59 protein-coding genes, 1 other RNA gene and 1 pseudogene (1 of these 61 cut by a window edge) are annotated in these 53,698 nt (G+C 60.7%); 36 read left to right on the top strand and 25 right to left on the bottom strand.

Translation table 11 applies throughout. The annotated features are described in order from the left end of the window. Positions 1-125 precede the first annotated feature (125 nt). The 5 genes from GAL01_RS05115 to GAL01_RS05095 all read right to left on the bottom strand — a co-directional run bounded on the left by GAL01_RS05115 (position 126) and on the right by GAL01_RS05095 (position 2,290). The gene (locus GAL01_RS05115) at positions 126-941 is read right to left on the bottom strand and encodes a TIGR00282 family metallophosphoesterase (protein ID WP_062027031.1); all 816 of its coding nucleotides are present in this window, start codon (positions 939-941) and stop codon (positions 126-128) included. A gap of 11 nt (positions 942-952) precedes the next feature. After that, the gene (locus GAL01_RS05110; RefSeq protein WP_062027029.1) at positions 953-1,531 is read right to left on the bottom strand and encodes a 5-formyltetrahydrofolate cyclo-ligase; all 579 of its coding nucleotides are present in this window, start codon (positions 1,529-1,531) and stop codon (positions 953-955) included. Continuing rightward, a non-coding RNA gene (gene ssrS, locus GAL01_RS05105) (6S RNA) lies at positions 1,518-1,674 on the bottom strand. The genes GAL01_RS05110 and ssrS overlap by 14 nt, the downstream gene beginning before the upstream one ends. A 49-nt stretch (positions 1,675-1,723) precedes the next feature. Next, positions 1,724-2,068: a cell division protein ZapA gene (locus GAL01_RS05100; protein ID WP_062027026.1), complete on the bottom strand. Its 345-nt coding sequence runs from the start codon at positions 2,066-2,068 to the stop codon at positions 1,724-1,726. A gap of 3 nt (positions 2,069-2,071) precedes the next feature. Further along, a complete protein-coding gene (locus GAL01_RS05095; protein ID WP_062105642.1) occupies positions 2,072-2,290 on the bottom strand; it encodes a hypothetical protein in 219 nt (72 codons plus the stop codon). Positions 2,291-2,325: 35 nt separating this feature from the next. Between GAL01_RS05095 and GAL01_RS05090 the strand changes: the two genes are divergently transcribed. Both GAL01_RS05090 and GAL01_RS05085 read left to right on the top strand, forming a co-directional pair. After that, complete coding sequence (locus tag GAL01_RS05090; RefSeq protein ID WP_145995604.1) at positions 2,326-2,760, top strand: hypothetical protein; 435 nt, start codon at positions 2,326-2,328, stop codon at positions 2,758-2,760. After that, a complete protein-coding gene (locus tag GAL01_RS05085) occupies positions 2,747-3,325 on the top strand; it encodes a thiamine phosphate synthase (RefSeq protein WP_062027021.1) in 579 nt (192 codons plus the stop codon). The genes GAL01_RS05090 and GAL01_RS05085 overlap by 14 nt, the downstream gene beginning before the upstream one ends. Here GAL01_RS05085 and GAL01_RS05080 read toward each other — a convergent pair. The 3 genes from GAL01_RS05080 to epmA form a co-directional block, all read right to left on the bottom strand. Further along, positions 3,296-4,078 (bottom strand): fasciclin domain-containing protein, encoded by a 783-nt coding sequence (locus tag GAL01_RS05080; RefSeq protein ID WP_062027019.1) that lies wholly within the window; start codon positions 4,076-4,078, stop codon positions 3,296-3,298. The two genes, GAL01_RS05085 and GAL01_RS05080, sit on opposite strands and share 30 nt — an antisense overlap. A gap of 56 nt (positions 4,079-4,134) precedes the next feature. Beyond that, positions 4,135-4,572: a hypothetical protein gene (locus GAL01_RS05075; RefSeq protein WP_176579578.1), complete on the bottom strand. Its 438-nt coding sequence runs from the start codon at positions 4,570-4,572 to the stop codon at positions 4,135-4,137. A gap of 107 nt (positions 4,573-4,679) precedes the next feature. Continuing rightward, a complete protein-coding gene (epmA, locus tag GAL01_RS05070) occupies positions 4,680-5,687 on the bottom strand; it encodes an EF-P lysine aminoacylase EpmA (RefSeq protein ID WP_062032930.1) in 1,008 nt (335 codons plus the stop codon). Positions 5,688-5,740: 53 nt separating this feature from the next. Between epmA and GAL01_RS05065 the strand changes: the two genes are divergently transcribed. Beyond that, the gene (locus GAL01_RS05065; RefSeq protein WP_062032935.1) at positions 5,741-6,799 is read left to right on the top strand and encodes a lysine-2,3-aminomutase-like protein; all 1,059 of its coding nucleotides are present in this window, start codon (positions 5,741-5,743) and stop codon (positions 6,797-6,799) included. Between the two features lie 14 nt (positions 6,800-6,813). Here GAL01_RS05065 and GAL01_RS05060 read toward each other — a convergent pair whose 3' ends face one another. Further along, positions 6,814-7,122 (bottom strand): carboxymuconolactone decarboxylase family protein, encoded by a 309-nt coding sequence (locus GAL01_RS05060; protein ID WP_062032940.1) that lies wholly within the window; start codon positions 7,120-7,122, stop codon positions 6,814-6,816. 216 nt (positions 7,123-7,338) lie between these two features. Between GAL01_RS05060 and efp the strand changes: the two genes are divergently transcribed. From efp to GAL01_RS05025, 7 genes are all read left to right on the top strand, one after another. Beyond that, positions 7,339-7,905, top strand: a complete 567-nt coding sequence (efp, locus tag GAL01_RS05055; protein ID WP_062032946.1) for an elongation factor P — start codon at positions 7,339-7,341, stop codon at positions 7,903-7,905. A gap of 6 nt (positions 7,906-7,911) precedes the next feature. Further along, positions 7,912-8,739: an inositol monophosphatase family protein gene (locus GAL01_RS05050; RefSeq protein WP_062032950.1), complete on the top strand. Its 828-nt coding sequence runs from the start codon at positions 7,912-7,914 to the stop codon at positions 8,737-8,739. A gap of 74 nt (positions 8,740-8,813) precedes the next feature. Further along, the gene (locus GAL01_RS05045) at positions 8,814-9,578 is read left to right on the top strand and encodes an OmpA family protein (protein WP_174694442.1); all 765 of its coding nucleotides are present in this window, start codon (positions 8,814-8,816) and stop codon (positions 9,576-9,578) included. Between the two features lie 18 nt (positions 9,579-9,596). Continuing rightward, on the top strand, positions 9,597-10,733 hold the full coding sequence (locus tag GAL01_RS05040; protein ID WP_062032955.1) for a hypothetical protein: 1,137 nt from the start codon (positions 9,597-9,599) through the stop codon (positions 10,731-10,733). Between the two features lie 3 nt (positions 10,734-10,736). Then, complete coding sequence (locus GAL01_RS05035; protein WP_062032960.1) at positions 10,737-11,738, top strand: peptidoglycan -binding protein; 1,002 nt, start codon at positions 10,737-10,739, stop codon at positions 11,736-11,738. A gap of 84 nt (positions 11,739-11,822) precedes the next feature. Continuing rightward, positions 11,823-13,625: a translation elongation factor 4 gene (lepA, locus tag GAL01_RS05030; protein ID WP_062032966.1), complete on the top strand. Its 1,803-nt coding sequence runs from the start codon at positions 11,823-11,825 to the stop codon at positions 13,623-13,625. Between the two features lie 10 nt (positions 13,626-13,635). Then, a complete protein-coding gene (locus GAL01_RS05025; RefSeq protein WP_062032971.1) occupies positions 13,636-15,042 on the top strand; it encodes a glycosyltransferase family 2 protein in 1,407 nt (468 codons plus the stop codon). Here the strand turns inward: GAL01_RS05025 and GAL01_RS05020 are convergent. Further along, positions 15,033-15,590 (bottom strand): biliverdin-producing heme oxygenase, encoded by a 558-nt coding sequence (locus tag GAL01_RS05020; protein ID WP_062032975.1) that lies wholly within the window; start codon positions 15,588-15,590, stop codon positions 15,033-15,035. The genes GAL01_RS05025 and GAL01_RS05020 overlap by 10 nt on opposite strands. A gap of 206 nt (positions 15,591-15,796) precedes the next feature. On the opposite strand from GAL01_RS05020, the gene GAL01_RS05015 reads away from it, so the two are divergent. The 3 genes from GAL01_RS05015 (at position 15,797) to GAL01_RS05005 (ending at position 20,107) form a co-directional block, all read left to right on the top strand. Beyond that, positions 15,797-17,842, top strand: coding sequence for an AsmA family protein (locus GAL01_RS05015; RefSeq protein ID WP_082790809.1), 2,046 nt, complete (start codon positions 15,797-15,799; stop codon positions 17,840-17,842). A gap of 85 nt (positions 17,843-17,927) precedes the next feature. Further along, complete coding sequence (locus GAL01_RS05010) at positions 17,928-19,259, top strand: NCS2 family permease (protein WP_062033282.1); 1,332 nt, start codon at positions 17,928-17,930, stop codon at positions 19,257-19,259. A 59-nt stretch (positions 19,260-19,318) separates the two neighbouring features. Further along, positions 19,319-20,107 (top strand): hypothetical protein, encoded by a 789-nt coding sequence (locus GAL01_RS05005; RefSeq protein ID WP_062032983.1) that lies wholly within the window; start codon positions 19,319-19,321, stop codon positions 20,105-20,107. Positions 20,108-20,222: 115 nt separating this feature from the next. Here the strand turns inward: GAL01_RS05005 and GAL01_RS05000 are convergent, their stop codons facing one another. The 3 genes from GAL01_RS05000 to GAL01_RS15950 are packed head-to-tail and all read right to left on the bottom strand — an operon-like array spanning position 20,223 to position 21,056. Further along, the gene (locus tag GAL01_RS05000; RefSeq protein WP_062032987.1) at positions 20,223-20,702 is read right to left on the bottom strand and encodes a hypothetical protein; all 480 of its coding nucleotides are present in this window, start codon (positions 20,700-20,702) and stop codon (positions 20,223-20,225) included. Between the two features lie 9 nt (positions 20,703-20,711). Next, positions 20,712-20,909 carry a hypothetical protein gene (locus GAL01_RS15955; RefSeq protein WP_231865428.1) on the bottom strand — a complete coding sequence of 66 codons (198 nt, stop codon included), beginning with the start codon at positions 20,907-20,909 and terminating at the stop codon, positions 20,712-20,714. Further along, entirely contained in the window at positions 20,910-21,056 is a 147-nt protein-coding gene (locus tag GAL01_RS15950) for a hypothetical protein (RefSeq protein WP_231865429.1), read from the bottom strand. Positions 21,057-21,224: 168 nt separating this feature from the next. On the opposite strand from GAL01_RS15950, the gene GAL01_RS04990 reads away from it, so the two are divergent. The 8 genes from GAL01_RS04990 (at position 21,225) to GAL01_RS04955 (ending at position 28,645) form a co-directional block, all read left to right on the top strand. Continuing rightward, positions 21,225-21,479, top strand: a complete 255-nt coding sequence (locus GAL01_RS04990; RefSeq protein ID WP_062032992.1) for a sulfurtransferase TusA family protein — start codon at positions 21,225-21,227, stop codon at positions 21,477-21,479. A gap of 97 nt (positions 21,480-21,576) precedes the next feature. Continuing rightward, the gene (locus GAL01_RS04985; RefSeq protein ID WP_062032996.1) at positions 21,577-21,840 is read left to right on the top strand and encodes an exodeoxyribonuclease VII small subunit; all 264 of its coding nucleotides are present in this window, start codon (positions 21,577-21,579) and stop codon (positions 21,838-21,840) included. Next, positions 21,837-22,742, top strand: coding sequence for a polyprenyl synthetase family protein (locus tag GAL01_RS04980; RefSeq protein ID WP_062032999.1), 906 nt, complete (start codon positions 21,837-21,839; stop codon positions 22,740-22,742). Before GAL01_RS04985 ends, GAL01_RS04980 begins: the two co-directional genes overlap by 4 nt. Before the next feature lie 4 nt (positions 22,743-22,746). Then, on the top strand, positions 22,747-24,729 hold the full coding sequence (gene dxs, locus GAL01_RS04975; protein ID WP_062033003.1) for a 1-deoxy-D-xylulose-5-phosphate synthase: 1,983 nt from the start codon (positions 22,747-22,749) through the stop codon (positions 24,727-24,729). A 7-nt stretch (positions 24,730-24,736) separates the two neighbouring features. Continuing rightward, on the top strand, positions 24,737-25,498 hold the full coding sequence (locus GAL01_RS04970) for a TlyA family RNA methyltransferase (protein ID WP_062033008.1): 762 nt from the start codon (positions 24,737-24,739) through the stop codon (positions 25,496-25,498). Between the two features lie 80 nt (positions 25,499-25,578). Continuing rightward, positions 25,579-26,802, top strand: a complete 1,224-nt coding sequence (gene rlmN, locus GAL01_RS04965) for a 23S rRNA (adenine(2503)-C(2))-methyltransferase RlmN (RefSeq protein ID WP_062033013.1) — start codon at positions 25,579-25,581, stop codon at positions 26,800-26,802. A gap of 77 nt (positions 26,803-26,879) precedes the next feature. Continuing rightward, positions 26,880-28,112 carry an argininosuccinate synthase gene (locus tag GAL01_RS04960; RefSeq protein ID WP_062033017.1) on the top strand — a complete coding sequence of 411 codons (1,233 nt, stop codon included), beginning with the start codon at positions 26,880-26,882 and terminating at the stop codon, positions 28,110-28,112. Between the two features lie 26 nt (positions 28,113-28,138). Next, positions 28,139-28,645 carry an FKBP-type peptidyl-prolyl cis-trans isomerase gene (locus GAL01_RS04955; RefSeq protein WP_062033022.1) on the top strand — a complete coding sequence of 169 codons (507 nt, stop codon included), beginning with the start codon at positions 28,139-28,141 and terminating at the stop codon, positions 28,643-28,645. A gap of 6 nt (positions 28,646-28,651) precedes the next feature. On the opposite strand, the gene GAL01_RS04950 is transcribed toward GAL01_RS04955, so the two are convergent. After that, positions 28,652-29,218, bottom strand: coding sequence for a thymidine kinase (locus tag GAL01_RS04950; RefSeq protein ID WP_062033027.1), 567 nt, complete (start codon positions 29,216-29,218; stop codon positions 28,652-28,654). A 95-nt stretch (positions 29,219-29,313) separates the two neighbouring features. Here GAL01_RS04950 and GAL01_RS04945 point away from each other — a divergent pair, with 95 nt between their 5' ends. Together GAL01_RS04945 and trpS are read left to right on the top strand one after the other, a co-directional pair. Then, the gene (locus GAL01_RS04945; RefSeq protein ID WP_062033032.1) at positions 29,314-29,799 is read left to right on the top strand and encodes a c-type cytochrome; all 486 of its coding nucleotides are present in this window, start codon (positions 29,314-29,316) and stop codon (positions 29,797-29,799) included. 55 nt (positions 29,800-29,854) lie between these two features. Continuing rightward, positions 29,855-30,844 (top strand): tryptophan--tRNA ligase, encoded by a 990-nt coding sequence (gene trpS / locus GAL01_RS04940; protein ID WP_062033033.1) that lies wholly within the window; start codon positions 29,855-29,857, stop codon positions 30,842-30,844. 4 nt (positions 30,845-30,848) lie between these two features. Here the strand turns inward: trpS and lpxB are convergent, their stop codons facing one another. The 5 genes from lpxB to rpmI all read right to left on the bottom strand — a co-directional run bounded on the left by lpxB (position 30,849) and on the right by rpmI (position 36,302). After that, positions 30,849-32,096: a lipid-A-disaccharide synthase gene (gene lpxB, locus GAL01_RS04935; RefSeq protein ID WP_062033034.1), complete on the bottom strand. Its 1,248-nt coding sequence runs from the start codon at positions 32,094-32,096 to the stop codon at positions 30,849-30,851. Continuing rightward, positions 32,093-34,561, bottom strand: coding sequence for a phenylalanine--tRNA ligase subunit beta (pheT, locus tag GAL01_RS04930; protein WP_062033038.1), 2,469 nt, complete (start codon positions 34,559-34,561; stop codon positions 32,093-32,095). The genes lpxB and pheT overlap by 4 nt, the downstream gene beginning before the upstream one ends. 1 nt (position 34,562) lies before the next feature. Further along, positions 34,563-35,633: a phenylalanine--tRNA ligase subunit alpha gene (gene pheS / locus GAL01_RS04925; protein ID WP_062033285.1), complete on the bottom strand. Its 1,071-nt coding sequence runs from the start codon at positions 35,631-35,633 to the stop codon at positions 34,563-34,565. 97 nt (positions 35,634-35,730) lie between these two features. After that, positions 35,731-36,087, bottom strand: coding sequence for a 50S ribosomal protein L20 (gene rplT / locus GAL01_RS04920; RefSeq protein ID WP_062033041.1), 357 nt, complete (start codon positions 36,085-36,087; stop codon positions 35,731-35,733). 14 nt (positions 36,088-36,101) lie between these two features. Next, a complete protein-coding gene (rpmI, locus tag GAL01_RS04915; RefSeq protein ID WP_046901279.1) occupies positions 36,102-36,302 on the bottom strand; it encodes a 50S ribosomal protein L35 in 201 nt (66 codons plus the stop codon). 310 nt (positions 36,303-36,612) lie between these two features. On the opposite strand from rpmI, the gene GAL01_RS04910 reads away from it, so the two are divergent. The 3 genes from GAL01_RS04910 to GAL01_RS04900 all read left to right on the top strand — a co-directional run bounded on the left by GAL01_RS04910 (position 36,613) and on the right by GAL01_RS04900 (position 40,143). Further along, entirely contained in the window at positions 36,613-39,039 is a 2,427-nt protein-coding gene (locus GAL01_RS04910) for a glucose/quinate/shikimate family membrane-bound PQQ-dependent dehydrogenase (RefSeq protein ID WP_062033288.1), read from the top strand. 133 nt (positions 39,040-39,172) lie between these two features. Then, on the top strand, positions 39,173-39,826 hold the full coding sequence (locus tag GAL01_RS04905) for an energy transducer TonB (RefSeq protein WP_077803087.1): 654 nt from the start codon (positions 39,173-39,175) through the stop codon (positions 39,824-39,826). A gap of 107 nt (positions 39,827-39,933) precedes the next feature. Beyond that, positions 39,934-40,143 carry a hypothetical protein gene (locus GAL01_RS04900; protein ID WP_062033045.1) on the top strand — a complete coding sequence of 70 codons (210 nt, stop codon included), beginning with the start codon at positions 39,934-39,936 and terminating at the stop codon, positions 40,141-40,143. A gap of 39 nt (positions 40,144-40,182) precedes the next feature. Here GAL01_RS04900 and GAL01_RS04895 read toward each other — a convergent pair whose 3' ends face one another. From GAL01_RS04895 to GAL01_RS04885, 3 genes are read right to left on the bottom strand one after another with little or no spacing between them, the layout of a single operon-like run. Beyond that, complete coding sequence (locus GAL01_RS04895; RefSeq protein WP_062033048.1) at positions 40,183-40,623, bottom strand: SufE family protein; 441 nt, start codon at positions 40,621-40,623, stop codon at positions 40,183-40,185. Next, positions 40,616-42,586: a response regulator gene (locus tag GAL01_RS04890; protein ID WP_062033051.1), complete on the bottom strand. Its 1,971-nt coding sequence runs from the start codon at positions 42,584-42,586 to the stop codon at positions 40,616-40,618. Before GAL01_RS04890 ends, GAL01_RS04895 begins: the two co-directional genes overlap by 8 nt. After that, entirely contained in the window at positions 42,583-44,403 is a 1,821-nt protein-coding gene (locus tag GAL01_RS04885) for an ATP-binding protein (protein WP_062033054.1), read from the bottom strand. Before GAL01_RS04885 ends, GAL01_RS04890 begins: the two co-directional genes overlap by 4 nt. A gap of 117 nt (positions 44,404-44,520) precedes the next feature. Here GAL01_RS04885 and GAL01_RS04880 point away from each other — a divergent pair, with 117 nt between their 5' ends. Then, positions 44,521-44,931 (top strand): hypothetical protein, encoded by a 411-nt coding sequence (locus GAL01_RS04880; RefSeq protein ID WP_062033058.1) that lies wholly within the window; start codon positions 44,521-44,523, stop codon positions 44,929-44,931. Between the two features lie 29 nt (positions 44,932-44,960). Here the strand turns inward: GAL01_RS04880 and GAL01_RS04875 are convergent, their stop codons facing one another. Both GAL01_RS04875 and GAL01_RS16165 read right to left on the bottom strand, forming a co-directional pair. Continuing rightward, positions 44,961-45,344: a hypothetical protein gene (locus GAL01_RS04875; protein WP_062033063.1), complete on the bottom strand. Its 384-nt coding sequence runs from the start codon at positions 45,342-45,344 to the stop codon at positions 44,961-44,963. A gap of 12 nt (positions 45,345-45,356) precedes the next feature. Continuing rightward, positions 45,357-45,449: pseudogene (locus GAL01_RS16165) on the bottom strand (zinc-ribbon domain-containing protein); the annotation flags it as partial. 123 nt (positions 45,450-45,572) lie between these two features. Here GAL01_RS16165 and GAL01_RS04870 point away from each other — a divergent pair. The 8 genes from GAL01_RS04870 to GAL01_RS04835 all read left to right on the top strand — a co-directional run bounded on the left by GAL01_RS04870 (position 45,573) and on the right by GAL01_RS04835 (position 52,730). Then, positions 45,573-46,274: a cell division ATP-binding protein FtsE gene (locus tag GAL01_RS04870; RefSeq protein WP_062033066.1), complete on the top strand. Its 702-nt coding sequence runs from the start codon at positions 45,573-45,575 to the stop codon at positions 46,272-46,274. Then, entirely contained in the window at positions 46,271-47,179 is a 909-nt protein-coding gene (locus tag GAL01_RS15945) for a cell division protein FtsX (protein ID WP_062033069.1), read from the top strand. Before GAL01_RS04870 ends, GAL01_RS15945 begins: the two co-directional genes overlap by 4 nt. Next, complete coding sequence (locus GAL01_RS04860) at positions 47,176-47,769, top strand: YdcF family protein (RefSeq protein WP_062033073.1); 594 nt, start codon at positions 47,176-47,178, stop codon at positions 47,767-47,769. Before GAL01_RS15945 ends, GAL01_RS04860 begins: the two co-directional genes overlap by 4 nt. Before the next feature lie 45 nt (positions 47,770-47,814). Continuing rightward, positions 47,815-48,564, top strand: a complete 750-nt coding sequence (locus GAL01_RS04855; RefSeq protein WP_062033077.1) for a lysophospholipid acyltransferase family protein — start codon at positions 47,815-47,817, stop codon at positions 48,562-48,564. Between the two features lie 249 nt (positions 48,565-48,813). After that, on the top strand, positions 48,814-49,872 hold the full coding sequence (locus GAL01_RS04850) for a DUF2125 domain-containing protein (RefSeq protein ID WP_082790808.1): 1,059 nt from the start codon (positions 48,814-48,816) through the stop codon (positions 49,870-49,872). 219 nt (positions 49,873-50,091) lie between these two features. Further along, positions 50,092-51,531 carry a cytochrome ubiquinol oxidase subunit I gene (locus GAL01_RS04845; protein WP_062033084.1) on the top strand — a complete coding sequence of 480 codons (1,440 nt, stop codon included), beginning with the start codon at positions 50,092-50,094 and terminating at the stop codon, positions 51,529-51,531. 5 nt (positions 51,532-51,536) lie between these two features. Continuing rightward, positions 51,537-52,562, top strand: a complete 1,026-nt coding sequence (gene cydB / locus GAL01_RS04840) for a cytochrome d ubiquinol oxidase subunit II (protein ID WP_062033087.1) — start codon at positions 51,537-51,539, stop codon at positions 52,560-52,562. 18 nt (positions 52,563-52,580) lie between these two features. Further along, positions 52,581-52,730 carry a DUF2474 domain-containing protein gene (locus tag GAL01_RS04835; RefSeq protein WP_086648760.1) on the top strand — a complete coding sequence of 50 codons (150 nt, stop codon included), beginning with the start codon at positions 52,581-52,583 and terminating at the stop codon, positions 52,728-52,730. Positions 52,731-52,788: 58 nt separating this feature from the next. On the opposite strand, the gene gloB is transcribed toward GAL01_RS04835, so the two are convergent. Then, entirely contained in the window at positions 52,789-53,505 is a 717-nt protein-coding gene (gloB, locus tag GAL01_RS04830) for a hydroxyacylglutathione hydrolase (protein ID WP_062033093.1), read from the bottom strand. Between the two features lie 40 nt (positions 53,506-53,545). Here gloB and GAL01_RS04825 point away from each other — a divergent pair, with 40 nt between their 5' ends. Continuing rightward, positions 53,546-53,698, top strand: the 5' end (the start) of a protein-coding gene (locus GAL01_RS04825) for a class I SAM-dependent methyltransferase (RefSeq protein ID WP_062033096.1). 564 nt of this gene lie beyond the right edge of the window; only the first 153 of its 717 coding nucleotides appear in the window; the start codon lies at positions 53,546-53,548; its stop codon lies off the right edge, out of view.

Raw genomic sequence — 53,698 nt, 5'->3', positions numbered from 1 at the left:
GAATTCACAAGACACTTATCAACAGAAAAAATCCCGGTTTTCTGCGGTAAAAATGACTAACCCACGTTATTCATTGCGAATCGCACTCGAAAAAAGGCGGATTTTTCTCAAATTTTCTGCTTTTCTCAGAAGTCCGGCCAGTTGGGAGCCAGATGGCCACCAATCCGCAGCGGGGCGACCTTTCTGGCCAGACCGGTGGCATCATCCGTTTCCACCATGAGCCCACAAACTGTCGCCTCCCCTTCCGCCGGCTGCGGACGGTCACCCGGGGTTTTACGAACCAGTTTGTGAAGGGCGGCGGGTTTTCCCATTCCTATGACGCTATCGTAGTCACCACACATTCCCGCATCTGTCTGATAGGCTGTGCCTGCGGGCAGAATGCGGTGATCTGCGGTGGGAACATGCGTGTGGGTCCCCACCACGACAGAGGCCCTGCCATCAAAATAGGCTCCAAAGCCCATTTTCTCGCTGGTGGCCTCGGCATGAACGTCAATCAGGATGGCATGAACCGTCACCCCGAGACGGTGCCGGGACAGGATTTCGCTGACGACCCGGAAAGGATCGTCCAGCGGGTCCATGAAAATGCGGCCCATCACATTGATGACCAGAGCCCTGCGCCCGCGGCTTATTTCGACGATATGGCTCCCCTGCCCCGGGGTTCCGGCAGGATAATTGGCGGGCCTGACGATATGAGGAGCCTGATTGATATAGCCGATCATGTCACGACGGTCCCAGGCATGGTTGCCCAGCGTAATGACATCGACCCCGGCGCTATGCAGGTTTTTCGCTATATCAGGCGACAGGCCATAGCCGTGTGAAGCATTCTCCCCATTTGCGACCACCAGATCCAGTGAGAGTTTCTGACGCCAATCGGCCAGATTTCGGATAATGGCCTCACGCCCGCTACGCCCGATAATGTCGCCCAGAAACAGCAGTCTCAACAGTCAGTCTTTCATAATGGTTTTGGGAGATCAGCCCTGATAATTCCGCGCTCGGTCACAATCGTTTTTAACGGAACGTCGTAAGGCCCAGTCGGCACGGAATCGACCTGCTGACCGGCAAAACCGAAGCCGATCGCCGGCACATCCAGTGCGGCCAGAGTACGGTCATAGTAACCGCCACCATATCCAAGGCGGTAACCGAAACGGTCGAACGCCAGAAAGGGAACGAGAACGAGATCCGGAACCTCAATTTCCCCTTCGGGGTGCGATGTTCCGAAACGACCAGCGATCATGGGGCAAGCGGGCGTCCAGCGCCTGAAAACCAGAGGAGAGCCCTTGGGCGTGGTTTCAGGTAACAGAACCTGACGTCCTGTTTCCGACACAGCGTGACATAGAGGCCGAAGATCGACTTCTCCGGCAAGAGGCCAGACAGCGGCAATCCGCTGGGCTGGCTGTGCAAGAATTTCCTTCAGGAGAAGGAGGCGCAGCCGCTCTTCATCAGCAGGAGAAAGTGCCAGCCGACACTCCGCCATTTTACAACGCAGTCTTTTTTTAAGAACGTCGATTTCGGAAATCTGTGGAGCCGCCAAAGCCGTTGGTCTTTTCAGCCCTCCTAGACCTGCAAGTGCAGGTGGGCACCGGTTAACGTGACCAGGGCCACGACAGAGCCAGTTCCCGTAGGAATGCTTATCGGCCCGGGGGATGATTTGCCTGACGCACCAGGCAGCTCCATTCCCTATATTAGACTGTCCGGCCCGATGTTCAATGCAAACCTTGAAGAATCAGGAGGCGCGTTCAAGTTCTGCGGCAAGAAGCTCCGCCTGCCCCGCCAGTCGGGCCAGCCGCTCCTGACGCGCGCCCTCACGTTGAAGCAAATGGCCTGCCTGCTGGATCTGCGCCTCGGCCTGAGGCGAAATCTGCCGGTGCTTCAGTTCGAAAATTTCATCGGCCATCAGAAGCGCTGCCATCATGAGCGTCTTGGATTCGCTTGCAGCGCCACCCAGACTCCGGGCCCGCTGGAGCCAGCCTTCGACATGACGGGCCATGTCATACAGATGCGCTTCTTCGCCATCCTGACACCCGACGCTATAGACATAACCATTAAGGCGAATAGACACCTGTCCCATTGGTCAGCCCTCTTTCCTGTTCAGCACGCCCTGAATGCGGGCGCACAGCGCATCAATATTGGCTGCAAATTCCGAAAGATCAGGCGCAGAATGAAGGGCGCGCTCACAGGCTTCCTTTGCCAGCACATGACGCTCGGACGCAGCGGCAATCCGCATCATCGCTTCCTCAAGACGCTCAAGCGTCTTATCGTCCTGCGCAATACCTGTCTCGTTTACCGCCACGTTCTTCCCGTTCCTGCAATCATCATGCCAGTCAAATGCCCGATACAGACCTGCTCCGGCCCGTTGCTCAGGAAAGACCCGATCCCGCTTTGGGGTCAAGGACATCCCTGCCCGTTCACTATCCTGTTTTCGTAATTTCGTCGCGCCACGAGATGGAGCGTGTGGCCCAACTCAAGGGAAAACGGTTTCTTGCTCTTTCCGTCGAAAGTGCAGGCAGCAGTTTTGGCGTTCCCTGGTGGCTGAACGTCGTGAACACCCATGCAGAACTGTCCATTCTGGACTGCGGCGACTCCCCCACGACGGCACGGCAGGCACTGGATCTCGGGGTTGGAGGGGTGATCTGCCGGGTCAATGCGGCACAGTTGCGCACTCTGCAATCCTATGACCGATACCGCGGGCGCCTCCTGACGCTCAGACCGCCTAGCTCCCGCTCCGACAATCTGCGAGAAGATCCCCATGACAGCCTGTGATCTCTACCCCGTTCTGCAAACCGGTTTCGATATGGATGCCGCTTTGGCGGTACTGCACGATATTCTGCCGTTGCCTGAAGTCACCGCCCTGCGGCTGCCTCGTGGCTGGACACCAGAGAAAGCACAGCTTTCAAAACTCGTAGCCCTGCTTCATGCCAATGGGGTCGCCCTGATTCCTGAAGTCGACGTTCCGCTGTCCGGTACATCAGACTCTCTGCTGGGAATCTGCGATGGACTGCATGTCGCCTGTGTCGAGGATCTGGTCACCCTTCGTAAGACCGTCGGGAGCGACATGCCGATCGGCTGTCACTGCGACAACCGTGATGACGCCATGAAAGCTGGCGAATCGGGCGCAGACTATGTCGCGTTTCCAGCGGGCGATCTGGAACTGGTGAAATGGTGGAGTTCCGTCATGGAGCTTCCGGGCGTTACCGAGAACGTCACGACCCCGGCTGACGCGTCCCTAGCGATCGCTGCCGGAGCTGATTTCCTTGCCATCCCCCTTCAGTTTGATGGCAAGGATCAGGAGCGGTTTTCAGCGATGGCCGTGCTTGCGGCCGGTTGAAACCGTTTTGACGGGTATCGGCAGCAGCGTGTCCTGGGTGAAGTAAAGAACGCCATTGGACTGTGGGAAAGACTTACCCCACAGGCGGTTAGTCTCACCAACTGCGTTTTCGAGCAGCAATTCACCGGTATGCGGAGACATTTCTACGCCCAGAAGATCCCCGTACAGGGTCTTCAAACCGATCGCATGCCCATGATTGCGCTGGATCGCCCGGCGCAAAGCGGCTTCGTTCCATTTTCCGTACGCAATCGTATAGCCCAGAATATGGACGAGCTGCCCACGATTGGCCGGTGCAAGCAGCCCACCGGGCCAGCGCGCACTCAGACGTTCCATGGCGGCGTTGGGAATCGCAAAAAGCGTGTACGGCCCCGGACCGCTGATCCAGGGCTCCAGCTTCGCCACCCGGAGCGCCTTGACGTAATCGCTGAGTTCCAGAGAACCCGCGATATTTTCGTCAAGGGGACGGTCCTCGTAGGACATCATCGGAGGAGAATGGTAGGCAACCGGGCTGTTGGGCGTCCCGTCCGCGCTGGGCTGGTAAGCACCATCCGTAGTTCCCGGCATGGTGGAAGCCCGGGCGCTGATCCGGGTCTCGAAACTGTCCTGATAGTTCTTCGTCCAGTCCGTACCCTGCCAGTCAGGATCGCCACAGGCGGAGAGCGTGGCCCCGAGAAGAAGCCCTACGCCGAGTTTCAGCCCCTTCTCCCAGCCCGGAAACCGTCGTGAGGGAAAAACATCGAGTCGCACATCCATGCCTGATCGCACCATCCTGTGAGCGGGAGAGACGACCATAGAGCAGGTCGGGTGATTCAGCACCCGTCCCCGCGCATGGTCCATCCGACGACCCTGCCGCTGACCAGCTCGAATGTCGTCTGACAGCTCGTGTTGTAATAGGTTGACGGAAAACCGCCACCCCATCCACCCATGCCGCCCCAGCCGCCGCCCCAGCCGCCCATGCCACCCCAGCCACCGCCCCAGCCACCGCCCCAGCCGCCCATACCGCCGCCCCAGCCATCCCAACCCCAGCCACCACCGGGAGAATACTGCGTCTGGTTGTCGATATAGGCGAGGAACGTATGGCCCTGCGCATCGTAGTTGCGGGTCGGCACACCAAACTGGCGCAGGACATCCACTTCGGACTTGCCGACCATGGAATCCAGAACCTTGCGCTGCTGAAGAGTCGGGACCTCACAGGCGGAAAGGCCCAGCAGCACCAGAACGGACAGCACGCCAACTTTTTTCATCATCATCTTCCCCGACTGTGCCGCTGCAACGCGGTCATGTTCCTCTTTCGACACGTTCTAGCCCTTCTGACGCAAAAGAAGGATTAAAACTCCTGCAAGTTCCGAAAAGATCAGGCCAACCACAAAATGTCACTGATCCGCGGCGCCCCCGTTGCCAGCATCACCAGCCGGTCAAATCCGAGCGCGATCCCCGAACAGGGCGGCAGATCCGGGAGCGCCGCCAGAAAATTCTCGTCCACCGGCCAGTCCTGATCCGGTGACAGACCGATACGGCGCTTGCGGTCCGTTACAAAACGCTCCCGCTGCTCCACCGGATCCGTCAGCTCCTCGAACGCATTTGCCAGTTCCAGCCCCCCCACATACAGCTCGAACCGCAGGGCGGCGCGCCCATCCATCGGATCCCGGCGCGCAAGAGCGGCCTGTTCAGCCGGCCAGTGCGTCAGGAATGTGGGACGTTCACGGCCGATCACAGGCTCGATACGCTCCAGCAGAAGCCGGAAAAACAGATCCTCCCAGGTCTCCCCGTTGCGCAGACCAACACGCGCCTGCTCTGCAAGGGCTGCAGCATCTCCAGCCGTTCCCAGCAGATCCGCCCCCACATAACGCGCGAAAGCAGCCTGCATCGTCAGACGCTCGAAGGGGAGTGACAGATCAATGATATCCGTGCCCCGATGCACCACAGGCGGCAAAAGGGCGCGCAGGAAAGATTCCGTTTCATCCATCAGGGACGACAGGTCAGCACCCGGACGGTACCATTCCAGCATGGTAAATTCGGGCGCATGCGTGTTGCTCGCCTCACCATTGCGCCAGACGCGCGCGAGCTGGAACACGGCTTTCCCCGTCGCCGCCACGATCCGCTTCATCGCGAATTCCGGACTCGTGTGCAGGAAACGCGCCTCGCGGGAGCCGTCAGGGCGTTCAAGCTCGGTTCTGAAGCACCGTAGATGGACTTCTTCTCCTGGAACGGGAACGGCGCAGGGCGTCTCGACTTCCAGATAGCCCCGTTCTTCAAAGAAGCTCCGAACGGATCTCACCATCTGTGAACGCCGTTCGAGCAGCGGCAGACGCTCGGAGATCCGGGCCGAATCAGCGTCCAATCCAGCGGACAATACGGTCATTGCGTCTATCGCTCCTGTTGCAAAACGGGGACCCACACCGCTAGAGGCATCACATGCACGATATGGTCAAGACAGCCCAACAGCATTCCCCAAAACGCGCCACTCTCCGCACACCGTCGGATCTGATCGACGCAGGGCTGGCGCATGAGACGGACCGTTCAATGCTCGAAGCGGTGGGCGAACGCTTCACGATGGCTATTCCTCCCGCCTTTCAGGACCTGATCACACATCCGGACGACCCTATCGCCAGACAGGTCATTCCCGATGCGCGCGAACTGGTCACGCTGCCGCACGAAGACACGGACCCGATCGGTGACGATGCGCTCTCGCCCGTCCCCGGAATTGTCCACCGCTACGCTGATCGTGCGCTTCTCAAGCCTCTGCTGGTCTGCCCGCTTTACTGCCGCTTCTGCTTCCGCCGCGAACATGTTGGACCCGGCGGTGGCCTTCTGAATGATGCGCAACTTGAAACCGCGCTGGACTGGGTGCGGCAGCATCCCAATATCCGTGAAATCATCCTCACGGGGGGCGATCCGCTCATGCTGGCGCCCCGCCGGCTGAAGCACATCGTGCAGTCCTTGTCCGACATTCCCCATATCGAAACCATCCGCATCCATTCCCGCGTCCCCGTCGCCGACCCGGCCCGCATGACGGCAGAGCTTCTGGATGCGATGGAGACGGACCGCGCCATGTGGCTCGTGGTCCATGCCAACCACGCCAGCGAACTGACACCGGAGGCCACGAAAGCCATCCGCGCCGTCCTGTCGCGCGCCATTCCGGTCCTGTCGCAATCGGTTCTGCTGCGTGGGGTCAACGATACGGTGGAAAGTCTGGAAGCCCTGCTGCGGGCATTCCTGAAAGCGCGGGTCAAACCCTATTACCTGCACCATCTGGATGCAGCAGCCGGAACGGGACATTTCCATGTTCCGGTCGAGGAAGGACAGGCGTTGCTGCGCCAGCTCCGCGGGCGTGTGACCGGCCTTGCCTGGCCAACCTATGTTCTGGATATTCCGGGCGGCCGGGGCAAAGTCCCGATCGGCCCGGAATATCTCAAGCCCGGCTCTCCGGGGACGGTTTCAACACCTGACGGAGAGACGTGCGACTTTACCTGAGACGGAAAAAGAGCCTACTTCGCGCCAAACATATGCGTGGCGTGTGTAATCGCACCGCCCGCGCGGATCGCCGCGGCCACGAGCGCGATTTCGGAAAGCTGGGCGTCCGTCGCCCCGGCTTCGCGCGCCGCCTTCACGTGGAGTTCAATACAGTACGGACACTGGGTCGTCAGGGCGACAGCCACGGCGGCAAGCTGCTTGGTGAGGGCGCTGACCGTCCCTTCCTCGAAAGCCGCGCGGTCGAACTGCCAGAAAGCGTCCATGCCCTTGGAGGCATTGGCTTCGAGATGGGAAATGCGCGAGAGGTTCTTCATATCGTACATGCGTCTTCTCCTTGCGTTTCGCCCTGACCCTCAGGACGCACACACAGTCTGACATGACCTGCCCAGTGCGCGCTCCCAAGCCCCTCTTCCTTCACACTTTCCTGAAGTCCCCACAGCCCACGTATCCCTTGTGCCTTGCTTAGAGCCCCCGTGCGGCGCTAGAAGCCCACAAGACGTGACAGAAAATCCCTATCCAAGGGTCATCAGGACACAAGCATGAAACAGCAAGCCAACCTTATCCGGGCCGGCCAGGTCATCGAGCACGACGGTCGCCGCTGGACGGTTCTCAAGCAGCAGATCATCACCCCGGGCAAGGGTGGCGCCTTCATTCAGGTCGAAATGCGCGATCTCAAGACGGGCAACAAGACCAACGAACGCTGGAGAACGGCTGATTCCGTCGAGCGTCTGATGACGGAAGACAAGGACTACACCTACTCCTACATGGATGGTGACAATGTCGTCCTGATGGACCCGGAAACGTTCGAACAGCTGATTCTCGCCAAGGACATCTTCGGGGACCAGTTCGCGTTCCTTCAGGACAACATGCCGCTGAACGTCAAGCTGGTCGAAGGCGACCCGGTGGGCGTGGAACTGCCCCCGCATGTGACGCTGGAAATCACGGAAGCCGACCCTGTGGTCAAGGGCCAGACGGCCAGCTCGTCCTACAAGCCTGCCGTGCTGTCCAATGGCGTCAAGACGCTTGTTCCGCCGTTCATCGAAGCCGGTGAGCGCATTGTTGTCCGCACGGAAGACGCCTCCTACGTCGAACGCGCGAAGGACTGATCCATCATGCGTCTCTCCCCGCACATGGCCGTCATGCAGGGCGCCGCGCAGAAGGCCTCGCGCCGTCTGCTCCGTGACTTTGCAGAGGTCGAACAGCTTCAGGTCAGCATCAAGGGTCCGGGAGATTTCGTCTCTCAGGCCGACCTGCGTGCCGAAACCATCCTCCGCGAGGAACTGAGCCGTGCGCGGCCGGGCTATGCCTTCCTGATGGAAGAAAGCGGCGCTTCGGGCGGGGACAACTGGACCTGGCGCTGGGTTGTCGATCCGCTGGACGGCACGACGAACTTCCTGCACGGCATTCCGCACTGGGCCATTTCCATCGGCCTTCAGCGCAGACTGCAGGACGGCTCGGTCGAACTGGCCGCCGCGGTTGTCTACAACCCGGCGGCCAACGAAATGTTCTGGGCCGAAAAAGGCGTGGGCGCGTTCCTCAACGAGCGCCGCCTCCGCGTCTCCGGCCGCCGCAATATGCTGGAAGCCGTTTTCGCAACGGGCATTCCCTTTGCGAAGGTTCCGGGCAGCAGCCGTCTGCCGTTCGCTCGCGTTCTCGGCGCGCTGATGCCGCAGGTCGCGGGGATTCGCCGCTTCGGCGCCGCCGCTCTCGATCTCGCATGGGTCGCCGCAGGCCGTTACGAAGGGTACTGGGAATTCGGCATCAAGCCGTGGGACTGCGCAGCAGGCCTGCTTCTGGTGCGTGAAGCCGGTGGCTACGCGACCGATCCGGACGGCAACGAACTCCACGATCTGCCGGACGACGTGAATGTCGTTGCGGGCAACACAAACCTGCACGGCACTCTGCGCGCGCTCGTGCATGAAGCCCTGAACCGGAACTGACTGACCGGAGCTGACGAAACTGTCCTCACGCCCCATTGCGGGAGTCGTGAGGCGTCGTCTAGGATCGGCCTGACATGCACAGGCCGATCCTCTCCTCCCTTTCTCTGGCGGCCTTTCTGGCCTGCCTTTCGCTGCCCGCCGCACAGGCACAGGTCACCAGCAATCTGGATGATCTGCCTCAGGCTAAACCAGCCCCTTCCGCGAAAAAACCGGTCCCTGCGCCGCGCACGGCCCACACCCCGGCGGCCCATGACGGCACAAAACCGGCTGCCCAGAAACCTGCCGTAGCCTCCACGCCTGCCCCGGCGGCCACTCCAGCCAGATCCGCTCCCGCGCATGAAACGGTTCCAGGCGTTCCTCCCGCTCCGCCGCCGCCCGTCGTGCTGCCCCCCCCGTTCGTTCCGGTCCAGCTTCACCCGCCCGTTCCTCCTGCGGACGTGACAGCTGTCGCCGATGCCGCAAGCCGTACGGAATCGCTGCCTGACGGTGGATTGCGGGTTCTGTTTCCATCCGGAAGCGAAGCGCTGAACGCCGACAGCCTTAAAACGCTTCAGGCCTATGGAGCCGAACTCTCCCATCACCCAGAAGAGCGGGTGGTGCTGATCGCTCATGCCACACTGCCAGGCGATGACGTCTCCATGCCGCGCCGCATCGCGCTGGCCCACGCACTCGCCGTGCGCTCGATCTTTATTCACGCAGGTGTCGCTACCACCCGTCTCTATCCCCGCGCGCTGGGACGTCCGGACGCCGGAGACAGCGCGCCTGCCGACCGGCTGGATGTTGTCATCGAGACAAATCCCGCAGACCCCTCACCTTCCGCAAACGGCCTGCCGAAATAACATCAGGAAAGACACGCCGTGACACGTCCTACGACCTATCTGCTCCGAATGGCCGTTTTCCTTGTCGCGGTCGGCCTTCTGGCCGCGACAATGGGCACAACCCTGCTTCAGGCCTTCAGTGCGAACCCGAAGCTCGATGCCATCATCCTTGGTGTGCTCCTCCTGGGCATCCTGTGGAACCTGCATGTCGTCCAGCGCCTCATGCCGGAAGTGCACTGGGTTGAACTCCTGCGCCAACCCCGCGCCGGTCTGGCCGCACCCAAGGCGCCGCGCCTGCTCGCCCCCATGGCCAGCATGCTGGCGGCCCGCAACCGCACGGACCGCCTGACGCTTTCCACCCAGACGACGCAGGCCATGCTCGACAGCCTGTCTTCGCGGCTGGATGAAAGCCGGGAAATCTCCCGCTACATGACGCAGCTCCTGATTTTTCTGGGTCTGCTGGGCACGTTCTACGGACTTCTGCTGACGGTCAGCTCGATTGCCGGTGTTATCGGCAACATGTCCGCGGGCGGTGGGGACATGGATGTCATGTTCAACCAGCTCAAGACCGGACTGGCCGGCCCGCTGGCGGGCATGTCCACGGCGTTTTCGGGCTCGATGTTCGGTCTCGCCGGCGCACTGGTCCTCGGCTTTCTGGATCTGACCGCCGGACAAGCCCAGACCCGCTTCTTCAACGAACTGGAAGAATGGCTGGCTGGCGTGACGCGCGTGAGCGGCAGCACGTCGATCGACAGCGATGGCGCACCTGTTCCCGCCTATGTTCAGGCCCTGCTCGAACAGACCGCCGAAAATCTGGAAACACTCCAGAACGCCGTCTCCCGCAGCGAGGAAAACCGCGTCCGCGAACTGCACATGCTCGACAGCCTTCAGGAGCGCCTGCGCGGCATGACGGATCTGCTCGCCGCCAACCAGACGCTCATGACCCGCACCGCCGAAACCCAGACCGCCCTTCTGCGCCATATGGGCGATGACGGTCCCGGCTCTCAGGGCACGGCGCTCCTACGGATCGAGACGCATCTCAGCCGCCTGATCCAGGAACTGCATGAAGGCCGTGCGCAGACGATCGGAGAGCTTCGAAACGATCTCCGCGTTCTGGCCCGCACGATTGCGGCGGCCTCCGGCAGCACGACGCCCTCCCCCGGCAGGCAGGACTGATCCATGGCCCGGCGCAGACGCGGATCCCACAACGCCCTTGATGCCTGGCCCGGCTATGTGGACGCCCTGTCCACCCTGCTGATGGTCGTCACCTTCGTCCTGCTGGTGTTTGTCGTGGGGCAGCAGTTCCTTTCGGTCTCGCTGTCACGACGCGAACACACGCTCGACGCCCTGCAAAAGCAGCTGGCCGAGCTGTCGCACATGCTGTCGATGACGGAAGACAAGAACAAAAGCCTGTCCTCCACCGTTGCCACGCTGTCTGACGAAAAGCAGCACAATCAGGTCCAGCTCCAGACCCTTTCGACCCAGATCGCCGCCTTGACGGGTCAGCTACAATCGAAAGATCAGGCCCTGGCCTCGGCAGACGACACGAGCAAACAGCAGAACAGTAAGATCTCGGACCTTCAGGCGCAGGTTGAAGAACTGACCCGCCAGCTTCAGGCGATCAGCAACGCCCTCGACATTGAAAAGAAGAACGAGCAGGGCAAGGACGCCCAGATCGCTGATCTTGGCAACAAGCTCAATCTGGCGCTGGCCGACAAGGTCAACCAGCTCAAACGCTACCGATCGGAGTTCTTCGGACGTCTGCGGGACCTGCTCAAAGACCAGAAAGGCGTGAATGTCGTGGGAGACCGCTTCGTCTTCCAGTCGGAAATCCTGTTCCCGCAGGGCAGCGCCGATCTGACACCTGAAGGCCGCAAGGAAATCACAACCCTCGCCCATACCTTCAAGCAGGTCGCCTCGACGATCCCGACGGATCTTCCCTGGATCCTGCGCGTGGACGGCCATGCCGACCGCCAGCCGATCCACAGCGCCTTTCCCAGCAACTGGGAACTGTCGTCCGAACGCGCGATTACGGTGGTCAAACTGCTGATTGCCGAGGGCGTGGACCCGCGCCATCTGGCCGCGACAGGCTTTGCCGACTACCAGCCTCTGGACGCTGCCAGTACGCCGGCAGCCTATGCCAGAAACCGCAGGATCGAGTTCCGTCTGACGGACCGCTGATCCCACTCCCGCCTGCCTTTTCACAAAGGCAGGCTTTTGCGCAGATCTACTGACATTTCTGCGATAATCCCTTATGTAGCAGCCATGACCGATACCCCGCTCTCCCTTATCCGCAATTTCTCGATCATCGCCCACATTGATCACGGCAAATCGACGCTGGCCGATCGCCTGATCCAGGCCTGTGGTGCCCTGACCGCGCGCGAGATGAAAAATCAGGTCCTCGATTCGATGGAACTCGAGCAGGAGCGCGGGATTACCATCAAGGCGCAGACGGTACGCCTGACCTATCCGGCCAAAGACGGCCAGACCTATACGCTGAACCTGATGGACACGCCGGGCCATGTCGACTTCGCTTATGAAGTCAGCCGTTCGCTCGCTGCCTGTGAAGGCTCGCTTCTGGTCGTGGACGCCTCGCAGGGTGTGGAAGCCCAGACGCTGGCCAACGTCTATCAGGCGCTCGACGCCAATCACGAGATCGTCCCGGTCCTGAACAAGATCGACCTTCCGGCTGCCGAGCCTGAGCGCGTCCGCGCCCAGATCGAGGACGTGGTTGGCATTCCGGCCGATGATGCCGTCGAAATCAGCGCCAAGACCGGTATCAATATCGAAGGTGTGCTCGAAGCCCTCGTGCAGCGCCTCCCTGCTCCCACAGGCGACGCCGAAGCCCCGCTTCAGGCCCTGCTGGTCGATAGCTGGTACGATGCCTATCTGGGCGTCATCATTCTTGTCCGCATCAAGGATGGCCGCCTCAAGCGCGGTGACCGCATCCGTATGATGCAGACCGGCGCAACCTATCATGTCGATCAGGTCGGCGTCTTTCTGCCCAAGATGCAGTCGGTCGAGAGCCTCGGCCCGGGCGAGATGGGTTATATCAATGCCGCCATCAAGACCGTTGCAGACTGCAATGTTGGTGACACCGTCACGCTCGACAAGCGCCCCGCCCCCAAGGCTCTACCGGGCTTCAAGCCGTCTATTCCTGTGGTGTGGTGTGGCCTCTTCCCGATCGACGCCGACGATTTCGAAAAGCTGCGTGACAGCCTCGGCAAGCTGCGCCTGAACGACGCCTCCTTCCACTTCGAGGCTGAGACGTCGGCGGCTCTGGGCTTTGGTTTCCGCTGCGGATTCCTCGGACTGCTGCATCTGGAAATCATCCAGGAACGCCTGTCTCGCGAATTCAATCTGGACCTGATCGCGACCGCCCCGTCCGTGGTCTACAAAATGCACATGACGGACGGCACGTCCGAGGATCTGCATAACCCGGCCGACATGCCGGAGCTGAGCAAGATCGAAACCATCGAGGAGCCCTGGATCAAGGCGACCATCATGGTTCAGGACGAGTATCTCGGCCCGGTCCTGACGCTGTGTTCCGAACGCCGTGGCGTCCAGATGGATCTGACCTATGTCGGCAACCGCGCCATGGCCGTCTATCGCCTGCCACTGAACGAAGTGGTGTTCGATTTCTACGATCGCCTGAAATCCATCAGCCGGGGTTACGCCTCTTTCGATTATCAGATGGACGGCTACGAAGAGAGCGACCTGGTCCGCATCTCCATCCTCGTAAACCACGAGCCTGTCGATGCCCTGTCCTTCATCTCGCACCGCACCGTCGCCGAACAGCGCGGTCGTTCGATCTGCGGCAAGCTCAAGGATCTGATCCCCAAGCAGCTCTTCAAGATCGCCATTCAGGCGGCCATCGGCTCCAAGGTCATCGCCCGTGAAACAATCGGCGCCCTGTCCAAGGACGTGACGGCCAAATGTTATGGCGGCGACATTTCCCGCAAGCGCAAACTTCTGGACAAGCAGAAGGAAGGCAAAAAGCGCATGCGGCAGTTCGGGAAGGTCGAAATTCCGCAGAGCGCCTTCCTTGCCGCCCTGAAAATGGACTGATCCCAGCCCGATGTCGAAAAGCGCCGCCATCCTGTTCGTTCACAACGAGGTTGATACGATCGGATGGTGGCTGGCCCACCATGCCACCATCGGTTTTTCGACCCTGATTGTCTGCGACGACCATTCGACCGACGGAACCGCTGCCGTCCTCTCAAACGCAGCCACGCTCTACGACATCCGGGTCCAGTCCGCCGATACGACTCTCCCCACACAACTGGAGCGTCAGACCCGCTTCCATGAAAATGCTCTCGAACAGGGCCGGGACGAGTTCGACTGGATGATGATCCTGGCGGCGGATGAGTACCTGCATTTCGAGACCGCCCGATCCGTCACCGAATTCACGGCGGGTGCGACCGAAACAGCAATAGCGATAAACTGGTGTCTGTTCGGCTCTTCCGGACACTTGACTCCTTCGGCCTTCTCACCCGTCGAAACCTTCACCCGTCACGGACTGCTCAACCTGCCGGATCACCGTGTTGTGCGGCATCTTGTCCAGCCCCGTCATCATGGCAGCAGCCTGCCCGATCCCTTCTCGGCAATGGACAGACAGGCGACCTGGGACAAAAGCCGGGTCCTTCATTTTGCCGCGGGCGACCGGGAAAGTTTCTTCAGGCGCAACCCGAGTGCAATGCCTGAACAGGCATGGAAAAATTTCGATCGCAACGATGCCGACTATGGGGGTGCAAGGCGCTGGCTTCCCGAAAGCCGGCGAATTTCCTCTTTCATGACACAGGCGTCACTGACCGATCTATACTGGCGCCTCAAAGCTGCCATGATCCATGCAGACAAGCCCGTGCTGCAAAAGCTTGGCCTGACCCCGGCACAACTCTCCGCTCCCTCGCCCCGACGCTCCCCTCCGCAATTCCGCTTCTGCACACTCGGGCAGTCGCCACGACTGATGCTGGATACGCAGAACGGCTCTCCGGTCTCCGTCGAAGCATCCGACACAAATTTCGGGCGTTACAACCCGCTCGTCATGGCTCTTGAAGTGTCGGACACAGATCTCTGGCACGCATGCCTTTTCACAGAAAACCCCCTGCCCGACCGCTATCTCTGCTTGCCGGGTTCGCCGACGCTTCTGCCCATGGTGCCACTGCGCATCCGGATCGCGGAGAACACGGTTCAGTCGCCCGTGAGCGGTGACGACATCCACATCACCATCCCCGATCATGCCCTGACGGAAATCGATTCTACGATCGGCCTCTACAGCCGCATGACACCCTTCATGGTCCTGACGGCGGAAGGCCATAACCTTGCGGGGCTCCTGCGCGGGATCGACAGACTTCCCGCACCGGATGCCAGCGCCCTGGGCTGTGCGATTGCAATGTTGCCGTTTGAAGAGGCCGAGCGCCTGTCCGACACTTTTCCGGGTGTTGTTCCAAGAAACGTGCGACCGGCCCGACCGCTTCAGGCCTGAGAACCGGCGCTGTTGCGGAACAGGTCAAACGTCAGAACTGCTCCTGCCGTAACAGCATCACACCGTACCACGTCACTCTCGTTCAGAGAGCGCTCCAGATACGCCAGAAACTCCGGCCATTCCCCTTTCTGATGAAAGGCCGACAGATACGCCCGAGGCAAGCCCTCAGCCACACGAGCCGAAAGCACCCTGCCGCCAAGGCGCGATCCCTCCAGAACATACAGAATGCCCAGCGCCAGGCCGTCATGCTCGGGAAAGATGTCCTGACGCGCTGCAGGAACTCCAAGCCCCATCTGCCGCAGATCATCCTTCAGCAGTTCCGAGCGTGAACGCCATGAGGGCAGCGCGCTCGCGTGCTTCGCAAGATAAGTCTCGGCCGTCAGAAGCGCGCCTGCATGAGCCGTCAGAAACGCACTGTAGGATGCTCGATCCGCAAGATCGAAACGCGAAAAAGCCTCATCTACGGCTTCATGCGCCTTTCGGCTGACACGTCGCAGTTCCGCAAGGCCTGAGCTCTTTTGCCCGCCAATGCGTTCAACCGTGTCCATTCGTCCTGATCTTCCTATCCTTTGTGAAACCGTTTCCGGTTCTGTCCGTAATTAGAGTGACTTGCAACAACCAGATCCCTTCCGACACACCACAAATTCCGGAGAAAACCCCGTTGAGCAGCACCCCGCCCCGGACGCCTTCCCCTTCTGACAAACCTCTCGCCGGGCGGGAAAAGCGACATCGGCTCCTGAAAACCGCTGGCGGTATGATCGGAGCGCTGGCGGCCGCCCTCATCATCCTGATCCTGGTATGGCAATGGGACTGGTTCGTTCCCTACATTGACCGCAAGGCCACAGCAGCCCTGCACCGCCCCGTCAGCATCGCGCATCTGCACGTTCATCTTGGCTTCAAACCAACAATTACGGTCGATGATCTGAAAATCGGCCAGCCCGAGGGCTTCGGAAAAGAAAAAGACGACTTTGCCTCTGCTCGCGCCATCACGGTCAAAGTCGATGCCTGGCGTTACCTGACAGGTGGCGGTCTTTTCGTGCCACTGATCCGTGTCGATGCACCTAAAGGCGACATCGTCTCACTGGCTGATGGCACGAACAATTATACATTCCCCTCAGCGTCCGACACATCCTCCCAGACAGCGTCATCCTCAACAGCCCTGCCCAAACTCGGCAAGATCGAGATCAATGACGGCAATATCCGTGTGGCGATGGCAAAGCTGAAGACGGACATGCACGTCCTCATCCATACCGTTCCGCCAAAAGACGGCGATGACGGGCATATCGTGATTGATCTCGAAGGCCGGTACGCCCGCGCGCCCATCACAGGTCATATCGTCGGAGGCGCCCTTCTGGACATTACGGACACCACGCATCCCTATCCGATCGACGGACGCCTCGCCAACGGACCGACCTACATCACGCTGCGCGGCACGGTTGACGATCCGATCCACTTTCGCGGCACCAATCTTGCGCTGCATTTTGCAGGTCCGGACATGGCGCTCCTCTACCCGCTGACGGGCGTGCCCATTCCACAAACCCCGGCCTATAGCGTCACTGGCAATCTCGCCTATTCCGACCGCGCGATCCGTTTCCAGAAATTCGAAGGCCATATGGGCTCTTCGGATATTGGCGGAGACATCAACGTCAATCCGCATCAGAAACCGATCTTCGTGGACGCAGCACTGCACTCCCATTCCGTGGATCTGGCGGACCTGGGCGGCTTCATCGGCGCGCAGCCCGGTGCAGCGAAAAAAGCCGAACCGGCCAGCACACGCGTACTGCCTGACAAGACAATCAATGTCCCGAAACTCAACGCCGCCAACGTCCGTCTGACGTATCACGGCGAGCATATCCGTAACAAAAACTGGCCTCTGGACAACATTGATACCGAACTCGACATCCACGATGGCGCCATTGACCTCAAACACCTGACCTTCGCCACCGGGACAGGAACCATTTCCGCGAACGCTACGCTTGAGCCGACCAAAAACGAGCAGTTCCATACCCGCTTTCGTCTGGAGGTCTCCCGCCTGCCACTTTCACGGATCATGACATCCAAGGACATGTTCCAGGGCGAAGGCACCATTGGCGGGCATGTCACCCTGACATCCACCGGCAATTCGGTCGCAAGCCTGGTTGAAAACGGTAACGGCGGCACAACACTGGTGCTGAACCGCGGGGGTGACGTGACGGCCCTTCTTCCCGATCTGCTGGGACTCAAGCTCGGCTCGGCCATCCTGTCTGCGCTTGGAATTCCGGATCGCTCGAAGCTGGAATGCCTCGTAGCCGACCTGCCCCTCAAGAACGGCATCGTCCATACCGATGCGATGCTCCTGCAAACCGGCACCACCCGGACAAGCGGCACCGGAACCGTCAATTTCCACAAAGACACGTTGGATTACGCCGTGACCACCCGTTCGATCGGGCCACAGATCCTGTCCCTACCCGGCGCGGTCCATATTTTCGGCCCGATCAACAGCCCCACAATTCTGCCCGGTGCGGAACTGATCGGCCGCGTCGCGGCCTCCGTCGGGCTTGGGATCGTCTTCCCGCCCGCGGCCCTTATCCCGACCATCCAGCTTGGTGTCGGCAAGGGCTCGGCCTGCGAAAAAGCCATTCTGGAAGCCAACGAACACCCCGCCGCCGGAATTGCACCTGGCGCCACCACAGGCTCAGGCCCCAGCAGCATCCCGCATCCGAACCATCCCGAAGCTGAAAAGCGCACAAAAGCCTCACATCACCGCCTGAGTCCGGCAGAAGTCAGCAAGGCATGGGAGAAAAAATCGAATCCGAAATGAAAAGATACGCTCCAGCCCATGGCAGGGACAGCTTTTTTGACTATAGCTTGGCCCAGCCATCCCCTGCCCCCGGAGTGTCCGCTTGCTGCTATCCAGACTCGACCGCTGGTTCCATATTACGGCCCGCGGTTCAACGATCCCGCGTGAGGTCATTGCCGGACTGACGGTCTTCGGGGCCATGGCCTATATCGTGGCCGTCAACCCGGCTATCCTCTCGGCAGCGGGTCTGGATCGCCATGACATGGTCATGACCACAATCGCAGGCGCCGTCGCCGGAACGCTGCTTATGGCGCTCTGGGCCAGACTGCCCATCGCCCTTGCCCCCGCCATGAGCAGCAACGTTCTATTCGCGCAGGTCGTGGTGCAGCAGGCCCATGTCAGCCCGCGCACAGCCTTTACGGTCGTCCTGTTCAGCGGACTGTGCTTCACTGCCCTCTCTCTCAGCCAGATCCGCCAGCGCATCATCCGTGGCTTTCCGCCCTCGATCGTCCTCGGGATCCAGATCGCACTCGGCGCCTTCATTGCCCGGATCGGCCTGATCACGGGGGGCATCGCAGTTCCTTCGCCCGAAGGTCTGACATTCGGATCCCTGAGCAGCCCGTCCGTCCTCCTCAGCATGGCGGGTGTCGTTCTGAGCGCCATTCTCGTGGTCCTGCGCGTCCCGGCCGGATTGCTCCTCGCCATCCTCGCCATCACCATCGCCGGACTTTTCATCCACACACCCTCAGGCCCCATCACGCATCTGCCGGCTCACCTGCTGGACTGGCCTCATTACCCGACCAACCTGTTCCTGCCCTTCGATTTCCACGAATATTTTTCCCATCTCGGACTTCTCGTCCCCATCACGCTCTACTTCCTGCTGAGCGATTTCTTCGACGCGACCGCAACCATGATGAGCGTCGCCCACCGCGCAGGCCTGGACGGAACGGTCGAAAAACCCGCTCTCGACCATCGCGCTTTCGGCTCCGATGGAGCGGCCAGCATCATCGGCGCCTCGCTCGGAACCTGCACGGTCTCTGCTTATGTCGAGAGCCTGGCTGGCGTCGAAGCCGGTGGCCGGACAGGCCTGAGCGCACTCGTCGTCGCCGTCCTGTTTGCCCTGTCTTCCGTTTTCTGGCCGCTCATCACCGCCATTCCCGCGATCGCCACAGCTCCCGTGCTCATTCTCGTGGGCCTGAACATGCTCGGCAGCCTCAGCCGTGTTGCTGAAACACCCGCAGAAGCCATCCCGCCCCTGACGATGCTGCTCATCGCAGGCGTGACCGGCAATTTCATGCTGAGCCTGTCCTGCGGCCTGTTGATCTATACCGCACTCGCCATCGCAACCCGCCAGTTGCACCGTCTGACACCAATCGTCCTCGGTCTGGACGCCGCCTTCGTCTTTTACATGGTTCTTCAGGCGCACATGGGAGCATGAAGACTTTTTAAAGCGCGGTTTTAATTCTTTTTTCATGGCTTCAGGGCAGGCTGTCCCGCATGACTTCCTGCCCTCCCAGTCCGCGCCACGTCTTCATCGCCACGCCCTGCTTCGGCGGCACCATCACGCTGGATTACATGCAGTCCCTCATCGGCTGCATGGCCACAGCACCAGCTCATAATCTGCAACTCACCCTGTCCACGATCGGGAGTGACGCCCTCATCACGCGGGCCAGAAACACGCTCCTGCATCAGTTCGTGACCATGACCGATGCCACCCATCTTCTTTTCATCGACAGCGACATCGGCTTTTCCATCACCGACATTCTCGCTCTTCTGGATGCGGACCGCCCTCTGATCGGAGGGGCCTACCCCCTGAAATCCCATTACTGGGACCACGATACGGACCGTTTCATGGCCGCTGGCGAAGAGTCCAGAACAGCCAGCCTGCGCTATGTCGGAGACTGCGCCACCCTGCACGATGACAGCGCACCGGGCGAAATCGCGAACGTCTCCTATATCGGCACAGGCTTCATGCTCATGACCCGCCAGATGGTGCTCGACATGATCGCCCACTATCCCGAGACCCGATACAGCCGCATCGACGCGAAGTCCGAAGGCCAGACTTCGCAAGCTCCGTCGTCAGACGCCTATGCCCTGTTCGACTGCCTGATCGACCCGGAAACCCGGACCTATCTTTCCGAAGATTTCGCCTTCTGCCGTCGCTGGATCACAATCGGAGGGCGCGTCTCCCTCCACCGTGGCCTGTCACTGACACATACGGGTAGCACGACGTTCAAAGGCGACCTGTCTGCGCGAACGTTGCCACTTTCTACATCCCGAACCTGAAACGGCCTGCTTTCCGGCGTCATCTGCCACTATTCCGTCATATTAAACCGGTTTAAACAGTCATGCGGTGTCGGGAGCGTGATGCATACATTCCCCGACACCGCTCCCTCTCCCTTCAGACCAGAACCGCCTGACGGAAAAACGGGATATTGGCCACAGGGTCAGCTGCCCCGGCGGCCGTGTTGTAATACTGCTTGTGAAAACGGCTCAGAACCGCCGGATCGCTGGACGACGGCAGTGAGACCGGCGTCCGGTAATACCGGATGCGGGCCATTGCCGATGCATATCTCAAATTGGAGACAAGCTGCGCGCTTCGTGGCAGATCCTGCGAAAGCATCCCCTCCAGAATCCGCTCGAACCTCCTGCCCGCCGGATAACACAGAAAGTTGACCCAGCAGTCGTCATGCGTCGCTGGCTCCATCTGCCACAAACCCAGAGCCGGACCGCCACCGATCTGCCGGACATATGTTCCCCGACTTTCCGCAAGGGCCGTGCCCGTCACCAGATTGACCGCAACATCCCCATCCAGCCCGAGCGCCGCCAGTGCGGGAGCGACCACGAGATGCTTGAGCTGGCCTGCATCAATTCCACTCATGGCATCTCCTCACTTTGTGGTCAGGGACAGGGCAACATGCACCATGCCCGTCCCCAGAATGGATGTGGCCAGCGTGATGATCCCCGTAATGACCGCCCGCCCCCCGATCAGCCGGTCCAGCTTCCCGTTGACCACACGATTCCCCTCATCAACCTTCGTCTCCAGCAGTTTCATTTGATCCCGCAGCGACGAGATTTCCTGCCGCATCTAGGTGCGCAGTTCCTCATATCGATCCGAAAGCCCCCCCGCGATCGTCTCCAGTCGCAGAACCCGATCCTCGAGCATCCGCAGCGTATAGGCGCGTCTCTCATTTCCATCAGCCAGACTAACTGCCTGGCCTTCCCCGTCCGACATGCCGTTCCCCCAATAAAAAAAGCGCTCCCCGAGAGGAACGCTTTTGTGGCATTAAGCCATTAATATAGAAACAAACGCCTGATTTATCAACGAAAACCTGAAACCCTCAGACAAGCGCACCAAAAGCCGACTTGGCCCCCTCCAAAGATGGGCGCATAGTCGTGCCCCATGACTGTTCCTCCGACAGAAACACTTCTCGATCTGCGTGGTCTGGCTTGCCCCATGCCCGTCCTCAAAGCCAATCGTGCCCTCCGCGACATGGCCCCGGGCGCGAAGCTGCGCGTCCTCGCCACGGATCGCGCTTCAGTGGCGGATTTTCAGTCCTACTGCCGCGAAACCGGCCATGCGCTCATTGCGTTCACAGAAGCCGCAGGCATGCTTTCCTTCGTAATCCGGCGACGTGCAGAAACGTCACCGTCCTGAGGAAACTCCAGCGTTCCCGTGGTCGGGGCTGGCAAAAACTGTCTTCTGCCTGTAATCCCCTCGCTACCTTGTTCCAAAGTGTGCCTTGAGGCTTTTCATGCCCGAACCCATTGATGCCCCCATGGATGCCCTGTCTTTTGAGGATGCCCTGTCCGAACTGGAGAGGATCGTCCGTGGCCTTGAAGGCGGCCAGATGAAGCTCGAGGACGCTATTTCCGCCTATGAACGCGGTGCTGCCCTGCGCAGACATTGCGACGCGAAGCTGGGAGAGGCCGAGATGCGTGTGCGTGCCATCGTGCAGAACGATGACGGCACGACAGGCACGGAGCCTCTTGCCGATACCGGAGAATCCGGCCGATGAATGTCTCTACCCCGTCTGTTTCCCTGAAAGACGCGCTCGCCCGCGCCTGTGCCGAAATCGAAAACACGATCGACGCTCTGCTGCCCATGGTTCCGGGGGACGAGTCCGTCCTTCTGGACGCCATGCGTTATGCCGCCCTTGGCGGCGGCAAGCGTCTGCGCGGTTTTCTGGCCGTCGAAGTCGCGACACTGTTTGGCGCAGACCGCGAGGCTGCCCTGCGTGTTGCCGCGTCGGTCGAACTGCTGCACGCCTATTCGCTGGTCCATGACGACCTGCCCTCCATGGATGATGACGACCTGCGACGCGGGCAGCCATCCACGCACAAGCAGTTCGACGAAGCCATCGCGATTCTGGCAGGCGACGCCCTGCAGACCCGTGCTTTCGAAATTCTTGTCGAACCCGAAACCAGCCCCAATCCGGCCGTCCGCGCCAATCTGGCCCTTGCCCTTGCGCAGGCCTCCGGGTCGGCAGGCATGGTTGGTGGTCAGGTCATCGACATCCGTGGCGAAGGCCGCGCCCTGCCCCTGGATCAGGTACGCCGTCTGCACGCCTTAAAAACCGGCGCCCTCATCCGCTATGCGGCTGAATCCGGCGCCATTCTGGCCGATGTGGACGACGAACGCCGCGCCGCCATCGTCGCTTATGGCCGCGATCTGGGCACGGCGTTTCAGGTTGCCGATGACGTTCTGGATTCCACAGCCACAGCCGAGGAACTCGGCAAAACCGCGGGCAAGGACGAAGCCAGCGGCAAATCAACCTATGTCTCCCTGCTTGGCATCGACGGTGCCCGAGCCGAGGCCCGTCGCCTGAGCGACCGGGCCCGGGAGGCACTTTCATCTTTCGGTGCACAGGCCGACGCCCTCAGGGCACTGGCAGATTATGTCGTCGAGCGCAGGAACTGATCCCATGAGCAAGAAGTCCTCCACGATTCCCACCTATGGCCGCTATCCCGAACTGGATCGCGTCCGCTTCCCTGCCGACATGCGGAACCTGTCCGTCGACCAGCTCAAGCAGCTTGCCGACGAACTGCGCTCGGAAACCGTTGACGCCGTCTCCACCACGGGTGGCCATCTCGGCGCCTCTCTCGGCGTGGTCGAACTGACCGTTGCCCTGCACGCCGTCTTCAACACACCCGATGACCGCATCATCTGGGACGTCGGTCATCAGGCTTACCCGCACAAGATCCTGACCGGCCGCCGCGACCGGATCCGCACCCTGCGTCAGCCCGAGGGGCTGTCCGGCTTCACCCGCCGCGCGGAAAGCGAATACGACCCGTTCGGCGCAGCGCATTCCTCGACGTCGATCTCGGCTGGCCTCGGCATGGCCGTTGCGCACCATCTGCGCGCGGAAGAAGACCCGAGCTACCACGAGCGCAACGTGATTGCCGTGATCGGAGATGGCTCGATTTCGGCTGGCATGGCCTATGAAGCCATGAACAACGCCGCAGTCGCAGGCCCTGGCGCGAACCGTCTGATCGTGGTGCTGAACGACAACGAAATGTCGATCGCCCCGCCGGTCGGCTCGATGTCGGACTACCTGTCGCGTCTGATGTCCTCGCGCCAGTTTTTCAGCCTGCGCGATCTCGCCGGCAAGGTCGCCAAGCGCCTTCCGGGCAAGATCGAGCGCACCGCCAAGCGCGCCGAAGAATATGCCCGCGGCCTGATCACCGGCGGCACGCTGTTTGAAGAACTCGGCTTCTACTACGTTGGCCCGGTCAACGGCCACGACATGAGCCAGCTCGTGCCGATCCTGCGTAACCTGCGCGATGCCGACGATCAGGGTCCGATCCTGCTGCACATCATCACCGAGAAGGGCCGCGGCTACAAACCCGCCGAAGCCGCCGGTGACAAGTATCACGCCGTCAGCAAGTTCAACGTTGTCACGGGCGAGCAGAAGAAGGCTCCAGCCGGTCCCCCGAGCTACACGTCCATCTTCAGCCGCGAACTGATGCGCCGCGCCAAGACCGACGACAAGCTGGTTACGATCACCGCCGCCATGCCGTCCGGCACGGGTCTGAGCGCATTCGCAAAGGCCTATCCGGACCGCTTCTTTGACGTCGGGATTGCCGAACAGCACGCCGTCACCTTCGCCGCTGGTATTGCATCTGAAGGTCTGCGCCCGTTCTGCGCGATCTATTCGACCTTCCTGCAGCGCGCCTACGATCAGGTCGTGCATGACGTCGCGCTCCAGAACCTTCCGGTCCGTTTCGCCATCGACCGCGCCGGTCTGGTCGGTGCCGATGGCGCCACCCATGCCGGTTCGTTCGATCTCAACTACCTGTGCTGCCTTCCGAACATGGTCGTGATGGCGCCGTGCGACGAAATCGAACTGCTGCACGCTACGGCTACGGCCTGCGAATATGACGCCGGACCGATCGCCTTCCGCTACCCGCGTGGCAACGGCATCGGCCTTGATCTGCCTGAAAAGGGCGAAGTTCTGGAAATCGGCAAGGGCCGCATCGTCCGCGAAGCCCGTCGCGCGCCGAACGCCCGCGGTGGCGTCGCCATCCTGTCGCTTGGCCCCCGTATCCACGAATCCCTGCGCGCCGCCGACCAGCTGGCCGCACAGGGCGTTCCGGTCACAGTTGCGGATGCCCGCTTCGCCAAGCCAATCGACAAGGCTCTGGTCGAAGATCTGGCCAACCAGCACGAAGTCTTCATCACGCTTGAAGAAGGTGCCATTGGCGGCTTCAGCAGCCTCGTCGTTCAGCACCTTGCCGAGACCGGCCTGCTGGACAAGGTCAAGTTCCGGCCGCTCGCCCTGCCGGATCGTTACATCGACCACAACACGCAGGACGCCCAGTACGAGGAAGCCGGCCTGACCGCGCCGAACATCGTGCATGTCGCCGCCGCTGCCCTGGGCGTAGACGTCGCCCAGCAGTCCGCCTGAGCGACTGATGGCCAAACGCCGCGCCGACCAGCTCCTCGTTGACAGGGGGCTGGTCGAAAGCCGGACACGGGCTCAGGCCCTGATCATGGCTGGCCTCGTCTATACCAGTGACCGCCGGATTGCGAAGGCCGGCGACCAGCTTCCCGAGGATGCCCCCCTCGCCCTCAAAGGCCAGGACCATCCCTGGGTCTCGCGCGGTGGCCTCAAGCTGATTCACGCCATCGAACATTTCGGGCTGGACCCTAAAGGCCGCATTGCTATTGACGTGGGTGCCTCGACCGGTGGCTTCACGGACGTCCTGCTGACCCACGGCGCCGAAAAGGTCTATGCCGTGGATGTCGGACACGGACAGCTCGCCTGGAAAATCCGCTCGGACGAACGCGTCATCGTCATGGAAAAGACGAACGCCCGCGCCCTGACTGCCGAACAGATTCCTGAGCCTGCCGGAATTGTCGTCTGCGACGCGAGCTTCATCGGCCTGCGCACCGTCCTGCCCGCAGCCCTTGAACTCACCACGCCGGATGCCTGGGCCGTCGCCCTCATCAAGCCCCAGTTCGAAGCCGGACGCGGGGAAGTCGGGGCCAAAGGCGTCGTCCGCGACCCTGCGGTCCATGAACGTGTCTGCGAAGAAATCCGGGAATGGTTCGCAGCCCTCCCCGGCTGGGACGTCCTCGGGATCGAGGCCAGCCCCATCACCGGCCCCGAAGGCAACCGCGAATTCCTGATCGCAGCCCGCAAAACTGATACGACACAGCCCACCGCGAAATAGTTTTCCAAAACGGTTTTACCGGAAAGACCGCGCTTTTCCTTTGGAAATTCGGGTCTTCTCCGTGCTATGGCTCCGCCGTCATGACAGCCGTAATCCATCCCGACATCCGCCCCCGAATCAATTCCGTCGCCTCCGACGACCTGAACGCAGCCGAGCGCGAGCGTATCCACGCGAAATCCGCTCTCTTCGCACCGCCCGAGGCGCGTCTCGCGGACGGACGACGCGATCTGGTGGGCCTATCACGCGAAGAGCTGGCAGCGCTCATGACGGATATCGGCGAGAAGCCCTTCCGCGCCAAGCAGCTCTGGCACTGGATTTACCATCAGGGCGCCACCGATTTTTCGGCCATGACAACCATCGCCAAGCCGATGCAGGCCAAACTCGCCGAGCACTTCGTCGTCAGCCGCCCCACGACGGCCACCGAACAGACCTCCATAGACGAGACGCGCAAGTTCCTTTTCCGCTTCCGCGACGGTCAGGAAGCTGAGACAGTCTATATTCCGGACCGTCGGGAAGACCGCGGCGCCGTCTGCATTTCCTCGCAGGTCGGCTGCACCCTGTCCTGCACCTTCTGCCACACCGGCACCCAGAAACTCGTCCGCAACCTCGGCCCTGCCGAGATCGTCGGCCAGTTCATGGCCGCCCGCGACAGCTATGGCGAATGGCCCAGCCCCAGCGCGGACATGCCGCGTTATCTGTCCACGATCGTGCTGATGGGTATGGGCGAGCCGCTCTATAATTACGAAAACGTCGCCAAGGCCATGCGGATTATCATGGATGGCGAGGGTATCGCCCTCTCCCGCCGCCGCATCACGCTCTCAACATCCGGTGTAGTCCCGATGATGGACCGCTGTGGCGAGGAACTTGGAATCAATCTGGCCATCTCCCTGCATGCCGTGACGAACGAACTGCGTGACCAGATCGTCCCGCTGAACCGCAAATACCCGATCGAAGAGCTGATCGCTGCCTGCCGCCGCTATCCGGCTGCGTCCAATGCGCGGCGCATTACCTTCGAATACATCATGCTCCGCGGCGTGAACGACAGCGAAGCCGATGCCCGCGAACTGGTGCGCCTGATCCGCGATCTGCCGGCCAAGGTGAATCTGATCCCGTTCAACCCCTGGCCCGGCTCGGACTTCCAGCCTTCCAGCCGCGCGCAGATTGCGAAATTCGCCAATATCGTGATGGACGCAGGGTTCGCCTCCCCCATCCGCGCAGCCCGCGGACAGGACATCCTCGCGGCCTGCGGGCAGTTGAAAACCGAAAGCGAACGCCAGCGTCGCACTGCCGCATCGGATACCTGACACACGCCCGGTTTCCCTCTGTCGGCTGAACTGCTAGAAACGCTTCTCAAACGAAACACACCAAGGACCACACCGTTATGAGTGCCCACCAGGACGTCAAGAAAGTTGTGCTCGCCTATTCTGGCGGCCTGGACACTTCGGTTATCCTTCGCTGGCTTCAGAAAACCTATAACTGCGAGGTTGTCACCTTCACCGCCGATCTCGGACAGGGCGAAGAGCTGGAGCCGGCCCGCAAAAAGGCCGAGATGTTCGGCGTCAAGGAAATCTTCGTCGAGGATCTGCGCGAAACCTTCGTCAAGGATTTCGTGTTCCCGATGTTCCGGGCCAACACGCTCTATGAAGGCCAGTACCTGCTAGGCACCTCCATCGCCCGTCCGCTAATTGCACAACGCCAGATCGAGATTGCCGAAGCCGTCGGTGCCGACGCCGTGGCGCATGGTGCGACCGGCAAGGGTAACGATCAGGTCCGCTTCGAACTCGGCTATTATTCGCTCAAGCCGGACGTGAAGGTCATCGCACCCTGGCGTGAGTGGGACCTGACGTCCCGCACGAAGCTCCTTGCCTTCGCCGAAGAGAACCAGATCCCTGTCACGAAGGACAAGCGCGGCGAAGCCCCGTTCTCCGTGGATGCGAATCTTCTGCACTCCTCTTCCGAAGGCAAGCTGCTCGAAGATCCGTCGATCGCCGCCGAGGAAATCGTTTTCCAGCGTACGATCTCTCCGGAAGCCGCCCCTGACGTCGCAACCGAAATTGCCATCGACTTCGTCAGCGGTGATCCGGTCGCCATTAACGGCGTCGAGATGACCCCGGCAACTCTGCTGACCCGTCTGAACGAACTGGGCCGCGACAACGGCATCGGTCGTCTCGACATCGTGGAAAACCGCTTCGTGGGCATGAAATCCCGCGGCATCTACGAAACGCCGGGCGGCACGATCCTGCTGGCCGCGCACCGCTCCATCGAAAGCATCACGCTCGACCGCGAAGCTGCCCATCTCAAGGACAGCATCATGCCGCGCTACGCCGAAATCATCTATAACGGTTTCTGGTTCTCGCCAGAGCGCCGCATGCTGCAGGCTCTCATCGACACCAGCCAGCATTCCGTCACCGGCCGTGTCCGCATGCGCCTGTACAAGGGCAATGTGACCTGCGTCGGCCGTGAAAGCCCCCACAGCCTGTACGATACCCGCGTCGTGACTTTCGAGGACGACGAAGGCGCCTATAATCAGCAGGATGCCCAAGGCTTCATCAAGCTCAACGCCCTGCGCCTGCGGCTCGGCGGTCAGATCGGCCGTCGTGGCGGCACGCTCTGATTTCTCAACTGACTCCCCGGGGGACCATGACCAGTCTGATCCGTCTTACATCCGCTTTCGCCCTGTGTGGTGCCTTTGCCCTGACGGGCTGCTCGGGCGCCCCGAAGCCAGTGGATGATTCCGACCTGACGCCCGCGCAGTTCATGGCGAAAATCCATGCTGAACCGGGCGTCAAGACCCTGCCGGACGGCCTGGCCTACAAGGTTCTCCAGTCAGGCCCAAAAGATGGTGACAGCCCGCATCACGGCTCCACCATCATGGTCATCTACGAAGGCCGCCTCCCCGATGGCGGTATTTTCGACAGCTCTGACCAGCATGGCAGCGGTGCCTACATGGAAATGCCGCTCGACGGCCTCGTGCAGGGCTGGCTCGAAGCCCTTCCCATGATGCATGTGGGCGATGAATGGATGCTCTACCTGCCGCCCAATCTCGGCTACGGCAAGCGCTCCATGGGCATTATCCCGCCCAACAGCCCGCTGATTTTCAAGATCCGCCTTCTGGGCGTCAATAACGGCGGCGGCGGCCAGCAGTAAAAACCGTTATCCCCTTCCGGAGCCCCTCTTCAGGGCTGCCTCCGGAAGGGTCCAGTGCGCATCGCAACGCGCCTCATAAAGCTCCTGATCGCCCGTCTCCAGAAGATGACCCGTATCATGGGTTTTTGCGGTCCATGCCGCTGGCGCCCCGCAGACATGACAGCGCGCTGTCAGAACAATGACCTCATCTGCCTCATCCCGCAGCCGCTCCATGACGTCGAACGGGATACGCCGGTAATCGGTATCCAGCCCCCCGACCGTCACATCCACGCCCTGCGCCCGGACGTTTTGAATATCCTGAACGATATCGCCCCGATAATGCGGCGAGACCCAGAACTGCCCCTCATCCAGAACGACATGGCTGTACCGGTGTGCCTCTGCGGGCCATACGTTCGCCGAAACCGCAGCAAGATGGGATCCGTCCCGGCTGACAAGTTCGGAACCATCTCGCGTATCAAAGCCCGGCTTGAGCGCCAGTACATCTGCCTGCTTTTTCGCTGCGGCAATCAGATGTGCGGATTTCCCGGCAAACATCGGCCCCACATACACTACAAGACGGCCTCTGACGGTCATGGCTTCTCCTTCCGATAGCGCCATGAGCCCTATTACAGCCGATTTGCCAAGCCCCGGACTTGCTGAAACGCCTCCGAAGATGCGACAACGACACTGTGATCAGAATTGACCCAGCTGTCCGACTTCCCCTGTTTCTCGCCATTTTCATGGTGGCGGTCTTCGTTGTCGGCCATGCCTGGGAAAATCGTGTTCAGGCCCCGCGTGAATACTCCAATGAATGCAGCATCTGCCATCACGGCGGTCATGGTCAGGTTTCTGAAGTCGCCCCGATTTTTGGCCGCGTTGGCCCGATCGCACGAACTCCTGCCGGGCACCACTACCTGGCCGACGTCCTGCTTTACGGACTGGACGGCCCCATCACAGCGGGAGACGGCCATTACAACAGTTCCATGCCGTCCTTCCATCGCCTCTCCAACGACGAGATCGCGCGTATCCTGACATTCGTCGCAAGTCAGGAAATGCCCGCAGACGCCCCCACATTCACCGCCGCCGACATCGCAGCCGCACGGGCTCATCCGATGTCGGCGACGGATGTTTTGCAGGAACGGCAGAAGCTCGACCTGCAGACGCCCGTTCAGTGAAGCCGCCCGCTTCCCCCATCCCTGCTCCCTTTCCCAGCAACTGAAGACAGAACCCATGCAGCGCGTATTTTCCGGCATCCAGCCAACCGGCATTCCCCATCTGGGCAATTATCTCGGAGCAATCCGCAACTGGGTTACGCTGCAGAAAGACCATGACTGCGTCTTCTGTCTGGTGGACCTGCATTCCATCACCATGCCCTGGGACCCGCAGACCCTGCGTGAACAGACACTCGGCTCAACGGCCTGTCTTCTGGCCGCCGGAATCGAACCCACACGCCTGTACAACCAGTCCGCCGTCAGCGCGCATGCCCGTCTCGGCTGGATTTTCAACTGCGTCTCACGCCTCGGCTGGCTCAACCGCATGACCCAGTTCAAGGACAAGGCCGGCAAGAACCGCGAAAACCATTCGGCGGGCCTTTATGTCTATCCGAACCTGATGGCGGCTGACATTCTGGCCTTCCACGCAACCCGCGTCCCCGTCGGCGAAGACCAGCGCCAGCATATCGAGCTCACCAACGACATCGGCCAGAAATTCAATCACGACATGGGCGTGGAGTTTTTCCCGCAGGTGGAGGCCTTCATCCCTCCCGCCGCAGCCCGCGTCATGAGCCTGCGCGACGGCAGCAAGAAAATGTCCAAGTCCGACCCGTCAGAACAAAGCCGCATTGTCCTGACCGACACCGCAGACGACATCGCCCTGAAAATCCGACGCGCCAAGACCGATTCCGAACCGCTCCCCAGCGAAATGGACGGCCTGAGCGAACGTCCGGAAGCCCGGAACCTCGTCTCCATCTATGCAGCCATGTCGGATGAAACACCGACAGACATTCTGGCCCGCTTCAGCGGTCAGGGCTTTGGCCCGTTCAAGAATGCTCTCGCGGATCTTCTGGTGGAACGTCTGGCCCCGGTCGCCAGCGAAACGCAGCGCCTGCTTCAGGACGAAGCACATCTGCTCTCGGTCCTGCGTGCCGGTGCCGAACGTGCAAACAGCGTTTCGGAACCGATCGTTCAGGAAGCCGAACGCCTCGTCGGCTTCCTGCGCTAGGATTTCAGATGCTGGACGACCGGGAAACCGGTTCGTTCAGCAGATCCATGATCTCGGCAGCGGCCGCATCAGCGGGTGTCCCCACAGGCGGTGCGAGCATCTCAAGCACGTCAGCAAACGCCATACGCTGCTTTTCCACCATCTGCGGATCGCTCAACAGCTTCGAGACCATCTCAGCCAGCTTCTTCGGCGTACAGTCTTCCTGAAGCAGTTCCGGCACCACCTCCCGCCCCGCCAGCAGATTGACCATCGCCACATGCGGAACCTTGATCAGGCGCCGCGCGATCGTCGCCGTCACCGGATTGACCCGATACGTCACCGCCATCGGCACATTGCCCATCGCGAGTTCCAGCGTGGAGGTCCCTGACTTGGTCAGGGCACACTGCGCAGCCGCAAAGGCATCGTGCTTGTCATGAATATCGGTAACAATATGCGGCTGGATCGGCCATTTGCGGATCAGTTGACGGATCGTCGGCGCAATGACAGGCGCAACCGGAATCACAGGACAGATATCCGGATACTGCACCCGCAGAAGATCCAGCATCTTACGGAAAACGGGCAGAAGCCGGGGGGCTTCCGAGCGCCGGCTGCCCGGCATCAGGATCACGACGGGCGCATTGGCCGGAATATTGTGCCTCAGCCTGAACCGCTGCGCATTCCCCTGCCGCACGCCCGACTGAAGCACCGGATGCCCGACAAACCGCCCCTCAAGACCGCGCTTTGCAAACCATTCAGGTTCAAAAGGCAGCAGGCAAAGAAGCCTGTCCCACAGACCAGGGAATTCCTTGACCCGGCTTTCCCGCCAGGCCCAGACCTGCGGCGCCACATAATGAACGCGCTTGATTCCGGAACGCTCGATCTTCTGCAAGAGGCGCAGGGAAAAACCCGGACTGTCGATCGTCACGACAAGATCGGGCTTGCGCAGTTCGATATCCTGAACGGCCTCCAGAAGTCGCTGCGACAGATGCCGCAGACGGGGCAGCACTTCGACAAGCCCCATCACCGCCAAATCGCTCATGGGAAACAGGCTGTGCAGCCCCAGAGCTTCCATACGGCCGCCCCCGACGCCTGCGAAAACCAGCGAAGGGTCCTGTGCATGAAGCGCCTGCATCAGGCGCGCTCCAATCACGTCTCCACTGGCCTCGCCTGCCAGAATCCAGATCACCCGCCCGTAACGGGGCAAAGGCATGGTCGTTTGGGAGGGGTCCACCGTGGACTGTCCGTCAGATCCGGATTCTGGAAGAGAGCTCATCGACGCAATACTGCCCCTGTTGCCTTGAGAACCGCAGCTTCCACCGATTTGGAAACCGCTTCAAGCTGCGTATCCGTAAGACTCTCGCCCTGCGGCTGCAAGACCACTTCCACACCGAGGGAGCGATGCCCCTCTGGCAGGCTGCCGCCTTCGAACACGTCAAACAGACGCACATCCTGCACCAGATTGCGATCCGCCATCCGAACCGCCTTCAGAACAGCCTGGATTTCGACATCCGGTCCAGCAACGAAAGCAAAGTCCCGCCGGACAGGCTGCAACGATGACAGCACAGGCGCGGATTTCCGCTTCACCTTCGGCTGCGGCACCTGATCCAGATAGACTTCAAACGCCACCACGGTCCCGCTCAGGCCCAATGCCCGCGCAACACGCGGATGCAGTTCTCCGAACGTCCCCAGAACCGTCTTTGGCCCCTGCCGAACCTGCCCGGAACGACCCGGATGATAGAACCCCGGCGCATCTGCCGTCACGGACAAAGCCGCTTCCGGCACCCCCAGAGCCACCAGAGCCGCCAACAGATCCGCCTTCGCATCCCACAGGCTGGCTTCATGCGCAGCAACACCCGGCTCACGCGTGGTCAACCCGGCCCGAAGACCGGCAAGACGCAGATGCTGACCCGTCGCATCAAAGCTCGGTCCAACCTCAAACAGCGCACCCTCGCCCGAAACGCCAAGACCGCGCGCCAGATTGCGCGACAGTGCCCGCGCCAGATTGACCAGCGGGGTCGGACGAAGCTGGTCCAGATCCGTGGCGATCGGGTTCAGAAGATGCTGCGTTTCCGGAAGCTCTCCGAACAGCGCCGCATCATCCTGCGCCACAAAGGAAAAGCCGACCGTCTCAGTCAGTCCGCGCGCCGCACAGATCCGCCGCAGCAGTGCCGCGCGCGCCTGAAGAGACGTCACGGCCGGAGCCGGAACCACCGTTGCCTGCGGCAGCGCCACTGCCGGAACATTGTCCAGTCCGTAAAGACGCAGCACTTCTTCAAGAAGATCGCATTCCGCTTCCATGGCCTGAACATGCCCGGCAGCTTTCGCAGCCACATCCGCATTCAGTGTCGGCGCCTGGGCCAGAACCTGTCCCGAAGCGATGTCGTTCCGCCAGGACGGCACCAGGAACGTCGCAGCGTCTGCCGTTTGCTCCGTCACCTCGAAACCGAGATGCTCAAGCGAGCGTACAGCATCTTCGGCTGTAAGATCGACGCCCCCCAGCGTCTTCAGACGCTCGAAACGCAGCGTCGCCGTCCGCTTCCAGTCGGGCAGAATGCCCGCTTCGGTAATCTCGCTGACCTCACCGCCACACAGATCGCGGATCATGATCGTGGCGGCTTCAAGCCCATTGAGAACCTGTGCCGGATCAATCCCACGCTCAAAACGCTGGCGCGCATCGGTATGAATGGCCAGACGACGCCCGGTCAGGGCAATCCGAACTGCGTCAAAGAGCGCCGATTCCACGAACACATCGGTGGTGTTCTCATCAACGCCACTGCTCTCACCACCGATCAGGCCCGCGAGCGACTGCACCCCGGCTTCATCGACAATGACCATGTCCTCGGTGCCGAGCACATATTCGCGCCCATCAAGGCCGGTAAAGGTCTCGCGGGCGGCATGTGTCACCGTCAGCGTATCGCCTTTAAGTTTTGCAAGATCAAAGACATGCAGCGGACGACCAAGATCGTATGTGAGGTAATTCGTCACATCGACGAGCGCCGAAATCGGCTTGACCCCAACAGCTTCCAGACGCCGCCGCAGCCAGTCCGGGCTCGGCCCGTTTTTCACATTCCGAATAACGCGCCCAACAATATACGGGCAGGCCGGATGTTCAGTCTTCCACGCCAGAGGCGACGGGAAATCCCCTTCAACCGCTTCGGTAAGCCAGGGCTTGAGACGCCCGATGCCCGCCGCAGCCAGATCCCGCGCAATGCCACGAATACTCAGCGCATCACCCCGGTTGGGCGTAATCGCGATCTCGATGACCGGATCATCGAGTTCAGCATAGGCTGCGTAAGATTCTCCGATCGGAGCCGCCTCGGAAAGCTCGGCAATCCCGTTGCTTTCCTCGCCCAGCCCCAGTTCCTTCAGGGAGCACAGCATTCCGTTGCTGTCCTGCCCGCGGATCTTGCCCTTCTTGATGGTAATGTCGAGCCCGGGAACATACGTCCCCGGCGTCGCAAAAATCACATGCAGCCCTGCACGCGCATTCGCCGCACCACAGACGACCTGCACATCTTCAAAGCCGCCGCCTGCCGCCACACGACAGACCTGAAGCCGGTCTGCATCAGGATGGCGATGCGCTTCGACAATCTTGGCCGTCCGGAAGCCCACAAGGCTGTCGGCAGGGTTTTCAACGCCCTCGACCTCAAGCCCGATGACATTCATCCGGGCGCAGATGTCTTCAACAGAAGCTGTAAAATCAAGATGTTCACGCAGCCATGAGAGAGAGAACTTCATGTCACACGCCCTCCGTCAGCGTGGCAGGCGAAAACGCCGAAAATCCATAGTGCCGCAGCCAGCGCAGATCACTTTCATAGAAAGAGCGCAGATCAGGGATGCCATTCTTCAGCATCGCCAGTCGCTCAATTCCCATTCCGAATGCAAATCCCTGCCATTCGGCCGGGTCCAGTCCGCAATTCGCCAGAACCCGCGGATGGATCATCCCCGAGCCCAGAACCTCAAGCCAGTCAGACCCGCCACCGATCTCGCCTGTCGCCTTCGACCAGCCGATATCGACTTCCATGGAAGGCTCGGTGAACGGGAAATAGGAAGCGCGAAAACGAACCGGCAGGTTCGGCTTGTCGAAATAGACACGCAGGAACTCGATCAGGCAGCCCTTGAGGTGACCGAGCGTGATATTGCGATCCACCACCAGACCTTCGCACTGATGAAACATCGGCGAATGCGTGGCATCATGGTCCGCACGATAGGTGCGCCCAGGGGCAATAATGCGGATCGGCGGCTTTTCGCCCAACATCGTTCGGATCTGCACGCCCGATGTCTGCGTCCGCAACACCCGTGGCTCACCGCCTTCAGCCTCCGGCGGCAGATAGAACGTGTCGTGCTCGGTCCGCGCAGGATGGTGGTCCGGCGTGTTGAGCGCCGAGAAATTGTGCCACTGGCTCTCGATATCCGGCCCTTCGGCAACGGAAAAACCCATCGCGCCGAAAATGGCTGTCATTTCTTCAATGGTACGGCTGATGGGATGGATGGTGCCCGTCACAACCGCAGGGGCTGGCATCGTCACATCCACGCGCTCGGAGCGCAGACGGGCCTGAAGCGCTTCTTCCTCAAGATCGCGACCACGCGCCTCGACAGCCGCCGTCAGTTCATCGCGCAGACGGTTCAGCGCCTGACCGCGCTCCTTGCGCTCCTCAGGCTCCAGCTTTCCGAGTTGCTTGAGCAGCCCGGTCAGCGCACCGGATTTGCCCAGTGTTCCGACGCGGATCGCGTCCCACTGCGCGCGGTCCTGCGCTCCGGCCAGCGCGGCCAGCGTGTCATTCCTGAGTATATCGAGATCGTCAGCCATACCGCCCATCTCCTGCAGCACAAAACAAAACGGGCCGTCCTGATAACAGGACGGCCCGCCAGTCACCAGACCCCCAGGGGGGTCAAGCCGGAAAAGCTCAGCCGAGAGCGGCCTGGGCCTTCTTCACGATTTCACCGAAAGCGGCGCTATCGTCAAACGCAATAGCAGCGAGGACCTTACGGTCGATCTCGATGCCAGCCTTGTCCAGACCGTTGATGAAGCGGCTGTAGGTCAGACCGTGCTCGCGGACGGCAGCGTTGATACGCTGGATCCACAGGGCGCGGAAATCACGCTTCTTGTTGCGACGGTCACGATACGCATAACGCAGCGCCTTCTCGACGCGCTCCAGAGCAATGCGATAGTTCGTGGAAGAACGGCCGCGATAGCCCTTGGCGAGCCCGAGAACCTTCTTGTGACGGGCGTGCGACGTTACGCCCCGCTTGACACGTGCCATAGTACCTTATCTCCTCAGAGCCCGTAGGGCGCCCACTGCTTGATTGTCTTCGCATCCATGTCCGTCATGGTCTGGGGACCACGGTTGGTGCGCTTCATCTTCTGCGGACGGTTGATAAGGCCATGGCGCTTGTTGCCTGGGCCGCACATCACTTTGCCGGTCGCGGTGATCTTGAACCGCTTCTTGACCGACGACTTGGTCTTCATCTTGGGCATTTCGGTCTCCCTCGCCGTAAACGATTGGTCCTACACACAGTAAGGACTCTGCACGGCCGGGCATGCCACTCGTGGCCCGGACGCGTGCGCGGAAGCGGTGTCCTTATCCGAGGACAAAGTATTCTGCAAGCGCATTATTTTCTTGAACGCTCAATCATAAGTGGTCCCTTTCCTCAAGTCACGACGACGTGAATGTCCTCACAGTGACGTGAGCAAGATGAACCTTCTGACATCTTGACCCTTGATATCCTTCCATGTGCTTTGTCCGGAAGTCACCGTGCTGCACCAGAACAACATCTTCAGGAACATCATGAGCACATCATCCCGGCCAGGGCTCTGGGCCCTGATAACGGCCGCGGTCTTCGCGCTTTGCGGCGCGATCCTTACCGTTGGCGGCGCATGGGTCGCCGCTATCGGCGGCCCTCTCTATTATGCCCTCCTCGGCGTGGCGCTCCTCGCCACGGCTTTCCTCTCATTCCGGCGCAATCCGGCTGCACTCTACCTGTTTGCAGTCGTCGTATTCGCAACGGTCATCTGGGAACTCACCGTTGTCGGTCTCGACATCTGGGCCCTGATCCCGCGTTCGGACATCGTCATCATCCTTGGCATCTGGCTGCTTCTGCCGTTCGTCTCCCGCCAGATCGGCGGTACGCGGACGACCGTGCTCCCGCTCGCAGGTGCGGTTGGCGTTGCGGTTCTGGCCCTGTTCGCCAGCCTCTTCACGGACCCGCATGACATCAGCGGCGAGCTGCCGACGCAGATCGCAAACGCCTCCCCCGCCGACCCGGACAACGTCCCGGCCAGCGAATGGCACGCCTATGGCCGCACGCAGGCTGGTGACCGCTGGTCCCCGCTGAACCAGGTTAACGCATCGAACGTCAGCAGTCTCAAGGTCGCGTGGCATATCCATACCGGGGATATGATGACATCCAACGACCCGGGCGAAGCGACGAACGAAGCAACCCCGATCGAATTCAACAATACGCTTTACATGTGCTCCCTGCACCAGAAGCTGTTTGCGATCGACGGTGCGACCGGCAACGTCAAATGGGTTTATGATCCGAAACTCCAGATCAATCCCGGCTTCCAGCACCTGACCTGCCGCGGCGTCAGCTTCCACGAGACCCCGGCCAACGCGACCGATTCCGATGGTAATCCCGCACCGACGGACTGCGCCAAGCGCATCATCCTCCCGGTCAATGATGGCCGTCTTGTCGAGATCGACGCCGATACGGGCAAGACCTGCTCAGGCTTTGGCACCGATGGTGAAATCGGTCTGCGCGTTCCGAACCAGCCGTATACAACGCCTGGTCAGTATGAACCGACGTCCCCGCCGGTCATCACGGACAAGCTGATCATCGCCAACAGCGCGATCACCGATAACGGTTCCGTCAAGCAGGCTTCGGGCGCCACGCAGGCATTTGATGTCTATACCGGCAAGCGCGTCTGGGTGTTCGATGCATCGAATCCCGATCCGAACCAGCTTCCGGATGAAAGCCATCCTGTCTTTCACCCGAACTCCCCGAATTCCTGGATCGTGTCGTCCTACGACCGTAACCTGAACCTCGTGTATATCCCGATGGGCGTGGGCACTCCCGACCAGTGGGGCGGTGACCGCACGAAGGACTCCGAGCGTTTTGCTCCGGGCATCATCGCGCTCAACGCAGACACGGGTAAGCTTGCCTGGTTCTACCAGACGGTTCACCACGACCTGTGGGACATGGACGTTCCGTCCCAGCCAAGCCTTGTGGACATCACGCAGAAGGACGGCACGCTTGTTCCGGCCATCTACGCTCCGACCAAGACCGGCGACATCTTCGTGCTCGACCGCCGCACTGGAAAGGAAATCGTCCCTGCACCGGAAACCCCGGTTCCGGGTGGCGCTGCTCCGGGCGATTACACCAGCCCCACACAGCGGATGTCACAGCTGACCCTGCGTCCGAAGAACCCGCTGAACGACTCCGATATCTGGGGCGGCACGATCTTCGACCAGATGTTCTGCAGCATCTATTTCCACACCCTGCGCTACGAAGGCCCCTTCACGCCGCCGTCGCTCAAGGGTTCGCTAATCTTCCCTGGCGATCTGGGCATGTTCGAATGGGGCGGTCTGGCCGTCGATCCGCAGCGTCAGGTGGCCTTCGCCAACCCGATCTCCCTGCCGTTCGTCTCCCAGTTGGTTCCCCGCGGACCGGGTAACCCGCTCTGGCCTGAAGAAAACGCCAAGGGCACAGGTGGCGAAACCGGCCTGCAGCACAACTATGGCATTCCGTATGCCGTCAACCTGCATCCGTTCCTGGATCCGGTGCTGCTACCGCTCGGCATCAAGATGCCCTGCCGTACGCCGCCCTGGGGCTATGTCGCTGGTATTGACCTGAAGACCAACAAGGTCGTCTGGCAGCACCGTAATGGCACCCTGCGGGATTCCATGTACGGAAGCTCCCTGCCGATCCCGCTGCCGCCGATCAAGATCGGTGTCCCGAGCCTTGGTGGCCCGCTCTCCACGGCCGGAAACATCGGCATCCTGACGTCGTCCATGGATTACTACATCCGGGCTTACAACCTGACGACAGGCAAGGTCCTGTGGCAGGATCGTTTGCCGGCCGGCGCCCAGAACACACCGATGACGTATGCCATCAATGGCAAGCAGTACATCGTGACCTATGCTGGCGGACACAACTCGTTCCCGACCCGCATGGGCGATGATATCATCGCCTACGCCCTGCCCGATCAGAAATGATCTGACAGAACCAGAAAAACCATAAAAAAGGGGAGGTGCCACCCGGCATCTCCCCTTTTTTTATTGCAGCGTACTGGCCACAGACACGTTCGTTACATATGGTAATACTTCGGTCGCAGACGAAAGACATGCCATGAGATTGCCCGCCGCCCGCCCCGCACTCGCTGTAACGGTCGTATTTTTAAGTACGATGATAACAGCACGCGCCGAGGATCAGTCTCTCGGAGCAATGCTGGACCCCCACCATCATGGTCAGCTCATCTACCCGCCGGCGGAACTCGAACAACGCAAAAGCGGTACGGCCCATATCCGCTGCACCATCAGTGCCACGGGTTTTCCCACAGAGTGTGAGGCCTCCGCCTCACAGCCGGATTTCGCGCTCGCTGCCGAACATCTGGCCTATAGCTCGAAATTCCTGCCAGCTTACGAACATGGCAGCCCCGTTCAGAGCACATGGGAATATGCATACACTTTTCACGTGCACCCCGACCTGACGACCCCGCTGCTCGATAAGCTCCATTCAGCACCGCCCCATTATCCCGAAGCGGCAGATGTTGCCGCTCTTGGCGCGCACATCGCCGTCACCTGCCAGGTTGATCCGATCGGTGTCGCCCATGACTGCACCGCCAGCGAAGGCCCCGCTATCCTGAAACAGGCATCGCTCGCTTATTTCGGTCTTGCAAGATACTATCCGGCCCTGAAGGACGGTCAGCCCGTTTCGGCGCAGTATCACGGCAGCATCAACTGGGACTCATCTCATCCCGTGGATCAGAAGGGATTTCGCTAGTTCGGCGGCAATGAGGCAACTTGCCTCATACCCGAAACATATTGCATGATTTCCACAAATCCGGGACACGGCTTACACGACCCGGTCCTGCTCTGGAGACCTTCACCATGTCATTCCGTCGCCTGTCCGTTGCCGCACTTGCCGTTATGGCCCTCGGTGCCCAGATGGCTCACGCCAAGCCCTGTCGTGACGACAAGGGCAAGTTCACAAAATGCGAGGCACCGCAGAAGCCGAAGCCCTGCCGGGACGCAAAAGGCAAGTTCACGAAGTGTCCTGCACCCGCCAGCAGCACGGCTCCTGCAACAGCACCCAAGTAATACGTCACACCCCCGAAGGCTCCGGCCAACGGGGGTTTCTCACACCGGGAGAGCAGCCCGTTTCTGAATGGCCTGCGCCATGGCTTCGACCCCGTTGCCACGATTGGTCGAAAGTGCCTTGACCAGACCCATATCATGCAAAAACACCGGGCTCGTCCCAAGAATTTCCGCATTGGTCCGGCCTGAGTAAACCCTCAGCAGAAGTGCCACGAGCCCCTGAACGATCGCGGCATCGGACGCACCTGCAAAAAACAGCTTTCCATCCCGTTCAACGGCCTCAAGCCAGACCTGACTCTGACAGCCGGGGACACGATGGGCGTCATCCTGCCATTCTTCCGGAAAAGGTGGCAGCTTGCGTCCCATCTCGATGATGTACTGATAACGCTCCATCCAGTCATCAAACAGACCCAGCTCCGCCTCGATCTCCTCAATGGCAGCAGCAGCCGTGTCTTCCTGGGGCACAAGATAGGCATCACTCACGCGTTACAATCTCCATTACAGACCTCTGCTCCATGCTCACGTTACCGTTCCGCATGGTCTCGGCAACAGCCCCGCGCAAGGCATCCTGCGTAAAAGGCTTTGGCAGAAGCAGACCGTTTTCAGGCGTCGGCATATCATCTGTATGTCCGCTGATAAACAGGACCTTCAATCCCGCCATCGCTTTCTGTAACGCCGCCGCACAGGTCAGGCCATCATGCTCGGGCATCCGCATATCAATGATCGCCAGATCGAAGCGGGATGCCGGATCGACAGAGTTCAGCGCCTCTTCCAGCGAAGCCACAGCCGTTACCTCGTGCCCGTCCTGTGCAAGGAAACCTGCCGTCACCATCCGTACCGGCGCTTCATCATCCAACACCAGAACCTTCAGCGACCGTCCAACCGTCCCACCGGAACGTTCCGGCTGACTGATCCGCTGCTGCCCACTCCGCGCCACAGGCAGAATCAGCGTCATGCGCGTTCCCTCACCCACGACGCTCTCTACGGTGATTTCCCCGTAACTGCGGCTGAGGAATCCATACACGCTCGACAGCCCCAGCCCCGTCCCGCGCCCGACATCCTTGGTCGTGAAGAACGGGTCGAAAATTCTCGCCGCAATTTCGGGTGTCATGCCCGCCCCTTCATCCACGACGTCCAGCGCCACAGCCCGCTCTGGGCAGCATTCCGCAGGCAGGTCCGTTCGCTTCTGATCCACAATCCGCGCACTGATCTGCACCGTTCCACCATCGGCCATGGCATCGCGCGCATTCACACACAGGTTCAGAAGCGCCATTTCAAGCTGGTCAGCATCCGACCAGACCAGCGGCAGATCCTGCGGCAGATCTTCGACACATAGCGCGCAGGGCGACGCCACTGCAGGCGCACCGCGCTTCTTGAGGCTCTGACGCAGAAGATCCGTCAAACCGGGCAAAAGCTGCTCCAGGGACACCGCCGACAGACGTGCTTCACGCGGGCGGCCGAACTGAAGCAGCCGTCGTGTCAGAACCGCTCCACGCTGCGCTGAATCCGCAGCATTGCGCAGCAGTGCCACAGAGGCCTCGTCCAGATCGGCGATATCTTCCAGCAGTTCGAGAGATCCAGAAATCGCTGCGAGCAGATTATTGAAATCATGCGCGATTCCCCCTGCAAGCGTCCCCAGGGACTGAAGCTTTTCCGCCTGTCGAAGCCGAGATTCCATAACAACGCGCGAGGTCACATCGCGGTCCATGCTGACCTGCCAGGCATCCTGCGAAGACGCACCTTCCGGCCATGCCAGCGCCAGCCGCGTCAGTTCGTGCCACCGGGTTGAGGCCTTGCCGCCCTCTTCTGCAAGAACTTCCCCAACCAGACGCTCTTCCTGCCCCGACCTGCGAACGCCCTCCCGCATGGCCGAAACCTCCGGCCAAAGACTTTCAGGAAAATGAGCCTGCTCGGTCTCGGCGCCGCTCTCGGCTTCATCCCGCACATTGCTGCGGATGCACCGGCCGTCCCGATCCGAAAAGACCAGTCCGATCGGCAGCGCTTCCATTAATCCACGCAGCAGAGCCTGCTCGGTCCGTAACGCCCGCTGTGCCAGACAATGCTGCGTGACCTCACCGACCAGCGACCGTAGCGCATCCGAATCCCACGGCTTGTGCACATATGCCTGAACCTGCCCCTGATTCAGCGCCGATACGACGGCCTCCAGATCCGCATATCCCGTCAGTAGAATGCTGCGCGCGTCCGAAAACCCCCGCGCCTGCATCAGCAGCTGGTCTCCAGTCAGGCCGGGCATCCGCTGATCGGAAATGATAGTCGCAACATCCCTGTGCTCCCGCAGCAGATCCAGCGCCCGCAGCGGATCCGTCGTGGACAGGATTTCATACTGGTCTTCCAGCAGGTCCGTCAGGGCGACAAGGATTTCCTCCTCATCGTCCACCAGCAAAATCAGAGGACGCGACGGTCCTTTTGCGCTCCAGAAAGTCATGCTGCGCGGCCAGTCGCCACCGGCCCCTCCTCGGTCATGCGAACGGGCAGACTCAGCCGGAAACAGGCTCCGATGCCATGCCCGCCCGGCAGATTGGCGTCCATTACTTCAATCGTTCCGTCATGCGCCTCCATGACACTATAGGCAATGGCCAGCCCCAGCCCCGTCCCGGTTCCCACAGGTTTGGTCGTGAAAAACGGGTCAAAGATCCGTGTTCGCAGTTCATGCGGAAGGCCCGGTCCATCATCGCTCACGCTCATTTCATAGCGCCCGTTCTCCAGCCGCGAGGCGATGACGATCGTACCTCGCACCACATCCCCATCCGAAGAGATGTCCGCCAGCGCATCCGCCGCATTGGAGATGATGTTCATGACAACCTGATTGAGAAAAGCCGGCTGACAGACCAGTTCTGCCGGAGCCTGAAGATCCTTCCGAACCACAATTCCCGGCCCCAGCTTATGAGCCAGCAAAGCAAGCGCTGTCTCCAGAGCCGCAGGCACATCAACTTTCTGAAACGAGCTCTCATCAAGGCGCGAAAACCGTCGCAAACTCAGCACAAGATTTTGAATACGCTGCAGTCCAAGTTTCATGGATTCCAGCCGCGACATGCCTTTTTTTGTCAGTGAGACTGCTTCGTCAGACGCATTGACGCCCTGCAGACGTTTGAGCGTCCGCGTCACCGTATCGGCATGCGCAATCGTGAAAGCCAGCGGGTTGTTGATCTCATGCGCAATCCCAGCCACCAGTTCGCCCAGCGAGGCCATTTTCGCCGTCTGCACGAGCTTGGACTGCGCCTGAAGAAGCCGCTCGTTCGTGCGCGCAAGTTCCATATTGGCCTGCGCCAAGGCTTCGGCCATTTCCGCCTTGGCCCGCGCGGCCTCCAGCGTCAGCGCATTCTGCTGACGCTCGATTTCCTGCTGACGAAACTCGTCCTGCGCCATCCTGCGCTGGGCCAGCGTCCGAATTCGCATGGCAAGGGCCTCAAGCGCGATATCGCTGGGCACCAGATCATCAATTCCGGCCTCAAAAAACTCGCCCGAAGACTGGCGCCTGAACCGCGATGCCTCCACGATTCCCAATGTCCGGAACGGAATTCCGCCCGCCTCCAGAACAGCCTGCCGCCGGGCGTCCAGAAGGCGACAGAATTTCAGATCTTCGTCTCCGCTCCCGAGTTCAAGCACCAGACAGTCCGGACTGTCCGCCCCCCGCAGCCAACCACCGTCGATCAGATCGTCCGAACGCTCAATGGACGTAACGGTGTGCCCGTCACGCCAGAGCAGCTCTCCCAGCGTTGTTTCGGGCGCTTCTTCGACTGCATCTTCCTCGTCCTCATCCTCCCGTGGTGAATTAACGATCACGATCCGTGCCCGACGCAACCGGGACGCCTCGTCAACCTGAAGAAGCTCAGGCCCCTCCCGCAACAGCGCTCGCATCCGCAGAACCATCAGGTCAGGATGCGCCGATTTTGAAATATAGGCGTCAGCCCCGCTCTCCAGCCCCTCGCGCTCGACGCCCGGCGACGCATCTTCCGTCAGCATCAGAATGGGAATATTGCGGGTCAGCGCATCCAGCCGCAGTCGCCGCGCAAGCTGGCCACCACTCATCCCCGGAAGCTCGGTACAGGCCACCACCAGATCGGGCATCGTATCCTCGATCGTGCCCAGCCCTTCTTCGCCGCTGGTTGCGCAAGTGAGCGCAAAGCCCTCATTGACCAGAATCCGGGCAATCTGCCGGGCATGGTCGCAGTCAGGCTCCACCAGAACGACCCGGGGCATGTTCGGCGTTACCATCGGCATCTCGAATTCAGGAAAAGGCATGACGGCACGGGAAAGTTTGCATTGGCGATCTCTTGCAGCTAGTCCGAAGTGAACCATTCGTCCGATTTCAGTGACGAACACTAACTCCCGTTGCCGGACCACTGGAAGCCATATCTCATGGACATGCAGCCCCCCCCCCATATCACGGACCGCCTCCTTGGCAGCAGAAGCCAAAGCGGGTCATCGCTCACAACATCCTCGATGATCCGGATGGGCGTGTGGTCAGTCTGCTATTTCGCCTTCTATCTGGCCCAGCAGGTTGCGGAACTTCTGGCTCCCCTGCTGCTGATCCTGGGGCTGGGCTGGTACATTCTTCCGCATATCGTCAATGCGATCACAACCAGCGCAGCCAGTGCCGATCCGCAGGCGCGTGACATCATGAACCATGTCGCCGGAACCCTTCCAACCCATCTTCAGGTCGGCAGCCATCTCGTGACGCCAGGTTCCCTCATTTTTGACGGTATTCTGCTCATGGCGGTAGCCGCCATCGGCGCCACGATCTCAGCCCTCGCCGCCCGCAACATGTAAAACAAGGCGGCCGCAATTCAGCCTGGGGCTCAGTAAAAATGTCCGCGCCCCGGAAAAAATCCGAACAGGCCCGCTCCCTTGCAGTACCACAATGCCGCAACTCCGGAGCCTGCCAGAACAAGGCTGGCACCCCAGGCCGCGGCCCAGAGCCCGGTAGACCCGATCATCGACGGGCCACTCAGATCAGCCGGTGCCTGCACGTCACCGGTTGAACGGGAATGCAGAACAGCTGAACGACGCGCAATATTTCGCCCGGCCATCGCCCCGGTGGCGCGGAACGTTCCTTCCGTCCCGGACGCGGGCTTCTCTGCCACAACCGGCTTCCCGGCGCTTTCTTCTTCCGGAACTTCAAAAACAGTCGGCGCAGCCTCAGAAAGCACTTCGTGCGACGTCGTCGCCACGGGCGCGGCCATTTCCCAACTGTCTCCGCAATTGGCGCAGCGCAACCGCTTGACCCCTTTTGCCATCGCCTCCGGCACCTCAAAGACCGCATGACAATGGGGGCATTCAATGCGCATTCAATCAATCCCTTCGACAGCTGGCTCCGATCCGGCCTAGCCTGAGCCGTGTGCTTGCCTGTTATGACGAAATGATCGTTATTAAATGGTTAATAGATTGCTCCACTTTTCAATGAAAGCATCATGATCCGCCTCCTGAATGTCTCGATGATGCCCCCCGGCGTAGGACAGCCGGTCTTGCGGAACCTGACCCTTTCCGTGCCGCAGGGGGAGTTCCGCTGGCTGCTCGGACCATCCGGCGCAGGCAAATCGAGTCTTCTGCGCCTCCTGACACTGGAGACACGCCCGTCCGCCGGTCAGATGGACCTGCTTGGCGTTTCCGTCACACATGCCAGCCGCGCGACTCTGCGAAACCTGCGCCGAAGAATCGGCTTTGTTCCCCAGGACTATCGCCTGATCGGGGAATGGACAGTGTTCGACAATGTGGCGCTTCCGCTCCGTCTGCGCGGCGCCTCCGAACGCGATACCAGGCGGGAGGCTTTCGCCGTTCTGGAATGGCTGGACGTCGCGCATCTGGCCGACAAACGTCCGGGAACCCTTTCGGGCGGCGAACAGCAACGCACCGCCATTGCCCGCGCCCTGATCGGGCGTCCTGAGCTGCTGCTCGCAGATGAACCGACCAACGCGCTGGAAGATGCGCAGGCCCGGCGGCTTCTGACGACATTTCAGGAACTGATCGAAATGGGTACGACCGTCATCGTCGCCACCCATAACGAGGCTCTGGTCCACGAAGCCCCGGCAGCCTCGATCGTTCTTCAGGACGGCACGATCGCAAATACCGACATTCAGGGCGGGATGTCCGTGCGACGGGGAGAACGCTCATGAGCGCTCCGGTCTCCCCCGGGCTGCGCTCGGGCAGCCTGCCGCTTCTCGTCGCACTCATGACGCTGCTCGCAGGCCTTTCGCTCGCCGGCCTGGCAGGCGTGCAGACCCTTGCTGAAAGCTGGTCCGGCGCCGCCCGCAACGCAACCACGATCGAGATTCCGTCCGATACACCCCAGCTCGCAGACCGTACCCACACCCTGATCCAGACCCTGACCAAAACGCCAGATGTCACGACCGTCCGTGAACTCTCCACCAAAGAGGTCCAGACCCTTCTCGCTCCCTGGCTGGGGCAGGTCTCTGAAAGCGCAGGCCTTCCCGGCCTCTCATTGCCCGTGGTCCTGATCGTCGCCCATACCGGCACTCCCGATCTGGGCACAATCGTACAGGGCGTCCTGCCTGAAGCCGTGGTGGAAGAAGATCGCCGCTGGGGCGAGCGCCTCAACGGTCTGGGAAACAGCCTGATCGCCTGCGCCTGGCTGGCCGTGAGCCTCATTGCGGCCATTGCGGTCCTTTCGGTCGGCATGACCGTCCGTCGCTCCGTCATGGCCCAGCGCAAATCCGTCGAAATCGTCCATTTCCTGGGTGCCGGAGACTTGACAATTTCCAGTCGGATCGCAGGACGGGCCGCGCTGCTCAGTCTCGCCGGAAGCCTCGTCGGCCTGCTGCTCCTGAGCCCGGTCATCACCATGCTGGCCCGGAAGCTCACACCCTTTTCACATGGCGCCCCTGCTGCCGCCTCTCCCGCCAGCACATGGGACGCCCTGATCGCCACATGGTGGAGCACCCTGCACGTCCTGCCGCGCATGCTCCTCGAAGAACTCGGCGCCCTGCCCCTGATCGCCGCCGGCCTGGGCTGGCTCACGGCGCAAACCGTCGTACTTGTCTGGCTGCGGCGCCTGCCATGAGACGCTTTTTCCGGGCATGTCTGGCCCTGGGAGGGCTCTGGCTGGCGGGCTTCGCCTGGTTTATTCAGGACGCCAGCAAGCCTCCCGTCACTGCCACTGTCTGCGATGGCATCGTCGCACTGACCGGCGGAGAGCAGCGCGTCGATACAGCCATTACCCTGCTGCGGGGCGGATACGGACACCTGCTGTTGATTTCAGGTGTTGGCCCCCACGTCACGCTGCAACATATCCTTCATCTTCAGCAGGAATCGCTGTCCTCGCCTCTGGCCGCGCGCATCACTCTGGGTCGCCGCGCCACCAGTACGATCGGCAACGCCCACGAAACAGCCGAGTGGGCAACAGAAAACCACCTCCATCGTGTTCTTGTCGTCACCGCCGGCTATCACATCCGCCGCGCCGTTCTCGAAATCCACAGGACGGCCCCCGACTTGGACCTCATGCCCTACCCCGTCGTGCCACTTGCCCTGCAAGGCACCCTTTCCTACAAAATCCTGTTCCTGATGTTTCGGGAATACAACAAGCTGCTCGGAGCCGAAATCGGTGTCCTGACAGGCCTGCCAGATGGTCGCGAAGGACTGGATGGCGCCTGACAGCCCTTGTGCCTGCCCCCGTTTTCTGGTGTGCAGAACACCATGATGAGCATTCTGCGCGGCGTCCTGTTCAATCTCTATCTCTTCTGGATCACCCTGTTCATGGGCGTCGGAACCATTCCGATCCGCCTGATGAAAAATCAGGATCTGGCTCTTTCCTATGCAAAATTCTGGGCACGAGCCGTTCTGTTCGGCTTTACCCGCATCTGCTCGGTCCGGATCGAGATCAGCGGCCAGGATAACCTGCCGCCCGGTCCGCTGCTGATAGCCTCGCAGCACCAGTCCTTCTTCGATGGCTTCATCTGGATGACGCTGGTTGACCGCCCCGACTACATCATCAAAACGGAACTGACCCGTATTCCCGTCGTCGGCCCAATGCTGCGCCTGACCGGCATGATCTCGGTTGACCGGAAAGCCGGATCAAAAGCCCTGCGCACCATGATGCAGGATGCAAAATCCGCTCACGACGCAAACCGCCAGATCATCATCTTCCCCGAGGGCACCCGCACCCTTCCCGGCGAACGCCATCCGATCCAGCCCGGTATCGTGGCTCTGGCCCGGCAGGCCAACGTTCCCGTCGTGCCTGTCGCAACCGATTCAGGCCTCTTCTGGGACCGGCACCCCTGGCTCAAACGTCCGGGCGTCGTACACGTCGTGATCGGCCAGCCCCTCCCGCCGCGGCAGGAACGCCGAGCTTTTACCGAAGGACTGGAGAGCGCATGGGACGAACTGTGTACAACCCATGCGTTGCCCCGAGACCCTGTGGATAACTCTGTGGACCCGGGAAAAATCTGACTGATCAGAAAAAAACTGAAATCTTTCAACGATCTTGTAAAAACAGGATACTTCTGGCGTCCTATCATTAACAAATTCTCCATATCCTTTGATTTTCTGCGGTTTTCATTGCCACATCAGCTTCAGGGCGTTTCTGAAAAACCCTCAGGCAGGCGTATTTTCCCGCATTCCCAAGGCACTCTCCACGGCTGGGGATAAAACAGACGGGGGTTGACCAATCCCGCAGCCAATCCCGAAAAGAGATGCTCAATGGATCGCTTGTTCTTTACTGTCCGTTACAGCAGATACGCTGTGGTATTGATTGCCATTCTCGCAATATCGACCTTCCTCGATACACTCTGCTGGCGTCACACCGTCCACAGACTGGAAACCGTCGCCCACACTGCCATCGCTACTGCACGCAAAAACGGCTGGGTCGTTAACACGACTCCGTCGCACAGGGGCGGCTGGCCGTTCGGCGCATGGGTGGAACTGGACCGTCTGGACGCCACACATCCAGCATCGTCCGGTGCGCCCTACGATGCTGGGTGGGCCGCAGAGCATCTCCGCCTTGGGGGATCATGGCCCTTTTTACTTGGCGCGGAACTGCCGGTTTCCCTGACAGGGCATCAGGCTGCGCGACTTGTCCTGAATAATGCGATCCTGACCTTTGTAACTGCAGACCTTCAGATTCGTTTCAAAAATCCACAGGATCTGTGTTTTTCCGTCTCACAGCTTAAACTGGCTTTCTCCGGGCACTGGCCTGACAAGCAGATCTTCGCAAAAAACCTCTCTGGACGCCTCATCCGCTTTCCCGAAGCCCTGGCCGGTGCAACACGGCTCGGCATAGACGCAAAAGCAGCTGATCTGTCAGGGTTTCCATTGCCCTATGGCGCCTCCGTCGACCTCCATCAAATGCATCTTGCGCTTGCCCTGACAGCATCCGACGCCTCCACAGAACTCTCGCTTCTCGACCCGAGTTCGTACGGACGCCTTCTGCTTCAGGACGCCTCGGCCTCGCCAGCTTCCACAAACAGCCGCATCATCCTGTCCGGCGCCATGGCACTCCCGAGCCGGAATGGCACGCTCACTCTCACCGTGATCCAATGGCAGACCCTCGCAGACCGGCTTCTGGCCCAACCTGAAATAGAGTCGCACCTCGCACCGGACCTTCAGGTCGCTCTCCGCAAGGCTCTGGAAAAAACTTCCACCCGACAGGCTAGAAACGGACAGCCACTTTCGATGGCGATCCCTGTCGTCAACGGGGAGATCCTTCCCGATACGCAGGCGTTTTCCGCGCTTTTCAACGGAAAAGCTCCTCTCCCCTGAGAGCTGCCAGGACCCGAAGCCGCCGGTTGATTTCCATCAAAAACACCGCCTGAACACAGAACTTTCTCTAGCCAAACACGTTCTGGAGGTTCAAAAGACGGCGACACACGAAACGATCACAACTTCGTTACTCTCGTTCTGCGTGCGTCAGACCCCTTGGGGAGCGACATTGCTTCTGACGGGATCTGCCACTCGCCATCTATCCAGAAGGCAACCGAAATGTTTGGCCTCTCGGCTTTATTCCTGGCGCGGTTCCAGTTCGCGTTCACGGTCGGGTTTCACATCGTGTTCCCGGCCTTCTCGATCGGCCTCGCAGCCTATCTCGCTGTTCTTGAAGGACTCTGGCTCAAGACAGGCCGCAGTGCCTATCTGGACCTTTTCAAATACTGGCTGAAAGTTTTCTCCGTCGTCTTCGGCATGGGCGTGGTCTCCGGCCTCGTCATGTCCTACGAGTTCGGAACGAACTGGTCGGCCTTCTCGCAGAAAGCAGGTCCGATCCTCGGCCCGATGCTGGCCTATGAGGTCATGACGGCCTTCTTCCTTGAAGCCGGCTTTCTCGGCGTCATGATGTTCGGTCTCAACCGCGTCGGCAAAGGCCTGCATTTCGCAGCCACCTGCATGGTCTCGATCGGCACACTGATTTCCATGAGCTGGATCCTGTCGTCCAACTCGTGGATGCAGACCCCGCGTGGCTATCGCATCGACGAAGCCACCGGCCGCTTCCTGCCTGTCGACTGGTGGCAGATCGTCTTCAACCCGTCTTTCCCGTACCGCATCGTCCATATGGGCCTCGCAGCATTCCTGTGTGTGGCATTCATCGTGGCAGGCGTGGCCGGATGGCACTTGCTCAAGGCGCGTCGTGAAGGCCGTCAGGCGTCCGAACAGGTCCGCCTGATGTTCTCCATGGCCATGTGGATGGCTGCCATCGTCTCCCCGATCCAGGTTCTAGCCGGTGATACGCAGGGTCTGAACACGCTGGAATACCAGCCCGCCAAAATCGCCGCCATCGAAGGCGACTGGGAGTCCGAAAGCCGCGCGCCGGAGTTGCTGTTCGGCATCCCGGACATGAAGAACGAGACAACCCATTACAAGATCGCCATCCCCTATATGGGATCGCTGATCCTGACGCACAGCCTCGACGGCAAGGTTCCGGGCCTGAAGGACTTCCCAAAGGAAGACCGTGCCTATTCCCCACTGCTGTTCTTCTCGTTCCGCATCATGGTGGCCCTGGGCATGCTGATGGTGCTGGTCGGTCTGTGGTCGCTGTATCTGCGGTGGAAAGGCAAGCTGTACGATACGCCGCTGCTGCACCGGGTTGCCCTGTTCATGTCCCCGGCAGGCTTCCTCGCCCTGCTGTGTGGCTGGGTTACGACCGAAGTCGGCCGTCAGCCCTTCACTGTCTATGGTCTGATGCGGACCGCCGACAGTGTCTCGCCGATCGCCCTGCCGAGTATCGCAACGTCGATGATCGCTTTCATCATCGTCTATTTCATCGTGTTCATGGGTGGCATCACCATCCTTCTGCGGACCTTTGCTGAAGAACCGCATGCGGACCAGCATGGCCCCGCCGAGGACCAGCCCCAGCGTGCCGCAGGTACAACACAGGTCTCTCATCAGCCCCCGTCCAGCCCTGCGGCCGGCGCTGGCATGGCGGAGTAAGAACCATGACAGAAACAGCCGGCTTCTGGCTTCCGGTGGTCTGGGCGCTGCTCGCAGCAACCGCCATCTTCCTCTATGTCTGCCTTGATGGTTTCGACCTCGGGATCGGCATCCTTTTCCTCAAGGAAAAGGACCACGATCACCGCAACCTCATGGTCAACACGGTCGCCCCTGTCTGGGACGGCAACGAAACCTGGATGATCTTTGGCGGCGCAGCGCTCTACGGCGTCTTCCCCGTCGCCTATGGCACGATCCTCCCAGCGCTCTATCTGCCGATCCTGTTCATGCTGCTGGCCCTGATCCTGCGCGGCGTGTCCTTCGAATTCCGCTTCAAGTCGGAATCGCCCATGAGCCAGTTCTTCTGGGACACGTCGTTCTGCGGCGGCTCCATCGTGGCAGCCTTCATGCAGGGCGTCATTCTGGGAACACTCGTTCAGGGCATCAAAGTCGAGAATAACGTGTTCGTCGGTTCCAGCTTCGACTGGTTGACCCCGTTCGCCCTGTTCTGCGGCCTCGCCGTCGTCATCGGTTATGCGCTTCTTGGCGCCACATGGCTTCTGTGGCGATGCGAAGGCGAACTGCATGATGCGATGCGCCGGATCTCCTTCGTCCTCGGCGGCCTCATGCTGGCGACGATCGCGCTCGTCTCGATCTGGACGCCGATGCTCCACACCACTTACATGCAGCACTGGCTGGACATGCCGCAGTTCGCTCTGGTAGCGCCGGTTCCGGTTGCAGTCCTCGTGCTGGCAGCAGCACTGTTCCTCGGACTGCGCAACCCGCGCTCGCACCTGCTGCCGTTCATCGCGACACTGGGCCTGTTTTTCCTGTGCTTCAGCGGTCTGGGCATCAATGTGTGGCCCTATATCGTGCCACCGACCATCACCATCTGGCAGGCATCCTCTCCGCCGGAAAGCCAGACCTTCCTTCTGGTCGGCACGATGTTCCTCCTGCCGCTGATCCTCTCCTACACTGCCTATTCGTACTATGTGTTCCGCGGAAAAATGTCCGCCGGGCACCACTATCACTAACGGCGAAGGACCAGACCCATGCGCATCGAATACGGTCAGCCGGACGAGAAACCGGGCTTTCTGAACTGGATGAAACGCGTGGGCTGGTTCGTAGCAATCTGGGCTGGCGGCGTCGTTGTAGTAGGCCTCGGCGCCGAACTGCTCAAGAAGGTCATCTTCGGCTGGTAACAGCCTGACAATGCCAAAAAAAAGCCCCGTCTCTTGCGAGCGGGGCTTTTTTGTTCCTTCAGAACGTATCCTTTTCCCTGCGCAGCCGCGCGAAGGTCTCAACATCCGGCGCAAGCAGAAACGGGTTTGTCCTGCGCTCCACGCCCAGCGCCACGGGAAGCGTCGGCCGCCCGGCTTCCAGCAGACGTTCAACTTCCCCGGCCCGCGCCTTCAGGGCAGCATTATCCGGATCGACATGTAGCGCGAACGCCAGGTTCGAGCGCGTATATTCATGCCCGGCACAGACAAGCGTGCTGTCTGGCAGACTGTCATAGCCGTTCAGACTGTCGAACAGTTCCTGCGCCGTGCCTTCCAGCAACCGCCCGCAGCCGAGACTGAACAGCACATCCCCGCAGAACAGCGCCGGAACCTCGTCCACGACATACGACACATGCCCCACCGCATGACCCGGCGTGGACAGAACCCGGATCTGCGTGCTCCCCAGAGAAACGACGTCCCCACCCTCAACGGCGTGATCCAGCCGGGGGAGCCATTCCTGCTTCTGGCGCGGCCCGCAAACCTGCGCGCCATATCGCTCCCGCAATGCCTCCGTCCCGGCCGTATGATCGGCGTGATGATGGGTCAGCAGGATCATATCCAGCCGCCCCTCCCCGATTTCGTCCATGACCGGCCTGGGCTCGCCAGGGTCCACGACGGCCCGCGCACCCTGCGGCGTCGTCAGCAGCCAGGCATAATTGTCCGACAGAACCGGAATCGGCTTGATATCAAGTGGCATGACTGTTCCCCTTGGACTGTCCCGCTGATGAGGTACCTGCATGCTGACGTCCCTGGCCCGCATCCGTTCCGATGATGCCGCCACTTTCTATGAAAGCCGACAGGGACAGCGCACGGCCCTGCTCCTCAACGAGCGCCTGCGACGCATCATGCCCCCCATGCGGGGGCGACGCATTCTCGGCATAGGCTACACA

Origin of the sequence: Gluconobacter albidus (genome assembly GCF_002723915.1) — a bacterium.
GTDB classification, from domain to species: domain Bacteria; phylum Pseudomonadota; class Alphaproteobacteria; order Acetobacterales; family Acetobacteraceae; genus Gluconobacter; species Gluconobacter albidus.
This window is presented reverse-complemented; position numbering and strand designations above follow the sequence as displayed.

What these genes read in the sequence shown, in the direction of transcription:
- GAL01_RS05100 (WP_062027026.1), bottom strand. Translation starts at nt 2,068, where the DNA reads ATGGGACAGGTGTCTATTCGCCTTAATGGTTATGTCTATAGCGTCGGG.
- GAL01_RS05090 (WP_145995604.1), top strand. Translation starts at nt 2,326, where the DNA reads ATGCCCGATACAGACCTGCTCCGGCCCGTTGCTCAGGAAAGACCCGAT.
- GAL01_RS05085 (WP_062027021.1), top strand. Translation starts at nt 2,747, where the DNA reads ATGACAGCCTGTGATCTCTACCCCGTTCTGCAAACCGGTTTCGATATG.
- GAL01_RS05080 (WP_062027019.1), bottom strand. Translation starts at nt 4,078, where the DNA reads ATGGATGTGCGACTCGATGTTTTTCCCTCACGACGGTTTCCGGGCTGG.
- GAL01_RS05075 (WP_176579578.1), bottom strand. Translation starts at nt 4,572, where the DNA reads ATGATGAAAAAAGTTGGCGTGCTGTCCGTTCTGGTGCTGCTGGGCCTT.
- epmA (WP_062032930.1), bottom strand. Translation starts at nt 5,687, where the DNA reads ATGACCGTATTGTCCGCTGGATTGGACGCTGATTCGGCCCGGATCTCC.
- GAL01_RS05065 (WP_062032935.1), top strand. Translation starts at nt 5,741, where the DNA reads ATGCACGATATGGTCAAGACAGCCCAACAGCATTCCCCAAAACGCGCC.
- GAL01_RS05060 (WP_062032940.1), bottom strand. Translation starts at nt 7,122, where the DNA reads ATGTACGATATGAAGAACCTCTCGCGCATTTCCCATCTCGAAGCCAAT.
- efp (WP_062032946.1), top strand. Translation starts at nt 7,339, where the DNA reads ATGAAACAGCAAGCCAACCTTATCCGGGCCGGCCAGGTCATCGAGCAC.
- GAL01_RS05050 (WP_062032950.1), top strand. Translation starts at nt 7,912, where the DNA reads ATGCGTCTCTCCCCGCACATGGCCGTCATGCAGGGCGCCGCGCAGAAG.
- GAL01_RS05045 (WP_174694442.1), top strand. Translation starts at nt 8,814, where the DNA reads ATGCACAGGCCGATCCTCTCCTCCCTTTCTCTGGCGGCCTTTCTGGCC.
- GAL01_RS05035 (WP_062032960.1), top strand. Translation starts at nt 10,737, where the DNA reads ATGGCCCGGCGCAGACGCGGATCCCACAACGCCCTTGATGCCTGGCCC.
- lepA (WP_062032966.1), top strand. Translation starts at nt 11,823, where the DNA reads ATGACCGATACCCCGCTCTCCCTTATCCGCAATTTCTCGATCATCGCC.
- GAL01_RS05025 (WP_062032971.1), top strand. Translation starts at nt 13,636, where the DNA reads ATGTCGAAAAGCGCCGCCATCCTGTTCGTTCACAACGAGGTTGATACG.
- GAL01_RS05020 (WP_062032975.1), bottom strand. Translation starts at nt 15,590, where the DNA reads ATGGACACGGTTGAACGCATTGGCGGGCAAAAGAGCTCAGGCCTTGCG.
- GAL01_RS05015 (WP_082790809.1), top strand. Translation starts at nt 15,797, where the DNA reads ATGATCGGAGCGCTGGCGGCCGCCCTCATCATCCTGATCCTGGTATGG.
- GAL01_RS05005 (WP_062032983.1), top strand. Translation starts at nt 19,319, where the DNA reads ATGACTTCCTGCCCTCCCAGTCCGCGCCACGTCTTCATCGCCACGCCC.
- GAL01_RS05000 (WP_062032987.1), bottom strand. Translation starts at nt 20,702, where the DNA reads ATGAGTGGAATTGATGCAGGCCAGCTCAAGCATCTCGTGGTCGCTCCC.
- GAL01_RS15955 (WP_231865428.1), bottom strand. Translation starts at nt 20,909, where the DNA reads ATGCGGCAGGAAATCTCGTCGCTGCGGGATCAAATGAAACTGCTGGAG.
- GAL01_RS15950 (WP_231865429.1), bottom strand. Translation starts at nt 21,056, where the DNA reads ATGTCGGACGGGGAAGGCCAGGCAGTTAGTCTGGCTGATGGAAATGAG.
- GAL01_RS04990 (WP_062032992.1), top strand. Translation starts at nt 21,225, where the DNA reads ATGACTGTTCCTCCGACAGAAACACTTCTCGATCTGCGTGGTCTGGCT.
- GAL01_RS04985 (WP_062032996.1), top strand. Translation starts at nt 21,577, where the DNA reads ATGCCCGAACCCATTGATGCCCCCATGGATGCCCTGTCTTTTGAGGAT.
- GAL01_RS04980 (WP_062032999.1), top strand. Translation starts at nt 21,837, where the DNA reads ATGAATGTCTCTACCCCGTCTGTTTCCCTGAAAGACGCGCTCGCCCGC.
- dxs (WP_062033003.1), top strand. Translation starts at nt 22,747, where the DNA reads ATGAGCAAGAAGTCCTCCACGATTCCCACCTATGGCCGCTATCCCGAA.
- GAL01_RS04970 (WP_062033008.1), top strand. Translation starts at nt 24,737, where the DNA reads ATGGCCAAACGCCGCGCCGACCAGCTCCTCGTTGACAGGGGGCTGGTC.
- rlmN (WP_062033013.1), top strand. Translation starts at nt 25,579, where the DNA reads ATGACAGCCGTAATCCATCCCGACATCCGCCCCCGAATCAATTCCGTC.
- GAL01_RS04960 (WP_062033017.1), top strand. Translation starts at nt 26,880, where the DNA reads ATGAGTGCCCACCAGGACGTCAAGAAAGTTGTGCTCGCCTATTCTGGC.
- GAL01_RS04955 (WP_062033022.1), top strand. Translation starts at nt 28,139, where the DNA reads ATGACCAGTCTGATCCGTCTTACATCCGCTTTCGCCCTGTGTGGTGCC.
- GAL01_RS04950 (WP_062033027.1), bottom strand. Translation starts at nt 29,218, where the DNA reads ATGACCGTCAGAGGCCGTCTTGTAGTGTATGTGGGGCCGATGTTTGCC.
- trpS (WP_062033033.1), top strand. Translation starts at nt 29,855, where the DNA reads ATGCAGCGCGTATTTTCCGGCATCCAGCCAACCGGCATTCCCCATCTG.
- lpxB (WP_062033034.1), bottom strand. Translation starts at nt 32,096, where the DNA reads ATGAGCTCTCTTCCAGAATCCGGATCTGACGGACAGTCCACGGTGGAC.
- pheT (WP_062033038.1), bottom strand. Translation starts at nt 34,561, where the DNA reads ATGAAGTTCTCTCTCTCATGGCTGCGTGAACATCTTGATTTTACAGCT.
- pheS (WP_062033285.1), bottom strand. Translation starts at nt 35,633, where the DNA reads ATGGCTGACGATCTCGATATACTCAGGAATGACACGCTGGCCGCGCTG.
- rplT (WP_062033041.1), bottom strand. Translation starts at nt 36,087, where the DNA reads ATGGCACGTGTCAAGCGGGGCGTAACGTCGCACGCCCGTCACAAGAAG.
- rpmI (WP_046901279.1), bottom strand. Translation starts at nt 36,302, where the DNA reads ATGCCCAAGATGAAGACCAAGTCGTCGGTCAAGAAGCGGTTCAAGATC.
- GAL01_RS04910 (WP_062033288.1), top strand. Translation starts at nt 36,613, where the DNA reads ATGAGCACATCATCCCGGCCAGGGCTCTGGGCCCTGATAACGGCCGCG.
- GAL01_RS04905 (WP_077803087.1), top strand. Translation starts at nt 39,173, where the DNA reads ATGAGATTGCCCGCCGCCCGCCCCGCACTCGCTGTAACGGTCGTATTT.
- GAL01_RS04900 (WP_062033045.1), top strand. Translation starts at nt 39,934, where the DNA reads ATGTCATTCCGTCGCCTGTCCGTTGCCGCACTTGCCGTTATGGCCCTC.
- GAL01_RS04890 (WP_062033051.1), bottom strand. Translation starts at nt 42,586, where the DNA reads ATGACTTTCTGGAGCGCAAAAGGACCGTCGCGTCCTCTGATTTTGCTG.
- GAL01_RS04885 (WP_062033054.1), bottom strand. Translation starts at nt 44,403, where the DNA reads ATGCCTTTTCCTGAATTCGAGATGCCGATGGTAACGCCGAACATGCCC.
- GAL01_RS04880 (WP_062033058.1), top strand. Translation starts at nt 44,521, where the DNA reads ATGGACATGCAGCCCCCCCCCCATATCACGGACCGCCTCCTTGGCAGC.
- GAL01_RS04875 (WP_062033063.1), bottom strand. Translation starts at nt 45,344, where the DNA reads ATGGCCGCGCCCGTGGCGACGACGTCGCACGAAGTGCTTTCTGAGGCT.
- GAL01_RS04870 (WP_062033066.1), top strand. Translation starts at nt 45,573, where the DNA reads ATGATCCGCCTCCTGAATGTCTCGATGATGCCCCCCGGCGTAGGACAG.
- GAL01_RS15945 (WP_062033069.1), top strand. Translation starts at nt 46,271, where the DNA reads ATGAGCGCTCCGGTCTCCCCCGGGCTGCGCTCGGGCAGCCTGCCGCTT.
- GAL01_RS04860 (WP_062033073.1), top strand. Translation starts at nt 47,176, where the DNA reads ATGAGACGCTTTTTCCGGGCATGTCTGGCCCTGGGAGGGCTCTGGCTG.
- GAL01_RS04855 (WP_062033077.1), top strand. Translation starts at nt 47,815, where the DNA reads ATGAGCATTCTGCGCGGCGTCCTGTTCAATCTCTATCTCTTCTGGATC.
- GAL01_RS04850 (WP_082790808.1), top strand. Translation starts at nt 48,814, where the DNA reads ATGGATCGCTTGTTCTTTACTGTCCGTTACAGCAGATACGCTGTGGTA.
- GAL01_RS04845 (WP_062033084.1), top strand. Translation starts at nt 50,092, where the DNA reads ATGTTTGGCCTCTCGGCTTTATTCCTGGCGCGGTTCCAGTTCGCGTTC.
- cydB (WP_062033087.1), top strand. Translation starts at nt 51,537, where the DNA reads ATGACAGAAACAGCCGGCTTCTGGCTTCCGGTGGTCTGGGCGCTGCTC.
- GAL01_RS04835 (WP_086648760.1), top strand. Translation starts at nt 52,581, where the DNA reads ATGCGCATCGAATACGGTCAGCCGGACGAGAAACCGGGCTTTCTGAAC.
- gloB (WP_062033093.1), bottom strand. Translation starts at nt 53,505, where the DNA reads ATGCCACTTGATATCAAGCCGATTCCGGTTCTGTCGGACAATTATGCC.